The organism is Rickettsia gravesii BWI-1, from assembly GCF_000485845.1.
GTDB classification, from domain to species: domain Bacteria; phylum Pseudomonadota; class Alphaproteobacteria; order Rickettsiales; family Rickettsiaceae; genus Rickettsia; species Rickettsia rickettsii.
In genome coordinates this window covers 1-47,957 of sequence record NZ_AWXL01000026.1, presented here as the reverse complement: position 1 = coordinate 47,957, position 47,957 = coordinate 1, and the positions used below count along the sequence as shown (strand labels likewise).

Here is a 47,957-nt window from a genome sequence, read left to right as displayed (position 1 = left end):
TGAATGTAGGAGCAGGAATAACATTACAAGCTGGAGGAAGCCTAGCTGCGAATAATATAGATTTTGGAGTCGGGAGTACTTTAGAGTTTAACGGACCTCTTGATGGTGGTGGTAACACAATCCCTTATTATTTTAAAGGAGCTATAGCAAACGGCAATAACGCTATATTAAATGTTAATACAAAGTCACTTACTGCATATCATTCAACTATAGGAACAGTTGCAGAAATCAATATTGGAGCCGGTAATCTTTTTGCAATTGATGCAAGTGCTGGTGATGTTACTATATTAAATGCTCAAGATATTAATTTTGGAGCTCTAGATTCTGCTTTAGTACTTTCTAACTTAACCGGAGTCGGAGTAAAAAATATATTATTAGCAGCTGATTTAGTAGCTCCCGGTGCTAATGAAGGTGATGTAGTCTTTGATGGTGGGGTTAATGGCCTGAATATCGGGAGTAATGTAGCAGGTACCGCTAGAAATATCGGTGATGGAGGCGGTAATAAATTTAACACTTTACGTATTTATAATGCCGTTACAATAACCGACGATGTAAATTTAGAAGGTATACAGAACGTGCTTATTAACAATAATGCAGATTTTACTAGTAGTACAGCATTTAATGCTGGTGCTATACAAATAAACGATGCTACTTATACAATTGATGCAAATAATGGTAATTTAAATGTACTGGCAGGAAATATTCAATTTGCACATGCGGATGCTCAATTAATATTACAAAATAGTTCAGGAAACGACCGTACGATCACACTAGGTGCGAATATAGATCCTGATAATGACGATGAGGGTATAGTAACATTAAATTCTGTAACTGCAGGAAAAAAATTAACGATAGCCGGAGGCAAGGCGTTTGGTGGAGCTCATAAGTTACAAACTATAGTTTTCAAAGGAGCGGGAGATTTAGGCGCGGCAGGTACTACTTTTAATACAACAAATATAGTGCTTGATATTACAGGTCAATTAGAACTTGGAGCTACTACGGCAAATGTAGTTTTACTTAATGATGCTGTTCAATTAACTCAAACCGGTAATATTGGCGGTTTCTTAGATTTTAATACAAAAAACGGTACGGTAACATTAAATAATAATGTAAATGTTGTGGGAGCAGTCCAAAATATCGGCGGTATTAATAACGGTACGTTAATAGTTTTAGGTGCAAGTAATCTTAATAGCGTAAATGGGATTGCTATGTTAAAAGTAGGTGCAGGAAATGTAACTATTGCCAAAGGCGGTGACGTTAAAATCGGCGAAATCCAAGGTACAGGCACAAATACTTTAACATTACCTGCAAACTTTAACTTAACAGGCAGCATAAATAAAACCGGTGGTCAGGCTCTGAAGCTAAACTTCGCGAATGGTGGTAGTGTTAGCGGTGTTGTAGGGACTGCGGCTAATTCGGTTGGTGATATCACAACGGCAGGTGCTACAAGTTTTGCAAGCAGTGTTAATGCAAAAGGTACGGCGACACTTGGCGGTACTACAAGTTTTGCCGATACATTCACTAATACAGGTGCGGTTACTTTAGCCAAAGGTTCTATCACTAATTTTGCTAAAAATGTAACGGCTACCAGCTTTGTAGCTAACAATGCTACTATTAATTTCGGCAATAGCCTAGCCTTTAATAGTAATATAACAGGTAGCGGTACTACACTTACTTTAGGTGCAAATCAAGTAACATATACTGGCACTGGTAGCTTTACCGATACGCTAACCTTAAATACTACTTTTGACGGAGCAGCTAAGTCAGGTGGTAATATCTTAATTAAATCAGGTAGTACTCTTGATTTATCATGGGTTTCAACTTTAGCACTTGTTGTTACTGCTACTAATTTCGACATTAATAATATAAGCCCAGATACAAAATATACGGTAATATCTGCAGAAACAGCAGGTGGTTTAAAGCCTACTCCTAAAGAGAATGTTAAAATAACTATTAATAATGACAACCGTTTTGTTGACTTTACTTTTGATGCATTGACTTTAACGTTATTTACAGAGGATATAGCTGCAGATGTTATAGATGAAGATTTTAAACCGGGTGGACCGCTTGCAAATATCCCAAATGCTGCAAATATAAAGAAATCGCTTGAGTTAATGGAGGATGCTCCCAATGGTTCAGATGCACGTCAAGCTTTCAATAACTTTGGTCTAATGACACCGCTACAGGAAGCAGATGCTACAACTCACCTCATGCAAGATGTTGTAAAACCTAGCGATACTATAGCTGCCGTTAATAATCAAGTTGTAGTGAGTAATATATCAAGTAATATAACTGCTCTAAATGCTAGAATGGATAAAGTACAAGTAGCGAATAAAGGTCCTGTTTCTTCCGGTGATGAAGATATGGATGCTAAGTTTGGTGCGTGGGTAAGCCCGTTTGTCGGTAATGCAACGCAGAAGATGTGTAACAATATAAGTGGTTATAAGTCTGATACAACTGGTGGTACTATAGGTTTTGACGACTTCGTTAGCGATGATCTAGCACTCGGACTTGCATATACAAGAGCCGATACTGACATTAAGCTAAAAAATAATAAAACGGGCGATAAGAATAAGGTAGAGAGCAACATATATTCTTTATACGGTTTATATAATGTACCTTATGAAAATCTCTTCGTTGAAGCTATAGCATCTTACTCAGATAATAAGATAAGAAGCAAATCAAGACGTGTTATTGCAACGGCACTAAAGACTGTTGGTTATCAAAATGCAAACGGTAAGTATAAATCCGAAAGCTATACAGGTCAGTTAATGGCTGGTTATACCTATATGATGCCTGAGAACATTAACTTAACACCGCTAGCTGGGCTTAGATATTCGACTATCAAAGATAAGGGCTATAAGGAAACCGGTACTACTTACCAAAATCTTACCGTTAAAGGCAAGAACTATAATACTTTCGACGGTTTACTCGGTGCTAAAGTATCAAGTAATATCAATGTCAATGAAATAGTGCTAATACCTGAGCTTTACGCAATGGTCGATTATGCATTCAAGAATAAAGTTCCGGCTATTGATGCAAGATTACAAGGTATGACTGCTCCTCTCCCAACCAACAGCTTTAAGCAAAGCAAAACAAGTTTTGATGTCGGTGTCGGTGTTACTGCTAAGCATAAAATGATGGAATACGGGATTAACTACGATACCAATATCGGAAGTAAGTATTTCGCTCAGCAAGGTAGTGTAAAAGTTCGTGTTAATTTTTAATTAACCGTTCTATAATCATAAAAAAAGCCTATATAGTTTGACTATATAGGCTTTTTTGCTTTATAATGTAGTCTTGAGAAGCGTCATTGCGAGGAGCGAAGCGACGTGGCAATTTCGTCAAATATCCTGAGATTGCTTCGTCACTTACTTCGTAATTTCCTCGCAATGACGATAAAAACTTAAATAAAAAATTATGTTAGATAATATTAGAAAAACTGCCGATAGTTTTATAATGCGGGTTTTATTTGCAATGATAGCTTTTGCTTTTGTCGGCTTTGGTATTAAAGATGTATTAAACGGAAGAAGAAGCGGCGATATTGTTACTTTTTCTCATGTGAAAAATATCTCCCAGGAAGATTTTTTGAGAGCAAAATCTTTAGAAATTAATGCTATAAGTAAGCAAACTGGAACAAGTTTAACGGATGAAGAAATAGCACAGTTAAGTATTGATAACCGAATCCTAAAAAGGCTTGTTTACGATAATGTCTTAGATTATTTAGTGAGTTATTATGACTTAGATCTAAGTGATGATACAGTTAAAATTTTAGTTAAAGAATCACCAGTTTTTAAAAATGAGCAAGGTATTTTCAATATAAAAATTTTTAAAACTTATTTTAGAAATTCTTATATGGATGAAGAAAAATATTTATTAAACTTCAAAGAAAAAGCTCTAAAAAATATTTTTGTCGGTACTTTTGTAAAAAGTTTCTATGTTCCTAAAGCTATGATTGACAATATAGTAGATTATATGGCTGAAAAAAGAGAAGTAGAATTAATACAAATAGATTTACAAAATAAACCGAAAGATTTACAAATCCCTACTCCTACCGGTCAGCAATTAAAGGATTTTTACCAAGATAATAAAACCGCGTTTGAAGTACCTGAGAAACGCAGCTTTTCTTATATTAAAGCTAATATTAAGGATTTAAAAGTCTCAGTTACTCAAGATGAGTTGTTAGAATTTTATAATGAAAATAAAGATGAATTCGGTGATCAAAGTTTTGAAGCGGTACAAAAACAATTACATGATTTATTAAAGGCTCAAAAAATCGACATACTTAATATGGAGTTTACTAAAAAGCTGGAAGATGAGACGGCAGCCGGTTCTAGCTTAGTTGAAATTGCCGAAAAATATAAGCTACCGATACAAAACGTTAACTATATCAGTTATGCAGAGCTTATTGAAGATAAAATAATTGCTGAAAATGCCGATAGTATTTTTGAGCTTTCGGAAGGTGAATTATCTTATCCTATAGGAACAGAGGATAAAAGCTATCTTATATTGGTAGAATTAAAATCTATTCAGCCGGCAAAAATACCTGAATTTGATACTATTAAAGAGCAGGTAAATAAAGCTTGGATAAAGCGGAATATTGCAGATGTAAACTTAAAAATTATCAAGGATTTAGCAAAGGAATATAATTCAGATCAAGAGAACATAAAAGAGCTTAAAGCTACCGGAATAAAAATAAGCAAAAAAAGCTATATTAGATCCGAAATGGAAAATGATCTAACACTAACTCCTGAAATAGTATTATCAATTTTTAATACTAAAATAGGAAGTAATACGCCTGTATTTCAAGTAGGTGATGAAGTATATTTTGCACATATTAAATCTAGAAGTATCGATGAATTAACAGCTAAAAATATTCATGTCAATTCAGAAAAAAATATAATATATAATATTAAAAATTCTATAATTGACGAGCTAATTAACTACACAATTATTCAGAATGATATGCAGGTAAAAGCTAATTTTAGTAAGTAGCGAAATCCATCAGGTCATACCGTATATTCATTGCGAGGAAATTACGAAGTAATCTCAGGATATTTAATGAGATTGCCACGCAGCCTATGGCTGCTCGCAATGACGATAAAATAAGCCGCACATTATAAACAAAAAAATAAAACTATGAGCTTTAAAGATTTACCGGAGTTTTTAAAATTTTTAGAAAAAAACGGTGAGTTAAAGCGTATTGCTCTTGAGGTTAAAACTGACTTAGAGATTACTGAAATTAGTAGAAGAGTATTAGCACAAGGCGGACCTGCATTACTTTTTGAAAATGTTATAAAAGTCGACGGCATTAAGTCCGACATACCTGTTCTAACTAATCTTTATGCTAGTATAAATCGTATTTGTATGGGGCTTAAACTTAAGTCACCCAGAGAATTAAGAGAACTTGGCGTTTTACTAGCATTCCTTAAACAGCCGCAACCTCCCGTATCTTTTAAAGAAACATTGTCAATGTTACCGCTTGCTAAGCGTATATTTGCTATGTCTCCTAAAACCGTATCAAAAGCAGCTTGTCATGAAATCGTCATTGACAAACCGAATATCAATATATTGCCGATCCAAAGATGTTGGTCTGATGATATTTCGCCTTTAATTACTTGGGGTATAGTAGTTACTAAAGGTCCAACAAAAGATAAAATCGATAATTACAACCTTGGCATATATAGAATGCAGGTTATTTCAGAAAATAAGCTATTGATGCGTTGGTTAAAGTTACGGGGCGGAGCAGAGCATCATAAACGTTGGAAAGAAGCAAAAAAAGAACCTTTTCCTGCTGCTATCGTTATCGGGGCAAACCCAGCGGTAACTTTGGCAGCAGTTACGCCGACACCTGAGAATATCTCGGAGTATAATTTTGCTGGTTTACTCGGTAATGAAAAAGTAGAGTTGGTACAATGCAAAACTATTGACCTCAAAGTACCTACACATAGTGAAATAGTGCTGGAAGGCTATGTAAGTTTAGAGGAGTATTTGCCTGAAGGTCCTTTTGGGGATCACACCGGATATTATAATGATGTTGAAGAATTTCCTGTATTTACGGTTACCGCAATAACGATGAAGAAAAATCCAGTATATTTAAGCACCTATACAGGAAAACCGCCTGATGAGCCATCAATCTTAGGTGAAGCATTAAATGAAATTTTTATTCCTATATTGCAGCAACAATTTCCGGAAATAGTCGATTTTTGGCTTCCACCTGAAGGTTGTTCATATAGAGTTGCGGTAGTATCGATTAAAAAATCCTATCCCGGTCATGCTAAAAGAATAATGCTTGGGATTTGGTCTTACTTACGGCACTTTATGTATAGTAAGTTTATTATAGTTGTAGATGACGATATTGATATTCGTAATTGGCAAGAAGTAATTTGGGCAATAGCAACAAGAAGCGATCCAAGGCGTGATACGAGCTTTATAGATAATTCCCCGATAGATTATTTGGATTTTGCATCTCCTGAGTCAGGCCTTGGTAGTAAAATGGGAATAGATGCAACCGATAAAATATACCCTGAGACAAATAGAAAATGGGGTAAAAAAATAGAAATGAGTCAGGAAGTTATCGACAAGGTTAATAGTATTTGGAATAGTTTAAAGATATAAGGTATACTTGTTTAATTTGAAAAATTGGCGTCGTTGTTTCATATTTTTTGATCCTCACGTACTAGTATGTACGCTGCGGTCCAAAAATATGAAACGCCTTGCTCTTTTCCAAATTAAACTTCGTCTACTGTTTATATTAATTGTTAATTTTTTGAAATATCTTGGAACTAAACATGTATAACATCCCGCACGAGACGATAATTAATAATTTCAAAGAAATTGCCGATAAATGTCAAGAGCTTATTTCGCATTTCATGCAAGGTAGGGGGAGTATGATCCCTAGGAGCCTAATTGATAGTGATAAAAACAGAATTATAGCCTCTTTAATGGTAGAACAATTTTGGGCAAATCCTGAAAAATTTTGTCAGCTTAATATTGAATATATTGATAAGTTAAGAGAGCTTACAGCGAATAGCTTTGCAAAATTTGTCGGTAGTTCGGCAAAAGCTGTATTTTCTCCGGATAATCGAGATAAAAGATTTAAAGATTCTTCATGGGAGGATAATGCTTATTTTGACTTTGTTAAACAATATTATTTACTATCTAGCGAGTGGCTTAAGAAGAATATAGAACAGTATGAGCTATCAAATGATCTCAAGCAACATTTAGAGTTTGCAACTAAACGTTTTATCGATGCGTTTTCACCTTCAAATTTTGCTTTTTGTAATCCAAAAGTTTTGCGTGAGACATTAGAAAGCGGCGGGCAAAATTTAGTACAAGGGCTAGAAAATTTCTTAAGAGATATAAAAAGTTCAGGTGATATATTAAAACTACCGATAAATTTGCTTTTAAACTCGGTAAAAATATTACGGCGACAAAAGGAAAAGTTATATTCCAAAATGATTTAATGCAATTAATATGTTATGAGTCGAAAGAGAAAGTTCATAAGATTCCGATATTTATTATTCCGCCATGTATAAATAAATATTATATACTCGATTTATCTCCGCATAATTCTTTAGTATCTTTCTTAGTAGAAAATAATTTTCAAGTTTTTCTTATTTCATGGGTTAATCCTGATATCTTTCTATCGGAAAAAGGCTTCGAGGATTATTTAAAAGACGGTATTTTAGCACCTTTTGAGTACTTTTGAGTATGTTAGAAATCTTAGTTTTGAGAAAATTGATTTTGTCGGATATTGCATGGGAGGTACATTCCTTGCTATAATTATTGCCTACTTCAAAGCAAAAAAATAAATTCCGTTCATAGTGCTACTTTCTTTACTATTTTGCTTGATTATACTCATCCCGGCGAGCTTGGAATATTTTTTAATGAAGCTACGATTAACTATATTAAGGAAGATATAAAACTAAAAGGCTATTTTGATGGGTAATATTTATCAAATAGCTTTAGTTTACTAAGGGCTAATGATTTAATTTGGACATTTTTTGTCAATAATTACTTACTCGGTAAAAAAACGATGCCTTTTGATTTGCTATATTGGAATGCGGATTCTACTAACTTGCCGGCAAAAATGTATGAGGAATATTTACAAAATACATATTGCAATAACTTGCTAAAAGAGTCTAATCATTTAGAGGTACTCGGAACAAAAATAGATCTTGGAAAAGTTGATTGTAACTCTTTTTTTGTAGCCGCAAAAGAAAAGAAGATCATATAGCTCCATGGCGTTCAATATATGATGGAGTAAAATTATTAAACGGACATAAGATTTTTTGTCTCACGGATTTAGGGCATGTAGGGGCATGTAGCAGGTGTAATTAACCCTCCCGCTAGTGCTAAATATAATTATCGGCTTAATGACGACTTAAGTTTAAGTAGTCATGAGTGGCTTATGAAAGCTACGGAATATAAAGGCTCATGGTGGAATTATTGGCTTATAAAAAATAATGATAATAAGCTAGTAGATTCTTTAGATTATCAGAATCTAGAGGCTATTGAAGAAGCTCCAGGAAGTTACGTAGGAAGTAGGTGTTGTTTGTGGGGATACTAAATCGTCATTGCGAGCAGCCATAGGCTGCGTGGCAATCTCATGAGATTGCTTCGTCAATTACTTTGTAATTTTCTTCGCAATGACGGAAAAGCCGATCTATGCAACGCCTAAAATATAAATAAGTTATGAAGAGAAAAAATAATAAATTTATAGAAATATCTATTGCCTTTATCTTGGGAATTGCTTTAGGTATTTATGGACAGAATCCGGATTATTTTACTAATCTAATAAGTCAAAAATCATTAGTTTTATCTGCTCTGCAAATAAAGCATTACAATATTTCAGAGCTTTCAAGAAGTAAAGTTAGTACATGTTTTACTCCGCCTGCCGGTTGTACTAAGTTTATAGCCAATCAGATAGATAAAGCTGAAGAATCTATTTATATGCAGGCATACGGTATGAGCGATGCGTTAATTACTACTGCACTTATTAATGCACAAGCGCGAGGAGTAAAGGTTAGAATATTGCTTGATCGTAGTAATTTAAAGCAAAAATTTTCTAAATTACATGAATTACAACGAGCAAAAATTGATGTAGGTATAGATAAAGTACCGGGAATCGCTCATAATAAAATTATAATTATTGATAAAAAGAAAGTAATAACCGGTTCGTTTAATTTCACGGCTGCTGCCGATAAACGTAATGCTGAAAATGTAATTATTATAGAAGATCAGGAACTAGCAGAATCTTATTTACAAAATTGGTTAAACAGAAAGGCGAGCAACTGAGAGGAGATTTCCACTATGTCATTCCTGCGAAAGCAGGAATCCAGTAGCTAAAAGATATAAATATATTTAATTTTTTATATTAAAAGCTCAAATAATTTCGCTTTTTTCTGGATTCCCGCTTGCGCGGGAATGACATCAAACGCATTTTTCGTCCATGTAACAACGCCTTCAGTCGCTTAGCTCATGAGGTTGAAAATTAAGCAGATTTCTTGTTGAAGTTTTTTTGTACTTGTTTTGCCATATTTTGCATATTATTAGAAGCATGATGAACATTTTCGGCAATGTGCTTATTTGCAGCTTCTAATATTTTGGTTGAAGACTCATAAGCAATACTTGCTAATTCCTTAGCATTATCCATAGATGTTTCATAAATAGATTTTAAACATTTTTGATGACATTCACTAGCTTGTTTGAAATCTTTAGAAGTTGCTGCTTCTTTAGTAGTATTCAAAATAGTATTAACATTATTTTGTATAATTTCGGAATTTTTCTTAAGCAAAGATTGCATGCTTTCTGTAGCAATTTGGTTAGTTATTAAAAGAATATTCATAGCTCTTTGTATTGTATTTGTGATAGATGCAAGATCTACACTAGGGATATTTTTCATAGAACTCATATAAAATTCTGGATTCATATAGGATTTCATTAGATCTAAAAATTGTGTATTATTTCACATTATTCATTCTCCTAAAATAAATTAAATTTTTTACTTAAAAAATTTTTTGTGTTTTATAGGTTACGTATATGTAAACATAAACCCTCAATTTATGCTAACATTTATAAAATTATGAGTCAATAATTGTTGGTATTAAGAATAATATTAAAAATAGTTAAGTATTAAAAATAGTTAAGTTTTTATAAATGTTAGATACATCAATTCAAGCATTAATAAATAAGTGGCAAAAATACCTCGTTTTGCAAAGAAATTACTCTAATCATACAGTAATTTCTTATAATAATGACCTTAAGCATTTCCTTGAGTTTATGAATTATTATAATTCAGAGCTTGTAACGATAAATCATATTAAAACCGCAGATATAAGATTAATCCGAAGTTGGCTTGCAAAACGTAACTGTGATAATTTTACCACTTCTTCAATTTCACGTGGTTTATCTGCAGTAAAAAATTTTTATAGGTTTTTAGAGAAAACAACACAATTAAATAGTCATATAATTTTTTCTATAAAATCTCCTAAAAAGACTAAATTGTTACCAAAAGCTTTATCGGAAGATGATGTAGTAATATCACTTGAACATATTGAAGAATACGGGAATGTTCAGTGGGTAGAACTTAGAAATAAAGCCCTACTTGTTCTTATATATGCTTCAGGTCTACGTATATCGGAAGCATTATCAATTACGAAACTTCATTTACAAAATCTAGAATTTATAAGAATAATAGGTAAGGGTAGTAAAGAAAGAATAATTCCGTGGTTACCGATTGCTAAAAATTTAATTACCCAATATTTAGAAATATTGCCGTATAAGTTAGGTGATAATGAACCCATATTTAGAGGAAAGCAGGGTAAAAAATTGCAGCCCCCGGTATTTAATCGTGAATTAATTAAATTAAAGCATTTTTATGGTTTACCGCAACATTTAACTGCTCATTCATTTAGACATAGTTTTGCTTCACATTTGCTTGAGCATGGTGCAGATTTACGCTCTATTCAAGAGCTATTAGGTCATAAAAGTCTATCTACTACACAAAACTATACTAAAACAAGTATAAAGCATTTAGAAGCTGTATATACTAACGCATATCCAATTAAAAAATAAAAATTATATTAATATTCATAATCTTCTTGCGTTAATTTTAAGTTATATATTATTTTAAAAACCTTATAGACATAATATATTAAAGCTAATATTGAGATATTAATATGCTAGAAACACCTAAATTACCTATGGGATATAAACCTTCTCAAGATGAAGAATATATGTGCCCTAATCACCTAGAATATTTTAGACAAAAACTTTTAAGATGGAAAGAGGATTTATTAAAGGAATCTCAAGAGACTTTAAATCATTTAAAGGAAGAAAATTTAAAAGAATCCGATCTTAACGATTGTGCTACTCATGAAACAGAAAGAGCTTTTGAGCTTCGTAGTAGAAATAGATATTGTAAATTAATGAGTAAAATAGAAGAAGCATTATCACGTATTAAAAATGGGGAATACGGTTACTGTGAAGAAACAGGTGACCCAATAGGTATAAAAAGATTAGAAGCACGACCTATTGCTGCATTATGTATTGAAGCTCAAGAGCGTCATGAAAATTATGAGAGAAGTCATTTGGATGAGCCTGAGAATTAAGTAGCTAGGTAATTTATGTGCGTGGATCGTAGGAATCCAAAAACATTTAATGCTACCCCGTGGCTTGACCACGGGGTCTAGAAAAACAAATTATTATATTAATAATTTTAGTATTTTTAACTAGATTCCGCGATCAAGTCGCGGAATGACAATAATTCATTTTTGCAGAAATGACACTTGAACATCTAAAACCTAAAGAAGTTAGAGCATTTACTGTTTCAAATAAAGGTAATCCCATAACATTTGAATATGAGCCGGAAATAAATGAGATAAAAGCTTCTGCATAACCGGAAATTTTACATCCGCCGGCTTTATCTATTCCCTCATCCAAAGAACAATAAAAATTAATCTCTTCATCACTTAATTTTTTGAACTTAACAATAGTCTGAACTATTTTTTGTCTAACTGTAAGCTGATCATTCTCTTTTTTGATAATACATAAACCAGTATAGACACGATGACGACGCCCGGATAACATCTTAATACAATTCTTGACTTCTTCATAAGTAGTAGCTTTCGGCAATATTCTTCTACCTACTGCCGCTACGGTATCGGCAGCTATAATTATAGCTGATTCCTCTATTTGAGATGCAATTTTTATAGCTTTTTCGTAAGCAAGTCTTATGGCTAAGGGAGTGGGTAATTCACGCAAATTAGGTGTTTCGTCTATATCTGCCGGAATAATTTGTGAAGGGATAATTTTGATTCTGTTTAGTAACTCAATTCTTGCAGGAGAGCTTGATGCTAATATAATCGGTAGGTTTGTTCTGTTCTGCTTCATACTTATAAAGACTAGTGACGATGAATCACACGTCCCTTAGTTAAATCATAAGGAGTCATTTCTACCATAACTTTATCTCCTAGTAATATTCTGATACGATTTTTACGCATCCTACCGGAAGTATGAGCAATAATTACATGATCATTCTCAAGCTTTACTCTGAAAGTAGCATTAGGTAAAAGTTCAAGTACTGTACCTGTAAACTGAATAAGGTCGTCTTTTGACATTATAATTTATGTTTTTATGGTCGGGGCGGAGAGATTCGAACTCCCGACCCTCTGGTCCCAAACCAGATGCGCTACCAGGCTGCGCTACGCCCCGATAATTAATTATGTCTATACTATATACTCTATTATTCGTAGCAAATCAATTTGTTTATGTAAAAATTTATAGATTTTACCTAGAAAAAGTGGTTTTGTTAGGTTCTAAGCGTCATTGTGTCAGTCCTGCGGCTTTGTTGTATGGCCCTTATGTTCATACCCGCGGAAGCGGGAATCCAGTCTTTTTTGCTGTCATACCGTGACTTGACCCCGATCTTGTATAACAGACTGTGTCCTGAGATCCCGCAATCAAGTTGCGGGATGACATTAAAGATTACTGGATTTCTGCTTCCGCGGGTATGAACATAAGAGGTACAAAAATTAATAAAGTTTTGCGGTTTTCACTAAGAAGCTAAAATAGATAGGCTTTACCCTTGTATTTCTTAAGTTTTATATACGATTTACCGAATTTCTATAAAAAGTACATAAAGTTTAATTTATTTTAAACAAGAAAAAGTAATCATAAGTTACTTTCTCTATATAGAAAATACCCTATTTATAAGTATTTTTTATAGATATTTTAGTATTTAATTAATGTTTTTCAACTAAAGGTAATATGTTATTTATATAACAAAATCATAAGTTAGAAAAATTAAGCCCAAATTTAGGAGATATTATGTCAAGTCAACGATAAAAAATTTAATAAAAAAAGACATGTTTGCATCAACTGCGGCATTGATGCTTGCTAGCACTAGTGCCCTTGGTACTGCTAACCGAATCGTAACAGTAGGGGGTGGCTCAGTAGCGTATAGTAGTGCTTTTGGTGGAGGAGCATATGTACCAGGTTCATTTGTAACCCTTGGCGAAGTAAATAATTTTACTGCAGATGTGCCAGCAATTCCTGCTATATATTTAGATACCTTTAATAATGCAATAATGACTGTGCCAAATAACATAACTCTTGGACCGGTTATACCTGTTGATCTTACTAAAGAAAATGTCGGGCTCGTTGTAGATGTCCCTAACGCTATAAACATCACTTTAACAGGTACGCCAGTTACAAATGCACAAGCACTTGCAGCAGTTCCTCCTTTTGCTCCAAGACCAGGAGAAGCACCAGGGAATACTGACTATTTTAACAGCTTTAATTTTAACGATTTAGCTAGTACTTTGATTTTTCAGGCTGCATCACTTTTTCCTCCTACTGGTGATAATAGAATCGCCTTTATCTCAGGTCTAGGTAGTATAGTAACTTCTGTTCAAGGCCAGGCAGATCTTACATTACAGATTGACACTGACTTTCAATTTAAATATCCAAGTTGGATTAAGGCAAAAACTTTTAATATTGCAAATAATCAGCTACTTAATTTTGCTACTGATACTTCACCAGCCGCAGGTCTTTACATTAATGAAGTTATGGATATACAATCTATAAAAATAGTATCAAGTTCGGCGGCCAAAATGCTACTTATGACGTAAGTAATGAATCGCCAAATGCCGCAGAATTTGTGGCTAGCTTCAACCTAGTTCCAGCAAATGATGTAGATGGTCAATTAAGAGTACACGTGGCTTCCGGTAGCCGAGGAATTGCACTTAATGCGGGTAGCGGTAATGGAACAGGAGGGACAATAAGGCTTAACAAATTTTTTACCGATGGGATAGGAGCTCCTCTAAATCACAATCCAGCTACAATTACAGGAACCATCTTTGTCCAAACTATTCAGATAGGGAACCAGTATCAGCCTATTAATATAGGAGTAGACACGCCGTATGGTGTGGATTGGGTAATGGCAATTGGATACCGGCGCGGGAGGATTAGTACAATTTACGCAGAACTCGTTAGTACGATTTCAGCAAGATGTAATTTCTGATATAGATTTTAACGGTACGGCTGCACAAGTAACAATTGCTGATGGTAAGAATGTTGGTGGGGCTACCGGTGGTAATATAGATAATAAATTAGGAGGAGGTGCGAATATATTAAATTTTGTCGGTAATAGTACGGTTATCGGTAATGTAGGAGCTATAAATCCAGTTAATATATTAAATGTTCAAGACAATAATGCTGGTACAATAAACCTTGCTGCGGGCGGTAATTTAGCGGCAGTAACAAGTAGCGGAGGTGTTAATGGCATTGTTAATGTTTTAGGAGCAGGTATGCTTGGACCTGTAACAGGTATTGCGGCTTTGAATCTTAACGGAGCAGGGAATGTTGTGATAGTCGGAGCATCTAGTGCAACTACTCTTACCATAAATAATGCAGGTGTGGTAGCTACAGCTGCGGGTGGTTTTACCAGTAATGCTGCGGTCAGAGCAGGCCAACTTACAACAAACGGTAACGTGGATTTTACCAATGGCGGTGTTTTAGAGTTTTTGGGAGCAAATCCTGCAGGTTATTTACTTAACAGCCAAATCAAAAACGGGAACACAGAAACATTAAACGTTTATACTACCGGCACTACTTTAACGGCTACTGATTTAAGTATAGGTACGGTAAACACAATTAATATCGAGCAGGGAAATGCAGTCGCAGCATTTACGATAGATGTATCTAACAAGGCTTTAACTCTAGGAAGTGCTATTAATTTGAATAATACTAAATTCGTATTTGGTTTAACTACTAGCAAAAATCAACAAGTTACCTTTATGAATAGTGTCGATGGTTTTGCCGGTGGAGGCGGTAGCGTCAATTTAAGTAGTATTTCTAGTACTATACCTAATAACAATGTGTTAACTTTGCAGGGTAATTTGGGTAATGAAACTCTTGGCACAAAGGCAAATCTTCTTGCTGTTATAAATGTTAGTGGTAATGTCGGCGTTATTGGTACTAATGCTAAGTTAGGTACAAATGGATTTGATGTGAGTAATACTGCAGTGCTTAATATTGTTGCTGGCAGGGTTTTTGCCGATGCATCACTTACCTCGGCTAAGATTGCCAAAATTAATATCGGTGAGGTTAATGCTGGACCAGCCGTTTATGCCCTTGATGCATTAAACAGTGATTTTCCATTAGATGCACCAGGTGTTACATTCGTGAATCCCGCATCTGTTTTAAAGTTAATGACTATCGTAGCTAGTGGTAAGAACAGTACTATAGAGTTAACAGGTAATATAGAGCCAGTTGTTCCAAATACCGGTGTAGTTGAGATAAATGCAAGAAATGCTAATACCAAGTTAACAATAGATGGTACGGCTAATAAGTATGCTATCGGAACAAAAGCAAATCCGGTGAGTAAAGTATAACTTACAGGGTACGGAACACTGGTAATAACTGCTCTTAATACCCCAAATATCGACGTATCCGTTGCAAAAGTTGCTATAGGATCAGCTGGATCAAATGTTTTTTTTTCCACTCCTTCCGGTCCTATTAATAGCGAGCTCGGGGCTGTAAAGATTGACGGTAATATGAATTTCCAAAATAATGCCGGTACCGCAATATTTGCTAGTGATATAGCAAATAATATAACATCAGCTATTACCGATAATATAACAAGTACCGGAGGTACTAACGGTACTGTAGAGTTTATGGATAACGGTACTATAGGTACAGTTGACGGTAACGGAAACTCAACGAATACAATTACGAACCTTGCAATATTGAAAGCGGGTGCTGACAACAGCACCGTTACGATTAACGCCGGCGGTAATATGTCAATTGCTGAAATCCAAGGAACCGACACGGGTAATATAGTGTTTACTCAAGCAACTAATTTAACCGGTGGTATTAACATCACAGTATTAAATTGTACCGGAGTATTAATGCAGGATATGTAATATTAATAAATGGTGGCGACATAAAATTTAAAGGCACAACGAATAGTTTAGATCTTTCTGAAGGATCAAGCTTTTCTCCTTTTGCTTTAGCTATAAATCCTGAGGATAGCGTGGTAATTTTTGATGAATCTTTAAAACCGTTCAGTTCAAGAAGATTTTTACTCGAGTATAACAACCAAGACTAATAATCAAGGTACGGCAATATTTAACGCTAATAATGGTTTTACTGATGATTTAGGCGGTGAGAATTTAAACCTTAAACTAGTTCAGTAGTAATAAAGGCACGGTAAAAGGGGATACCTATGCTAAAGATATTATTATTGATGCCGGTAAATCAGCGGTATTTACCGGTTATAACAGTAGAAGTTTAGGCATTCCGTCAGTCATGGTCGGTGGTGTTAAAGTGCCAAGAGCAACAACAAAATTTCATTACAAAACAAAAATCGTTTCAGAGAACTTCAAAAAGGGAGCAGCAGCAACTCTTCAGCGGAATACACTAATGCTGCACTTGTACAAGCACCGATTAACGGCGGTAGTCATAAATTCGATGATGATGTATGGTTACAAAAAGCGGTATAACAGGTACTAATGCTATTACTTTTGCACCGAAGAAAACCGCTTTTATTGCATCGGATTTAGGAGCAAATACTATAGTTGCCGCTCAAGCAACAATGATGTTTACCTGTGATAATACTAGCGTAAATGTCGGGGCAATATCTCAGGAAGTAATATAACTTTCGCTCTTGGTAATAATAAAGTTACTTATACAGGCTCTGCTACTCCTACCGGTGAGCTTATTATAAATGTCTTCTATGATACTATAAATGCAGGGCAAACAGGCAACGCTAATAGCGGTAATATATTACTAGCAAGCGGTAGTACCTTTGATTTATCAAATGTTTCTTCAATTAAAGTATTTTTAACTGCACAAAATAATCCGTCTGCTATTGGGCAGGGTAGTGCTTATCCTATCATCACCACGGCAGGAGGTAAGATCATAGTCGGTAATGCTGCAAGCTTACCGTTTAATGTAACCGCTAATGAAGGTGGTTTTGTCAGATGGCAAATTATAGGTAATTCCTTTGTACTTTTACCGATAGAACCAACAGGAGATGTAACAATAGATAATATCATCAAAATTTTAATAAATACCCCTGTAGGGCAAAGACGAGAAGTAGTTGAACATCTATTACCTATAATTCAAAGACCTTCAAATGAAATACATAGAATAACTACTCCGCTTATTACCCCAATGGGGTCCTTCCGTCGGTCCGAGTGTTGGAGGTTTTAGCCCTCTACAGCCGCCACCAAATAGCAGTAGTGTAGTTAACAATATATATGTTTCGCCTACCACTCCGGGCGGCTACGACGTAACACCTAGCAATCCGGCAGGATATAATACTCCGACTACTCCGGTTACAGGCACAGGCGGATTTGGTCCTAACGGACCTGGTACAGGAGGTAATATTGGTACAGGCGGCGGTAGCCCATCAGTTGGTACCGGTGGTTTTGGTCCTAACGGTTCTGCTAATGTCGGAGGCAATCCTTACGGTCCGAATGCTTCGGTCGTAACGACTCCAACCTCAAACGTAGGTGCTAACCAGTTATCAACCGCAGGAGGCGGTAGCTTTGGAGGTACTACGGGTTATAACAGTCCGTCAACAGGTGGCTCAAGCTACAATAGTCCAGCTTCTGGTTCGGATGTATACAGTCCATCAACGGCTTCTAGTGGTCAGAGTGGTGCCGGTGGCTCAAGTTATAATAGTCCTGCTGCAACCGGTATTGCTCCTGCTAATAGCGTTAACTCTTCAGCACAAGGGAGCAGTTCTAGTTTGGGAGGTACAACTAAAGGCAGTGTAACCAACAGCGGAAGTAGTCCATACGGTAATCCTAAAGCAACAGGTGTTTCTCCCGCTAATAATAGTAACAGCATGGGAAGTAGTTCCGGTAGCGATATGTCTGCTGTAGGTAGTAGCCGAGATAATTCTGCAGGTACAAGTTAGTGGTGGAAGCTCAGGTAGCGGAATAAGTCGTGCTAAAGCGAACGACTGCTTTAATGTTGTACAAGATAATACTAGTATCGGTAATCAAAAAGTAAGGGAGAGAATTAAGGCTCTTGAAGACGAAAATAACAACGCTACGAATCCTGCAGCAGAAGATGCCACATTACGTAAGAGAGGTGCAGCTGTTCGGAGGCGGTGATTGTGAACTTGATGAAAGTAAAGCTAATAATTCCATTTACGGGGTATGGGCTAGCCTATATTACGGTAAGGCAGTATATAAAAAGCCTTTAACGGACTTAGCGGTTATAAAGCTAAATCTACCGGTAGTTCAGTCGGGGTTGATACCGTTATAAACGATAATATAGTTCTGGGTGCTGCTTATACTAGAGTCGATACGAAGTTACGTTACCAAAATGCTAAAGCCGGCAATACTACTAAGGTCTGAACTAATATGGGCTCTATATACGGTTTATATAACTTTATAAATAACCTATTTATAGAAGGCGTAACCACCTATGCACAAAGTGATATTAAAACTAATGAACTACGTAATATTATAGGCGGTTATGAAACAGCACACCGTAAGTATTATTCAACTTCTTATAGCGGTCAAGTAGTTGGGGGTTATAATTATCTATGGAAAGAAACTTCATTTGCACCGATGGCAGGAATCAGGCTTACTAAGATTAAAGATTCCGGTTATCAGGAATACGGTACTTCTTTCCAAAACCTAACTATTCAGAAACGTCAATATAACAAGGTTGAAGGTATACTCGGCGGTGAAATTAAGACAACCTACTATAAGGATGAATTCATAATTAGACCGCAAATTCATGCCTTTATTAATTACGACTTCAAAGGTAAAACACCGGCAATCGTTGCAGATCTTAACGGTCTTAATGAGCCTCTACCGGTATCGGCACCTAAACCTACTAAAATGCTATATGATTTATGGGTAGGTGCAGTAATTAAGAAGGGTAGAATGGAGTACAGAGTGCATTACAGTCTGAACTTAGCTAAAAAATACCATGCCCAGTCCGGTACGCTAAGACTTAAAGTAAACTTCTAAAAACCCGCATCAATTAAGAATAAGGATTTTAAAATCCTTATTCTTAATTACACACCGAATAGCAGATTACTATATAATCAGCTGTTTGCATAAAATTAAATAATAGGTTGAATTTGTATAAGGATTATTATATTAATATCTGTAATTATTTTTCGGGAACTGAGATAGTTTTTATGGTAATTGCATGTAGTTTTTTATTTAATATTTCAGACAGGGCGTTTTTTACTAATTTATGTTGATTAATTAAAGAAAGTCCATTAAATTGAACGTCTGATATTTCTAAGGCATAATGGTCTTGATCTCCTACTAAATCAGTAATTTTCATTGTACTGTTCGGAAATGATTCTTTAAGTATTTTTTCTAACTCTTCTACAGATATTGCCATTATTTTATCAATATTAATTTAAGTATTAATTACAGTTTTTTTGCTTAAAGTAAAGCTTTATATGAATTTTTATTATAGAATTTTAAACATTCATTGATAAAATCGACTCTTATGCATATTATAATTAATATTATTATATCATTTATTAATTATTATGAAAAAAGAAACTGAAGAATTAAAATTATTTATCTTAGAATGTTTAAGTGAGAAAAAAGCAGAAGATATTGAGGTAATTGATTTAACAGGAAAACATAAATTAGCCGATTATATTATATTTGCTAGCGGTCGTTCGACTAAAAATGTTGGAGCAATTGCTGAATATGTAGCTTTAGAATTAAAAAATAATGCTGGTATAAATAGTAATATTGAGGGGCTTGGTAAATCAGAATGGGTACTAATAGATGCAGGTACTATTTTAATTAATATTTTTTATCCTGAAATACGGGAGCATTTTAAGTTAGAAGAAATTTGGAAAAGATGAACGATCATATTCTTATTAACGTTATAATTTTACTCGGTACTGCGGTTTTTATCGTGGCTATACTTAAGCGTCTTAGATTAAGTCCGGTACTTGGTTACTTAATTGCCGGAGCTGCAATAGGTGATCACGGTTTAAAAATCGTAACATATGACCAAACTAAGTTACTAGGTGAACTTGGTGTAGTATTTCTATTATTTGCGATAGGACTTGAGTTATCCTTCGAGCGATTAAAAGCTATGAGACGATATGTATTTGGTCTCGGTAGTTTGCAAGTTTTAACAACCGCTATAGTAATTGCCGGTGCAATGGTGCTTATAGACGGCAATAGTAGTGCGGCTATTATTACCGGCGGTGGTCTGGCCCTTTCATCTACGGCACTTGTTATGCAGGTTATTGAGGAAAATCGTAGTCAATCAACGCAAATAGGAAGAGTTTCTTTAGCTATTCTGTTACTACAAGATTTGGCCGTAGTGCCATTGCTTGTGATAGTTCCGTTACTTGCCGGTAATAATAAGGCCTCGCTTGCAGTGGCTCTTGGTATTGCACTCTTAAAAGCCGTAACGGCCTTACTTACAATATTTATTGTCGGTCGTGTTTTTCTTCGTCCTGTATTTTCATTCATTTCATCAGAAAGTAATAATGCAAGCGAGTTACCTATTTCGATGACTTTGTTAATAGTACTTTCTGCTGCTTGGGCTACCGAAACATTTGGTTTATCTTTAGCTCTAGGAGCATTTGTTGCCGGAGTATTAGTTGCGGAAACTGAATTTAGATTGCAGGCAGAGGAAAGTATTTATCCTTTCAAAAGTTTATTTTTAGGATTGTTTTTCATGACCGTGGGTATGAATATCGATGCCCTAGAAATGTATGAAAAAATATCTCATATTCTTACTTTATCTATTGCTTTAATAGGTATAAAAACCTTAATCATAACGGCTTTTTGTATTTTATTCGGTTTTAATAAAGGAGTTGCTTTTTATTCAGGCTTATTATTATCGCAAGGCGGAGAGTTTGGTTTTATATTATTCAGTTTAGGTAAAGATAGTGGAGTATTAGAAGAAAGTACTGCCGATATATTATTACTCGTAGTTACTTTTACTATGGCACTTACTCCATTACTCGCAGCTTTAGGGCAAAAGATTGCCGAGAAAGTTGATAAAGGACTTGGTAAAACTCCGACTCAAATGATTGAGCTTGGGGCAAGAGATTTAACAAACCATATTATTATTGCCGGACTCGGTAATACCGGTAAAATGGTAGCAAGAGTTTTGGAAGCGGAAGGTATAAGTTACGTAATACTTGATTTAGATGATGATAGAGTAAAAGAAGAGCTATCAAACGGTTTGCCGGTTTTTAAAGGTGATGTATCGCAAGCCGACACTCTAAAGGCATTAGGTACGGAAAGAGCATTCGCTATAATACTTACTATGAATAATCAAGTAACTATCAAGAAATCGCTTAAAACAATTAGCGGTAATTATCAGGATATACCGGTTGTCGTTAAGTTAAAAAATTTAAAAAATGCTAGAGAGTTTTATGATTTAGGTGCCACAACTATTATTCCGGAAAGTTATGAGATTGGATTACAAATAGGTGGAACAGTCCTAAAAAATATAGGTATTAGCGAGCAGGAAATTAATAGAATAAAAGTACAATTTAGGCTTGGTAATTATATAATAGCAAAAAAAGAGGATGCTTTATCTGAAGCGGAAGATAATGATTAAAATTCTTATTACTTTAATTATTGTAATATTATCAACAACAATTAATGCTGATAATAAAAAATTGCCTATTCCGAGATTTGTTTCAATAAAATCTAATGAAGTAAATGCAAGGAGCGGACCAACTACTAAATCTGCCGTAGAATGGGTTTTTGTTAAAAAAGGCGAACCGGTAGAAATAACTGCAGAGTACAAGCAATGGCGACAAGTACGTGACATTAACGGCGAAGGCGGTTGGATCCATTCAAGCGTTTTATCAGGTAAAAGATCAGTAGTTATTACTTCTGATAAGGAAATAGAACTTACCAAATCCGCAGACCCTAAAAGCCGAGTTATAGCAAAATTAATGCCAAAAGTTCGTTGTAGTTTAAAAAAATGTAAAGAACAATTCTGCCAAATTACATGTAAGGATTACACAGGTTGGATTTCCAAGAAAGTAATTTGGGGAGTATATGATGATAATGATAGGTATTAATAGGCTTCTTGCATAACCTCCTTCTAAAGGTAATTTGTACGTCAATCTGGTACTCGCGCATCCTCACGTACTTTTATGTACGCTGCAGTGTTGTGTTCCGTGTTTCCTTCAAGTTCCTCTTTATAAGATAGGTTATGCAAGAAGCCTAGTACCGATAATAAATTGTAAAAGTAATTTACTGCCTGAAGTTAATTTGCTATGTATAAAAACTTACCAAAGATATAATTATTTATGCAAAGATACGGTACAAATGATGTCGTATTTAAAAAATTATTTAGCGATAAAGTAAAATTAATAAATTTATTGAACTCTCTTCTTAGGTTATCGAAAGGAGATAGAATCATAGATTTAAGCTATATAATTACTGAACAGTTACCTTTATTTCTTGAAGGGCAAAGAAGTGTGTTCGATCTAAAAGTTAAAGATGAAACCGGTAGATGGTATATAATCGAGATGCAGCGTAAAATGGAAAAAGATTATCTTAATAGAACGCAGCTTTACGGTTGTTATACCTACGTTAGTCAAATTAAGAAGGGTATGAAACATAGGGATTTATTGTCGATAGTAATAATTTCTATCATAGAAGCAAAAGCTTTGCCTGATGAATTGCCGTATATTAGTTATCATCATACAAAAGAAAGCAATACCCATAAACAATATTTGTTTTCATTAACTTATGTATTTATTGAACTAGGGAAGTTTAAAAAAAAATGATCTTAAAGATGATACCGATTAATGGTTGCATTTATTAAAATATGCTTCGCAAGAACAAGAACCGCTAAAAGAGATTAAAAATGAAATTGTGTTATCGGCATATGCAAGTTTAGAGCAATATAAATGGACAGAACAGGAGCATGATGATTATTTTAGAGCTGGAATGGCTATACAACAAGAAATAGACAAGTTTGAAGAAAAGTTTAATGCCGGGATGGAGAAGGGCATAGAGAAAGAGAAAATTGAAACTGCAAAAGAAATGCTAATAGAGAACGAACCTATAGAGAAAATAGCACGATATACTAAGCTTACAATAGAAGAAATAAAAAAGCTAAAAGCAGAAAAATATAAAGTATAGATATTTAAATGAAAACCACCTTACCCGAACGTTCTCTTAAAATTAGAGCAAGGCTTAATTTTATAGTGCAGTAGATTTTAGATATTGCACAGGAAAAATCGCTATGATTATCTTGTACGGCTCTTTTGCTAGAAGCGATTGGGTACGTGATCTACCTCACGGCTATCATAGCGATACTGATATTTTGATAATTCTGAAAAAAGGTAAATATAAAGGATACACTGCTTTAAGATTAAAAGATAATATATATATCTAATATTAGAAAAACAGGAATAATAAACCCTAAGCAAATTATTCCGTATGATTCAAGAATATCGATAATTTTAGAGTCAATAGAGGAAATAAATAGGCAGTTAGAAAAAGGACGTTATTTTATACCGATATAAAAAAAGAAGATATTCTTTTATATGATAGCGGTGAATTTATACTTAGTGAGGCTAAAAATTTACCTTGGAGCGAGATGAAAGATATAAAGATTATTATGAATATTGGTTTGGTAGAGGTAAAGGTTTTTTAAAAGGGGCAACTACTTATTTAAACGGTTTGGAGTATGCTTTATCAGTCTTTGCCCTTCATCAAGCTACGGAAAGTCTTTACAGTACTATTTTATTAGTTTTCTCAAACTACAAACCTAAATTACATAATTTACAAGAATTAGGTAGCATGGCAGGAAATTATGACAATGAATTATGGAGTGTATTTCTTCAATTAACCGAAGAACAAAAAAAGTGTTTTGAGTTTCTTGAAAAAGCTTATGTTGATGCAAGATATGATACAAACTATAAAATTACTAAAGAACAGCTGCTTTGTCTTATTGAAAGAATAGAAAAATTAAAAGAAATCACCGCAAGAATCTGCACAGCAAGAATTAATCAGTAAGGATTGAGTGTTATTCCTAACTCAGCGTTACCTGCGTGGATACCGAGTCGTCATTGCGAGCGACTGCAAGGAGCGTAGCAATCTAGCAAAAATAATAAAAATCTAAATATTAGCATTTTTAACTGGATTGCTTCGTCAAAACTTGCAGTTTTTCCTCGCAATGACGGGGGCTTTTAAAGATATCTATAGTTATTGAGCAATGCCCATCAAGGTTTTAGTTTAAAGATTGATATAAATATAGTATAATATAAAACTTTTTATAGTATATTCGATGAACTGCAAAAATTGGCTGAGTCGTTCTACAAGAGCTTCGGTTCTCGCGTATTACGTTATACGCAGCTCATCTTGCCTTGTGAACTCCTCGCTCTTTTTGAAGTTGATCTTCGTATACTAGGCTTTTAGTTTAAAGATATATATAAAAAATTATGAGTAAGAAGCTTTATATTAAGACCTACGGATGTCAGATGAATGTTTATGACTCCATTAAGATGCAGGATTTGCTTTATCCCTTTGGCTATGAACCTACTGAAAATATTGAAGAAGCAGATGTTATTATTCTAAATACTTGTCATATCAGAGAGAAAGCAGCCGAGAAAACTTATTCTGAACTCGGTCGTATTAAGAAACTACAAGATACCAGAACAAAACAAGGTTTAAGTTCTGCAATAATAGTTGTAGCCGGTTGTGTTGCACAGGCGGAAGGGGAGGAGATTTTTACAAGAACTCATTATGTTGATATTGTTGTCGGTCCGCAATCTTATTATAACCTACCGGAATTAATCTCAAAAGTCGTTAGACACGAAAAGCACTTAATCGATCTTGATTTTGTTGAAGAAGCAAAATTTGATCAGCTACCTGAGCAATTATATCCGCAAGGAACAAGTGCCTTCATATCGGTACAGGAAGGGTGCGATAAATTTTGTACTTTCTGCGTAGTACCTTATACTAGAGGTGCTGAATTTTCAAGAAATGTAGAGCAGGTTTACAGAGAAGCACTAAAAGTAGTTAGTAGCGGTGCTAAAGAAATTATGTTACTTGGACAAAATGTTAATGCATATCACGGTAAAGGTCCTGCAGATAAAATATTTAGTCTAGCCGATTTACTCAAACATCTAGCACAAATTCCCAATTTAGAGAGATTACGTTATACCACCTCACACCCGATAGATATGAATGATGATCTAATAAAACTGCACGGCACCGAACTTAAATTAATGCCGTTTCTACATCTGCCGGCGCAGTCAGGTTCAAATAAAATATTAAAAGCCATGAACCGCAAACATGATCGGGAATATTATTTTGATATAATTAATCGCTTAAGAGAAGCAAGGCCCGATATAGTTTTATCCTCTGATTTTATTGTCGGGTTTCCCGGTGAAACAGATGAAGATTTTGAGGATACGTTAGATTTGGTCCGCAGAGTAAAATACGGTCAGTGCTATTCGTTTAAATATAGCCCACGTCCCGGCACACCTGGTGCAACTAGAACCGACCAAATACCTGAACATATAAAATCAGAGAGATTAAATATATTACAACAAGAACTCATGGCTCAGCAACTAGCTTTTAATGCAAGTTGTGTTGGTAGTACTATGAAAGTTCTATTTGATCGTAATGGTAAATTCGACGACCAGATAATAGGTAAAACTCCATACATGCAGTCTGTATATATCCAAAACCCTAATAAATCTTTACTTGGTAAAATCATTGATGTAAAAATTACTAAGGCTTCACTTAATAGTTTAACCGGCGAAATATTATAAGTCATGTATAAATCTCTTCTTTTTTGTTTAAAAATTTTTGCCTTCCTTATTTTAGTAGGTTGCGGGATTACTGCTTATATAATATACCACTATTCACGTGATTTGCCTGATTACTCACAGCTTGCACGTTATTATCCACCGTCGGTAACGCGTATTTATTCCCGTGACGGCAAATTAATGGAGGAGTACGCTTTTGAACGTCGTGTATTTGTACCGATTAATAGCATACCGAGTTCGCTAATAGAAAGTTTTATTGCAGCTGAGGATAAGAATTTCTATAACCATCCCGGCGTTGATTTGCTTGGAATAGTTAGAGCGGCATTTTTAAACATATCTAATTATTTACATCATAGGCGTATGGAAGGAGCGTCTACCATTACTCAGCAAGTGGTTAAAAATTTTCTGCTAACTAACGAAGTTTCTCTTGAACGTAAGATTAAAGAAGCGATTCTTTCTTATATGATTTCAAGAGTATTTACTAAGGATCAAATTTTAGAATTATATCTTAATCAAACATTTTTTGGTCGTGGTGCATACGGTGTTGCAGCAGCTGCACAAAATTATTTTAATAAATCCGTAGAGGAACTTACTATTGCAGAATCAGCTTTTATTGCAGCACTGCCTAAAGCCCCTTCTGAACTTAATCCTGAGAGAAACTATGCTAGAGTAAAAGCTCGTCGTGATTACGTAATAGCACGTATGTTTGAAGATGGTTATATAACAAGAGATGCTGCGAAAGAAGCTATGGATAGCCCGATAGTTTTACGTAAACGAGCTAAAGAAGAAACTGTTACGGCAGATTATTATGCTGCACAGGTCAGGGAAGAAGTAATTAGGATGTTAAATAGTAAGGAAGAATTTTATACTGGAGGTCTTACTATCATTACTTCTTTAGATGCAAAGATGCAGCAATTAGCTGAAAACTCTCTAAGAAAAGGTCTAAGGGAGTTTGATAGAAGGCGTGGTTTTAGAAAGCCTATAGCTAATATTTCTCTTGATAATTGGCAAGGAGAGCTAAAAAAACTACCGACTCCTCCATCGCTTTTAGAGTATAAATTAGCTGTAGTTCTAGATGTAGCCGATAATCATGTAGAGATTGGACTTATAGACGGCAGCAAATCTAAGATGCCTATTGCTAAAATGAAATGGGCAAGAAGTAATATTAAATCAGTTAAGACCTTGCTTAAAAAAGGTGATGTGATAGTGGTTGAGGCTATAAAAGAGGGGTATGCTCTTCGTCAGATTCCTGAAGTAAACGGTGCTATTATGGTTATGAACCCAAATACCGGACAGGTACTTGCAAGCGTCGGCGGTTATGATTTTTCCACAAGTAAATTTGATAGAGTAACTCAAGCACTTCGTCAACCCGGTTCTTTGAGTAAAACCTTTGTTTATTTAGCAGCTCTTGAAAATGGTGTTAAGCCGAATCAGATTTTTAACGATGGACCTATTGAGATTTCACAAGGTCCAGGGATGCCTAGTTGGCGTCCTAAAAATTATGAGGGTAAGTTTTTAGGTAAAATCACTATGCGTACTGGTCTTGAAAAATCTCGTAATCTTATAACCGTAAGAGTTGCAACTGCTGTAGGACTTACAAAAATCGTTGATATAATTAAGCGTTTCGGTATTAATAATGAACCAAAAAAAGTTTACTCTATGGTACTTGGTTCAATTGAAACCACACTTAGCAGAATGACTAATGCTTATGCAATTATTGCTAACGGCGGTAAAAAAGTTGAGCCTCATTTTGTAGAATTAATTAAAGATCGTAACGGTAAAATTATTTATAGGCGAGATGATAGAGAATGTCTTGCTTGTAATGTTTCGGATAGTAATTTAGATACCGCAATATTAGAAATACCGAAAGAATATATCTATAGAGTTACGGATGAAGCTAGTGATTATCAAATTACTTCGTTTTTAACCGGAGCAATAGATAGAGGTACCGGTTATGCTGCGAAGAAGTTAGGGAAAATTATCGGCGGAAAAACCGGTACTAGTAACGATAGTAAAGATACATGGTTTGTAGGTTTTACACCCAAAATAGTAGTTGGCAGTTATGTGGGCTATGATACACCGAAAGAGCTTGGAACAAGAGCAACAGGTTCAAATGTAGTATTACCGATTTTTATTGATTTTATGAGTAATGCTTATAAGGATGAGCCATCGCTGCCTTTCAAAGTTCCAGATTCAATTAAGCTAATCGCCGTAGATAGAGCAACTGGTAAAATTACACCAAGCGGTACTGTTATAGAAGCATTTAAAGTAAATAATGTTCAGATGCTTGAGAATGAAGATATGATTGATAATCAAGATAATAATGATATTTTTGATTATGTGCCGAGTAAGGAAGATCAATCGCAGGAAATTTACTAAACTGTATAATTAGTTTAAGCCGATGTCATTCCCTGTTCTCTATGTCATGCCCGCAAAAGCGGGAATTCAGGAAAAAAGCAGAAATACAGCAAATTTTAAAAATTAAAAGTTCGATTTATCTCACTTTACCCTGGATTCCCGCTTTTGCGGGCATGACATCGGTACCATGCAACAAAACCACCTATTTTTATTTTAACCTATGAAAAAAATTATTTTATATCTCACTGCCCTAATATCACTTACTATACCTTTTATAACTCAAGCGGATTGTTTTTTAGTTAATGAAAATGATAAAATTATAAAACAAGAAGGTAATTGCGAGTCTCGTTATGCTCCATGCTCAACATTTAAAATTGCTATAAGTTTAATGGGTTATGATGATGGGTTTTTAATTGATGAAACTCATCCAAAATTACCTTTTAAAGAAGGATATGCTGACTATCTTGCAGTTTGGAAACAATCCCAAACACCTAAAGATTGGATGAAGAACAGCTGTGTTTGGTATTCTCAGATTATTACTAAAGAATTAGGTATTGAAAAATTTCGTGATTATGTAACAAAATTTGATTATGGTAATCGTGATATTTCAGGAGATAAAGGAAAGAATAACGGTTTAACTAATGCATGGCTTTCTAGTTCTTTAGAAATTTCACCGTAAGAACAATTAGCTTTTCTTCAGAAACTAGCAGAGAATAAATTGCCTGTAAGTGTTAAAGCCCAAGAAATGACTAAAAATATTTTGTTTATTGAAGATTTTGTAGATTGTTGGAAGCGTTACGGTAAAACAGGCAGCGGTAATAAACTTAGCCAAGATAGAACTGTAAAGTTAAAGGATCGTAAAATCGGATGGTTTATAGGTTGGCTACAAAAAAATGACAGAACAGTTTTCTTTGTACATTTCATTGAAGATAATAAAAATTATGATTCTTATGCAGGGCGATGTTCTAAAGAAGTAGCGAAAGAAAAGCTAAAAGAATTGATAAATAAAGAATTGAAATAAATCTCAATTTTGATTTTCGAGGAACAACCAACAGTGAATTTGCTATTGGTTGTTGATTAAAAAGCAATACTCTAGGTTATCTATACTAAAGTATCTTCTTCTTCATAGGAGACTCCGGTCATATCTACCACAGCATGATCATTATCAAGTAGAGTGTTATTTTCAGTAGTAACATCTGCATTAATTTCAGCAGCAAGTTTTTCAGCTTCAATTTCATCAATATATTGTTTTAATTTAGCTTTTGTTGCGTTTTTATTTCTAACATACCCAAGTTACCCCTACACCTATTATAACAGCTATGGAGGCAACTACAGCTGTGCCAATGCTTATATATTGAGCAACCACAAGGAATTATCGTTATTACTCTCATCAAACATATTTTCTTGAGAGTTGTAAGTTGTATTGAAAGCAGTATTAGTAAGGTTTGCTACGGTGTTATTAATTAAATTTATTCCCGTTTCAGTCCAACTTTCAGTGTTATTGGAAAAGATTGATTCAGAAATTTCGGCAGTAGAGCTTGTTATTGTGTTATTAATCGGATTAGTTGCTATTTCAGATAAGTCTTTTGTTATGAGTTCTAATAAGTTTTCTATTGTGCTAGTACCTTGAGTAGTGCTAGATATCGGGTTAGATATTAAATCCTTTATTTCTGAAGAAATTCCATTCAAATTATTTCCTTTAAGTACCTCAAATATTTCGCATCCTTTACTATAACCTATAGTAATAGGGTTATTAGTTGCTGCAGTATTAAGTATATACTCAATAGTAGGGTTTTAAATTTTAGTATAATTTTGTGAATCAGAATAATAATGAAAATTTTCTTGACATATTTTCATCAATGCCATAAAAGTATTATCACCTTGTTTTTTAAATATATAATCTCGTATATCGTCTCCATTATCATTAACTGCAGTAATAATAGCCTCGTCTATAGTTAACGCTTTCTTTATTTTGAAAAACCCTCTAAATATTAGGTTCATGATATCGCTATTTAATAATTCAATTCCTTTGCTACACTCCATCGCTGCCATATTGTTTTTAGGACAATTCGATACAATTAAATTTTTTGTAGTAGGATCTATATAATAATTTTCTCTGTTATATCCTTTGAAGCATATTATATTCTTGATCTCCAATTGTTGCTCTTGCTGTAGTAATTCTTGCCACAGTGGTTAAAAATGAAGTTAATTGATGTATCATTTTGCTATTCCTTTAGATTTTTAAAATTGAAGGGCATAATCGGCAGTACTTATTTGATAGTCAAGAAATTATTAACAAAAATTAATAATTAATATATAATCATTGCAATTAGGTAAAATTATATAAATTTCAATATCGCTTGAAGTATCTAAAGAAATGTTATAAAATCAAAAAGTTCATGGAAATTTAAGGGTATTATGCAAGTAGTAAAAGCTTTAGAACAAATTTTAGCAGATAGCTATGCTTTATATTTTAAAACACAAAATTATCATTGGAATGTAGAAGGAGCAGAGTTTAGAGGTCTACATTTATTATTTGAGGGGCAGTATGAAGATTTAGCTGAAAGCTTAGATGAGCTTGCTGAAAGAATAAGAAGTTTAAATGCTAAAGTTCCCGTATTATCAGATTTAATAAAACTTGCATCTATAGATGAGGCAAATCTAAACGCAACAGCAAGTGAAATGCTTAAAAGTCTAACAAAAGATCAAGATATTATTAGAGATACATTATATAAGGGACTCAAAGTAGCACAAGCAGAGGGCGATGAGGGTACAGCCGATATGATTATTGGACGAATTAAGGTGCATGAAAAGAATAGATGGATGCTGAAGAGTAGTATACTCTAGTGTCATTTCTATTTTCGTCGTTGCAACGACTGAAAGGAGCGTGGCAATCTCAGGAGATAGTGTATGATTCCTGAGGTTGCTGCGTCGATGCTGTGCATCTTCCGCAATGACGTTAATGCTCATAACAAACAAACTAACAAAATAAAAATAAAATGGAACAATATGATGTAGCCGTTATAGGCGGTGGTCCAGGTGGATATGTTGCAGCAATTAGAGCAGCACAATTAAAGAAAAAAGTTGTATTAATAGAAAAAGAGCATTTGGGTGGGGTATGTCTTAATTGGGGGTGTATACCGACTAAATCTCTGCTTAAATCTGCTGAGGTTTTTGAATATATAAAACATGCTAAAGATTATGGAATTGATTCTAAAGGTGCTGAAATCAACATTAAGAAAATAGTCGAACGTTCAAGAGAGATTTCAAATAAGCTTGCAGGCGGTGTTAAGTTACTACTGAAAAAAAACAAAGTGACCGTGATAGACGGAGTAGCAAGTCTTGCAGGAAATAAGGTAATAAATATAAATGATAAACCTACAGTAAAAGCAGGAAATATTATTATAGCTACCGGAGCAAGATCTAGGGTTTTAAAAGGCTTTAAGCCTGACGGCAAACAAATTTGGACTTCTAAAGAAGCTATGATACCGCAGCATGTGCCGAAATCTATGATTATTGTCGGCTCAGGTGCAATCGGTATAGAATTCGCTTCGTTTTATAATAGTATTGGTGTGGATGTTACCGTAATTGAGGCACATAATAGAATATTGCCTGCTGAAGATACGGAAATTACCGGAATCGCTCATAAGAACTTTGAGAAGAAAGGTATAAAAATTATTACAAATGCTAAGTTAATTAAGCAAACAAAATCAAAAGATAAGATAGAAGTTGAGTTAGAGTTAGCAGATAAAACACAAAAATTACAAGCTGAAATTTTACTTATGGCAGTAGGTATTACAGCTAATACGGAAAATTTAGGTCTTGAGAAAACAAAAATTAAAGTAGAAAACGGCTATATAACTACTAACGGGTTAATGCAAACTGCGGCATCAGGAATTTATGCTATAGGCGATGTAGCAGGAGTGCCTTGTTTAGCTCATAAAGCAAGCCATGAAGGTATTATTGCAGCGGAAAGCATAGCGGGCTTAAAACCGCATGCTATTAATAAACATAATATTCCTGGTTGTACTTATTCTTCGCCGCAAATAGCAAGCGTCGGTTTGACTGAAGAAGCAGCAAAAACCTTAGGTTATGAGCTTAAAATAGGCAGATTTCCTTTTATAGCTAACGGTAAGGCTTTAGTAAGCGGTGATAGCGATGGTTTAATTAAAACTATATTTGATGCTAAGACGGGTGAGTTGCTTGGAGCTCATATGATAGGCTCGGAAGTTACGGAATTAATACAAGGATATGTGGTTTCAAAAAATTTAGAAGGAACGGAGTTGGATTTAATTAACACTATCTTCCCGCATCCGACTTTATCGGAAATGATGCATGAATCAGTATTCTCTGCTTATGATAGGGCAATACATATATAATACTCGATGAACTTCAAAAATTGGCTACGTTGTCTTATAAGAGCTGTGGTGCTCACGTATTAAGTATATGCTCCGCTCCTCGCCTTATAGACTCCTTGCTCTTGTTGAAGTTGATCTTCATATATACGTTTCATTTTACTTCGGAGATATAAATTAAGAAAATGAACAAAGGTAATTTAATCGAGAGTTATGCAGTAGCGTTATTTAATAACGCTATGGTTGATAATATACAAGATAAGATCTTTGAAGAAATTATTTCTATAAACCGTATAATTACCGATAATTTTGATATTAGAGAGTTCCTATTTTCTCCTATAGTAAATAAGAACGACAAAATTAACGCAGTCAATTCGTTAGCAAAAAATATCAAAATTAGCACAATAGTACAAAATTTTTTATTGTTATTGGTAAAAAATTCTCGTACTGCTATTTTATCTAATATAGTAGATGCTTATAATACTTTACTATATGAAAGTAAAAATATAAAGATAGTTCAGGTTATTTCTGCAAATAAGTTACAACCTAAAGAGCAGGAGTGGATCAAATCTCGTATAGAAAAAGAATTAAATCAAAAAACAGAAATATTATTTGATATAGATAGTACTATTATTGGCGGTATTGTAATTAAATATGATAGTATGTTGCAAGATTACTCAATAAAAGGTAGTTTAGAGAAAATAACGAAAGCTTTAAAGACAGTTAATATTGCTGCATAGATATTTATATAGTCATTGCGAGGAAATTATGAAGTAATTGACGAAGCAATCTCAGGATATTTTATGAGATTGCCACGAAGTCTATGGCTGCTCGCAATGACGACTCGGTATCCACACGGGCAATGCTCGTTCGCAATGACAAGAAAATTAGGAGACATAAACCACATGAAACTAAAGCCTATTGAAGTAGCTGAAATATTACAAAAGGAAATAGCTAATATTAATTGCTTAAGTGAGCTTGAGGAAGTAGGGCAGGTAATAACCGTCGGTGACGGTATAGCCCAAATTTACGGTCTTGCTAATGTAAAATCCGGTGAAGTAGTAGAATTTAAATCCGGTGTTAAGGGCCTTGTTTTAAACTTGGAAAACGATAGTGTCGGTGCTGTAATTATGGGGGATGATAACCAAGTACAGCAAGGTGATAATGTCAAAAGAACTAAAGAAGTTTTAGAAGTACCGGTAGGAAAGGCTTTGCTTGGTCGTGTTGTTGATGCTCTAGGTAATCCTATTGACGGCAAAGGCGATATTGCAAGTAAAGAGTACAGACATATCGAGATGAAGGCTCCGGGGATAATAGAAAGAACGAGCGTGAGTGAACCCGTACAAACCGGAATAAAGGCTATAGATTCGTTAATCCCAATAGGTAGAGGACAAAGAGAGTTAATAATCGGTGATAGGCAAACCGGAAAAACGGCTATAGCCGTTGATACTATTATTAATCAAAAACAAGCTCATGCACTTACTAATGAAAGTGATAAAATTTATTGTATTTATGTAGCTATTGGGCAGAAAAGATCAAGTGTTGCACAAATAGTAAAAAAACTAGAAGATGCCGGAGCCATGGACTATACACTCATTGTTTCGGCTACTGCTTCGGAAGCTGCAGCTCTTCAATTCATTGCCCCTTATTCTGCCTGTAGTATGGGCGAATATTTTCGTGATAACGGCATGCACGTACTTATTATTTATGATGATTTAAGTAAGCATGCCGTTGCATATAGACAAATCTCATTATTACTTAGAAGACCTCCCGGGCGAGAAGCCTATCCTGGCGACGTGTTCTACCTGCATTCAAGGTTGCTTGAGCGTGCTGCTAAAATGTCAGAGGAAAAAGGCAGCGGTTCACTTACTGCTCTTCCTATAATCGAAACGCAGGCAGGTGACGTATCCGCGTATATCCCAACAAATGTTATTTCGATTACCGACGGTCAAATTTTCTTAGAAAGTGAGCTATTTTATAAAGGCGTAAGACCTGCCGTTAATGTCGGTATTTCGGTAAGTCGTGTTGGTTCTGCAGCACAAATAAAGGCTATGAAGCAGGTAGCAGGTTCGGTAAAGCTAGAGCTTGCTCAATTTAGAGAGCTTGAGTCTTTCTCGCAATTTGGATCAGATTTAGACCCTGCCACTAAAGCACAAATCGATCACGGTAAAAGATTAGTTGAGATATTAAAACAAGCTCAATATCATCCTTTTCCGGTAGAAGAACAAATAGTAAGTATTTATGTCGGAACTGAGAAATATTTAAATGATGTCCCGCTTCAGAAAGTAAAAGAATTTGAAGATAAAATGCTTACGGAGATAAGGTTAAATAAAAAAGATATTTTGGAATCAATAAAAAACGAGCAACGTATAACCGAAGAAACCGAGCAGAAACTAAAAGCATTTTTAGAAAACTTCGTTAAGGAATTTGTTAAATAAGATGATATTGTTTTTGTGTGGATACTAAATCGTCATTGCGAGCGACTGAAAGGAGCGTGGCAATCTCAGGATATTTGACAAGATTGCAACAAAGCTTCGCTCCTCGCAATGACATAAAAATACTAAATAAATATGTCAAATTTAAAGCAGTTAAGAACTAGAATTAAAAGTGTTAAATCTACACAAAAGATTACAAAAGCAATGCAACTAGTATCAGCTTCTAAAATGACAAAAATAAAGAGTCAGATAGCCAATTCAAATTTTTATATTGAGGCTATTAGTAAAATGATGTCTGCTATATTATCAATTGATATGTATGAGTTCTCTATAGAAGAGCAGAAATTTTTTAATACCGTGCCGAATAAAGCAAATTTATTAATAGTTATGACATCACAGCGTGGTTTATGCGGAACGTTTAATTACAGTATAATTAAGCAAGTTAAGAATGATATTAAAGAGTTAGAAAATAAAGGTGAACAAATAAAACTTATCATTATTGGAAAAAAAGGTTACGAAGCACTAAAAAGGCAATATGTAAATTATATTGATAGTTATTTTGAATTACCCAAAATTCATGATGAAAATCTGATGCTACAAGTGAAACAAAAAATTATGTCGGCAGTAGAAAATCTAGAAGTTAGTAATTGTGTTATATATTTTAATAAATTTAAGAACGCAATGACTCAAATTATGACTAGACAACAGATTTTACCGGTAGCAAAATATCAGGATGATTCTATGATAGATAATCCTATAGTTAATTTAGTCGGATTCGGATACAAGGAACGAGGAGCGAAGCCTATAAATAATAGGAGAGCGACGAGTGACATAGTAGGCAAGTCCAAATCAATTGACTATAATTATAAATATGAGGGAGAGAATCTCATTTCTAATCTAATTAATTTATATGTGAATTCCCAAATAAATTATGCTTTACTACAAAGTAGAGCAAGTGAGGAGGGAGCTAGAATGACCGCTATGGAAAATGCAACAAATAATGCTAATGATTTAATAAGCAAGTTAGTTTTAAAGCTAAATAGATCAAGACAGGCTATTATTACTACGGAATTAATAGAGATTATAGCCGGTTCAGAAGCAGTTTAGATATACTCGTTTAATTTGAAAAATTGGCGTCGTTGTTTCATATTTTTTGATCCTCACGTACTAGTATGTACGCTGCGGTCAAAAAATATGAAACGCCTTGCTCTTTTCCATATTAAACTGCGTCTATCTGTTCTTCATTTTATTTGTAGTATATTTTTTAACAAAAGCAAAAATCATGACAAAAAATATTGGAAAAATTACTCAGATTATTTCAGCGGTGGTGGATGTAAAATTTACGAATAACAGTGAGTTACCGGAAATTTTAAATGCTCTAGAGTGCTATAACGATAAACAAAGGATAGTACTGGAAGTAGCACAACATATAGGTGATAACACGGTGCGTTGTATTGCTATGGATTCTACGGAAGGGTTAATGCGGGGCGTAGAAGTAATAGATACAGGCAGTCCTATTCGTATTCCTGTAGGTACTGAGACGCTTGGGCGTATTATGAATGTTGTAGGTGAGCCGATTGACGGTAAAGGAGACATTAAAAGCTCAAATATTTCTTCTATATATAAGCCTGCTCCTGATTTTACCAATCAGTCAACCGAGCGTAATATATTAGTAACCGGTATTAAAGTTATTGATTTACTTGCTCCTTATACTAAAGGCGGTAAAATAGGACTATTCGGTGGTGCAGGAGTCGGTAAAACCGTGCTTATAATGGAGCTTATTAATAACGTAGCTAAAGCACACGGCGGTTATACGGTATTTGCAGGAGTCGGTGAGAGAACTAGAGAAGGTAATGATCTTTACCATGAAATGATTGATTCGGGTGTTGTTAACCTTGCAGAGCCTGAAAAGTCAAAAGTAGCTTTAGTTTATGGACAAATGAACGAGCCGCCGGGAGCAAGGGCAAGAGTTGCGTTAAGCGGTCTGACCATTGCGGAGAGTTTTAGAGATATGAATGAAGGGCAAAATGTTTTGTTTTTTGTAGATAATATTTTCCGTTTTACTCAAGCAGGTTCTGAAGTATCGGCGTTACTCGGTAGGATTCCGTCAGCGGTAGGGTATCAGCCTACTCTTGCAACCGATATGGGCGAACTACAAGAGCGTATCACCTCTACTAAGCACGGCTCAATAACTTCCGTGCAGGCTATATATGTACCGGCGGATGATTTAACTGATCCTGCTCCTGCTACTTCTTTTGCACATTTAGATGCTACAACGGTACTTAGCCGTCAGATAGCCGAGTTTGGGATTTATCCGGCAGTTGACCCGTTAGATAGTAATTCGCAGGTACTTGATCCGATGATTGTCGGTGAAGAACATTATAGTGTAGCAAGACAAGTGCAGCAGGTTTTACAAACTTATAAATCGTTGCAGGATATTATCTCTATTTTAGGTCTGGATGAGCTATCCGAAGAAGATAAACTAACCGTGGCACGTGCTAGAAAAATACAGCGTTTCTTATCGCAGCCTTTCTGTGTCGCTGAAGTATTTACTGGAGTTGAAGGCAAATTTGTTAATCTAGCCGATACTATCGCAGGCTTTAAAGGACTTGTAGAGGGTAAATACGATGATTTACCGGAAGCTGCTTTTTATATGGTCGGAACTATAGACGAGGCTATAGAGAAGGCGCAGACGTTGAAGTGACGTTGATGTCATTCCCGCCTACGCGGGAATGACGTAGTAATTTTACTATATTATTCTATGAACGCAACAATTCTAGTCAAAATAATTATTCCTTTAAGTATTGCATTTGAAAAGCAAGCTAAAATGGTAACAATGCCGGGTGAGGAGGGTATGTTTGGAGTGCTGCCGTGTCACGTTCCGATGATTGTTAGTTTAAAAGCCGGTTTAGTGCAGGTTTATATAGATGATATGCATAAATCCGAAAACACTTATCTTATTTCCGGCGGTGTAACCGAAGTAACGGCAAATTATATTAATATAGCTACGGAAACGGCTATTAACGTTACGAATTTAAGTGAAGCGGAAATAGCAACTAAGCTTCTCGATCTTCAAAAACCTTTATCAGATTAACATTAATTTGTTTGAAAAATCTATGTTTTGGGATAAGGTTATTTTAATGTCATTGCAAGGCTTGTTTCCGTCATTGCGAGGAGCGAGAAACGACGCGGCAATCTTGTCAAACTTCCTGATATTGCCATGCAGTCTACGGCTGCTCGCAATGACGATGTTCATTCCACATAATCAAGTGAGAAACAAATGTCAAAAGTACATAATTCAGAATATATACAAGAGTTATCAGTCGATAATACTTCATACAAAATTTACGATATAAATAAAGCGGCAAGCGATATCGATCTTTCCTTAAAAAAGCTTCCATATAGTTTAAGAGTATTATTTGAGAATGTATTACGTTCTAATGGTTCAAAGCAAAGCTTGCTTGTATTTAAAGAATGGCTGAAAACTAAAAAATCTGATGCGGAAATAGATTTTATGCCGGCAAGAGTTTTGATGCAGGACTTTACCGGTGTGCCTGCTATTGTAGATTTGGCGGCTATGCGTGATGCGATGAAGAAAATAGGAGGCGATCCGTTAAAAATTAACCCACTTATTCCTGTTGATTTGGTAATAGACCATTCCGTAAGCGTTGATTCTTATGCAGCTAAGGATTCATTCGATAAAAATGTTCAAATGGAAATGAAACGTAATATAGAGCGTTATGCATTTCTTAAATGGGGGCAGCAAGCATTTAATAATTTTAAAGTAGTGCCGCCGGGTACGGGTATTTGTCATCAGGTAAATTTAGAATATTTAGCAAAAGTTGTGTGGCATAAAGACGGCACCCTTTATCCTGATAGTTTAGTTGGAACGGATAGCCATACAACTATGGTAAACGGTTTATCGGTGCTTGGTTGGGGAGTCGGCGGAATAGAGGCAGAAGCTGCCATGCTAGGTCAACCTCTTACTATGATCCTGCCGGAGGTAATTGGGGTAAAACTAACAGGAAAATTAACAGGCATAGCTACCGCAACCGATTTAGTTTTAACCGTTACCGAGATGTTGCGGAAAAAGAAAGTAGTAGGTAAATTTGTCGAGTTTTTCGGTGAGGGGCTTAAAAACCTAACGATTGCCGATCGTGCTACTATTTCTAATATGTCGCCTGAATACGGTGCTACTTGCGGCTTTTTCCCGATTGATCAAGAAACTATAAAATATCTAGAGCTAACAGGTAGAGAAAAAACGCAAATCAGATTAGTAGAGAAATATGCAACCGAGCAGAATCTTTGGTATGATTTTGAACATGCGGCAGAATATACCGAGGTTTTAGAGCTAGATTTATCTACGGTACATAGTTCACTTGCTGGTCCAAAACGTCCGCAAGATCGAGTAAACTTAAACGATGTAGCAAGTAATTTTAAATATGAATTACCGAATTTTGCTTTAGAAAATAAAGACATTGATAAAAAATATGCCGTAGCAAATCAGAATTACGAAATCGGTAACGGCGATGTGGTAATTGCAGCAATTACTAGCTGTACTAATACTTCTAATCCTTCGGTTATGATTGGTGCCGCACTTCTTGCTAAAAAAGCACTAGAACACGGGTTAAAGGTAAAACCTTGGGTTAAAACTTCTCTTGCTCCTGGTTCAAAAGTCGTAACGGAATATTTGAAGCTTAGCGGTCTTGATAAATATTTAGATGAATTAGGGTTTAATCTAGTAGGTTACGGCTGCACTACTTGCATTGGTAATTCTGGACCTCTAAATCCGGAAATAGAGGAAACTATTAACAAAAACGGGCTAGTTGTTGCTTCTGTTTTATCCGGTAATAGGAATTTTGAAGGGCGCATTAATCCGCTTACTAAAGCAAGCTATCTCGGTTCGCCTATTTTAGTCGTAGCATATGCACTTAGCGGCACTCTTAATATAGATCTAACAAGTATGCCCATAGGAGAAAATATTTATTTAAAAGATATTTGGCCAAGCAAAGAAGAGATAGATGAAGTTATTGCAAATTCAATTAATTCCTCTATGTTTATAGAAAAATATTCTGATATATTTAGCGGAACGAAAGAGTGGCAAGATTTACAGGTTACTAATAGTTCTACTTATAACTGGAATAAGAATAGTACCTATATTAATAATCCACCTTATTTTGAGGATATAGGCAGCAAGAATAATATACAAGATATAAAATCTGCAAAAATTCTAGCAATTCTCGGTGATTCTATTACTACCGATCATATTTCGCCGGCAGGTAGTATTAGTAAAACCAGCCCTGCTGCTAAATATTTAACAGACCATCATATAGAGCCTCTAGAGTTCAACTCTTACGGATCACGTAGAGGAAATCATGAAGTAATGATGCGTGGCGCATTTGCTAATATTCGTATAAAAAATGAGATGTGTAAAGGTGTAGAAGGCGGTTTTACCATAAACCAGTTAAGCGGCACGCAGCAAACTATCTACGATGCAGCTATGGACTACAAAGCTCATGATGTACCGGTAGTGATTTTTGCAGGTAAAGAATATGGCAGCGGCTCATCTAGAGACTGGGCAGCAAAAGGACCTGGGTTGCTTGGTGTAAAGGCAGTGATTGCCGAGAGCTTTGAGCGAATACATCGCTCAAATTTAGTAGGTATGGGTATTTTGCCGCTAACTTTTACCGGTAATAATACAAGATTAGATTTAAAGTTAGACGGTTCAGAAACTATTGACATTACAGGCTTAAGCGAGAATATAAGCTCTTATAATCCTGTTAAATGCGTGATAAAAAAACAAACCGGTGAGATAATAACAATCGATTTAATATTGCAAATATTTACGGATAATGAGATAAATTATATAAAGCACGGCAGTATTATGTATTTTGTGGTAGAGAGTTTGAAGGGGTAGTTTGCTGGTATCGTCATTGCGAGGAAATTGCGTAGCAATTGTACGTACGCAATCTTGGGAGTTTGTTATTATTTCATGAGATTGCCACGCAGCCTACGGCTGCTCGCAATGACAACTCAGATAGCCATGCAACAACGCCACACGGGAACGACATAAAAAGGTAAAAATATGGACAAACATCTTAAAGAATATACCGAGAGCGGTAAGAAAAATTTAATTGTGGTATATATATTATATTTATGCGGGATCGTAGCTCCGATATTGCCGTTAATCGGGGTATTTTTTGCATATCTTAACAAAGATAAAGGTGATAACTTTGCAATTAGTCATTACGTGTTTTTATTTCGTACTTTTTGCCTTGGGGTTCTTGGGTGGGTTGTATGTTTTATATTTACGTTTATCATGATTGGAGTAGTACTATACTTTATACTCGCTGTTTGGTATATACTTCGTGTTGCCATCGGTTTTAAATATATGATAGAAGACAAAGCATACCCAAACCCTATGACTTATTGGATAAAATAAAAATGATAAAGCTGAACGTAGACGGCTCTGAAATAGAAGTATCAGAAGGTAGCACCGTTTATCAAGCCTGTACACAAGCAGGAAAAGAAATCCCTCATTTTTGTTATCATGAGCGTCTAAAAATCGCTGGTAATTGCCGTATGTGCTTGGTTGAAATGGAAAAATCACCAAAGCCTATAGCTGCTTGTGCTATGCCGGTAAGTAACGGTATGGTTATTCATACCGATACGCCTATGGTAAAAAAAGCACGTGAAGGGGTGATGGAGTTTTTACTGATTAACCATCCTTTAGATTGTCCTATTTGTGATCAGGGCGGAGAGTGTGATTTACAGGATCAGGCTTTCAGATATGGCAAAGGTACTAATAGATTCCACGAAAATAAGAGATCTATTAAAGATAAATATATGGGACCGCTGATTAAAACAGCGATGACTAGATGCATACAATGCACAAGATGTATTAGATTTGCGAGCGATATAGCGGGAATAGAGGAAATGGGAGCTATTCACCGTGGAGAACACATGGAAGTAACTTCATATTTAGAGCAAACTTTAGATTCCGAAATTTCCGGTAATATGATCGATATTTGTCCCGTCGGTGCTTTGAACTCTAAGCCTTATGCTTTTAAAGCTCGTAAATGGGAGCTAAAACATACCGCTAGCATTGGAGTGCATGATGCCGAAGGCTCTAATATTCGTATTGATAGTAGAGACGATGAGGTAATGAGGATATTACCTCGTGTTAATGAAGAAATAAATGAAGAGTGGCTTTCGGATAAGAATCGTTTTAGTTATGACGGTTTAAAATATCAGCGCTTGGATCGTCCTTATATCAGAAAAAACGGTAAGTTAGTAGAAGCTAGCTGGAGTGAAGCTTTAAAGACAGTAGTGGATAAAATAAAATCCGTAAAACCAGAAAAGATTGCTGCTATTGCTGGTTCTCTCTCTTCTGTCGAAGCAATGTTTATGTTAAAAACATTATTGCAAAAGCTTGGCTCTAATAATTACAGCGTTAATCAGTTTGACTATAAACTAGATACCACGCAGCGAGGCAATTATTTATTTAATACTACTATTGCAGAGATAGGAAAGGCTGATTTATGTTTGCTAATCGGAGCAAATCCAAGGCAAATAGCTCCAGTATTAAATAGTAGAATAGGTATGCGAGTACGTGCCGACTCACTAAAAGTAGCAAGAATAGGTGGAGGGCATAACCAAACCTATAAAATTCAGGATTTAGGAAGTGATATTAAGATTATTGAGGAACTAGCCATTGGTACTCATGAGTTTACGAAAGCCTTAGAAGCAGCAAAATATCTGATGATTATAGTAGGTGACGGTGTATATGCAAGAGATGACGGATATGCTATATTGTCGCTTATTCATAAGATAGTGACTGAATATAATATTATGCGTGATGATTGGAAAGGCTTTAATATATTGCATAATCACGCTTCTATAGTTGGCGGTCTTGATATTGGTTTTAATACTCCTATTAAGCTCGAAGAGTTAGAACTCGCTTATTTACTTGGAGTGGACGCCGTCCCATTTGATAAGCTGAAATCGACTTTTATAATATATCAAGGACATCACGGGGACGTAGGTGCTAACAGTGCTGACGTAATTTTACCTGCGGCTGCTTATACCGAGCAGAGTGGAATTTACGTAAATTTAGAAGGTAGACCGCAAATAGCAGAAAAAGCAGTATCGCCTGTAGGGGTAGCTAAAGAAGATATAGAAATTATTAAAGAGCTTGCCGGTTATCTAAAAATAGATATCGGAATGGATAATTTGCAAGAAGTAAGAGTAAGGCTTGCTAAAGAATATAAGGTATTTGCTAGTATTGATAGAATTATAGAAAATAAATTTAGTAAGTTTAGCTCTAAAGATAAGTTATCAAAAGAGCCTATAACTACAGAACCTATTAATTATTATATGACTGACGTGATTAGTAAAAATTCGGTCACTATGGCTAAGTGCGTTGAGGCTAAGGAAGCAAGAGACGAGGAGACGGCATGATGAAAAATATGCTATTCTCACCCCGTATGTCATTCCCGCAAAAGTGGGAATCCAGATCTTTTTTTGTAAATTATTTTCTGGATTCCCACTTTTGCGGGAATGACATAATAAGAGTACAATCATGCTAGAACTCTTTTTTGAATATATTTTTCCGTTAATTATCATCGCTCTAAAGGTAGTTGCAATTACTATCCCTTTAATATTGTGCGTTGCGTATTTAACATATGCAGAGCGTCGTGTTATTGGATTAATGCAGCTTCGACGAGGGCCTAACGTTGTCGGTCCGTTTGGATTACTTCAGCCTATTGCCGATGCGGTTAAGCTCTTATTCAAAGAGCCGATCATTCCAACCAATTCCGATAAAATATTATTTATTTTAGCACCGATGATAACTTTTATATTAAGTTTAATCGGCTGGGCAGTTATACCCTTTGCAAAGGACGTAGTTCTGGCAGATATTAATGTAGGTGTTTTATATATTCTTGCTATTTCCTCTTTAAGTGTTTACGGCATTATTATTGCCGGCTGGGCTAGTAACTCAAAATATGCTTTTTTAGGAGCTATACGTTCCTCTGCCCAAATGATTTCTTATGAAGTGTCGATGGGACTGGTTATTATTACTGTGCTACTTACTACCGGTACTCTCAATTTAAGTGAGATCATTGAAGCACAAAGAACAATGCCGTGGTGGATTGATTTAATGCTACTACCTATGGGTGTCGTGTTTTTTATCTCGGTGCTTGCTGAAACAAATAGATTACCTTTTGATTTACCTGAAGCAGAATCGGAGTTGGTCGCTGGCTATAATGTTGAATATTCCTCCATGGGATTTGCTTTATTTTTTCTAGGTGAATATGCTAATATGATATTAGTTAGTGCAATGACTACGACTTTCTTTTTAGGAGGTTACTTGCCGCCCTTTAATATATCGTGGTTAGATTGTATTCCGGGGTTCTTTTGGTTTGTATTTAAGGTCGGATTCTTATTGTTTTGTTTTTTATGGATTAGAGCGACCTTACCAAGATATCGCTATGATCAATTAATGCGACTTGGCTGGAAAGTATTTTTACCTCTAACTTTATTTTGGGTGGTGTTAGTATCAAGCGTGCTTGTTTATACAGATAATTTACCGAGTATTTAGATGTTATTGTCATTGTTGCTTGATCGGTTTACCCGTCATTGCGAGGAAATTACGAAGTAATTGACGAAGCAATCTCAGGATATTTGACGAGATTGCCACGCAGCCTACGGCTGCTCGCAATGACGATTCAGTATCCATGTGGGCAATGCCCTGCAGAAATACATCGATCTTTAATATAATAATTTTTATGATAAACTATTTAAAATCGTTTTTTCTATATGAGATAGTAAGGGGGATGGCTTTGACTTTAAAGTATTTCTTTAAGCCCAAAGTTACCATAAATTATCCTTATGAAAAAAGCCCTGTTAGTCCAAGATTTAAGGGTGAACATGCCCTGCGTCGCTATGAAAACGGTGAAGAACGCTGCATTGCGTGCAAACTCTGTGAGGCGATTTGTCCGGCACAAGCGATAGTAATTGAAGCGGACGAACGAGAAGACGGCAGCAGGCGTACTACTCGTTATGATATAGATATGACAAAATGCATTTATTGCGGATTATGTCAGGAAGCTTGCCCTGTAGATGCAATAGTTGAAGGTCCTAATTTTGAGTTTGCAAGTCTAACTCATACCGCACTTATTTACGATAAGGAAAGATTACTGCAAAATGGTGATAGATGGGAACAAGCACTCGCTAGTAAACTACACAAAGATTACGAGTATAGGTAATATACTCGTTTAATTACTCTTCATTTATTCGGAATATATACGTGTATTATGCTATTGTGATTCTGTTAATAGGTTCATTTCAAAAAAGTTAAATTAAAAAAATATATCATGAAAATTCGAACCTTGCATTCGAGATTTCATAAACCTTTGTAATTTAATTATTGCTTTTCTTTTTTTTTTGACTTTTATTCTCTTAATTGTAAATAATTATAAAAACTAAAAAATTATGTTTATAAAACAGATTTATAGTATGGTAGTTTGTTTTGTTACTACTATAGTTTTATTTAGAACGCTCTCTATTACATTTAATGCATTCATTACATTATTCCTACCGGAATAAGAGGAGCTCATAAATATAGTACTAATGAGCAATATTTAAAGCTAAAATCATATGATAAGGATTTATATGAACAATTAAAAGGGTTGCCTCCAAAAGAGCTAGAAGACAAGAGAATTAGTTATAAGAATAAATATATAGAAGTTACTAAAACACATGCTGTAAGTACAATAATTAATTGTTCAATTTGGATTATAGTTAGCCTTATATTTTTTATTGTACATTGGGAGATTTATAAAAATACGCAAAACAATAATAATTAATCAAGCTGTAATATCTGTGCAGATTTTATAGAGCTTTCTAGATGAGAGGATAGAAGAACAATACCGCCGCTATTTGCTTTCATGACAACTAGATTATTTAGTAAATCCCTATTTTCTTTGCTTAAGTTAGTTTCAACTTCATCAAGTAGCCATAAGTCAGATTGGCAAGCAATAAGCCTTGCTATGGCTACGATTTTCTGCATTCCGCTAGACAAACTATAGCATTTTGTATCTAATAAGTCGTGTAATTTGAAGTAATGAATAGCAGCATATAGGGTTTCGGCGGAATTATAAATTTCCGACCAAAATTTTAGATTTTCAAACACAGTCATTTCTGATTTTAGACCTAAATTATGACCGATATAAGTGCAGTAAAGTTTAGCGATATTGTTAATATTACAGTTTCTATAGTAGATATTACCGCTACTCGGTTGCATAATTCCTGCTATCATTCGTAGCAACGAGCTTTTCCCACAACCGTTAGCTCCTTTTATATATGTGATAGAAGAAGGAAGAAAAGTATTATTTAGATCAAATAAGTTTTTAAATTGTAATTGATGAAGTGATAGCATGTCCTTGTTATACCGTGGCTTGACCACGGTATCCATAAAAGCAATTCAAAATACTAATAATTTTACTAGATATCGTGGTCAAGCCACGGTATGACATCTGTTGCTTTTTAATAAATTTAATTTTCATGATGTTCTTCTGGTGTGGTCCCAGTTAATTCTGTATTATCTTGTTGATTATTATGACCAATTCCAAGTTTCTCACGAGTATCTCTTAAAGCTTTTTTATGATCTGATGCATCAGGATTTACCACATGACTTATATCTATGCCTGTTACCTTATTAGCTTCTTGACCTAGTTTTTTAGTTGCGTTGTTTAATTCATGGTTTATTTTTTAGCTTCTTTTGCTATTTTTTTTATATAAATCTCACTTTTAAGTTCTATAATTAGAGTAGCATTTATATTTTTTGTAAGCAATTAAAATTTTACCAGCAAATTTTCCACCGATAAGCTAAATACATTTAAAATAGAACTCGGCATTAGACCAAAGTAAATAATTAATAATATTAAAGGAGCTATTGAGATTATTTCGTATTTATATAAATCTCTGAAATGCATAATTTCTTTATTGGTAATTTCACCGAGCATTACTTCTTTGTATAATTTCAGCATGTAAACCACCCCGAAGATTATGCCGAGAGCTGCTATAAAGGTTGCTACTACATTCACCTTATAAATCCCAAGCAGGCTTAAAAATTCTCCAATAAATCCACTAGTTCCGGGTAACCCGACAGAGCCGAGCATTGCAATCATAAAAAATGCGGCAAGCACCGGCATTTTACTTGCTACACCACCATATTTAGCTATTTCTTTTGTATGTAATCTTTCGTACAAAGTACCGACTATTAAGAATAGACATGAAGAAATCACGCCGTGGCTAAGCATCTGAAATATTGCTCCGCTAACCCCGGCTTCAGTAAAGCTAAAAATACCTATCGTAACATATCCCATATGTGCAATAGATGAATATGCTATCATCTTCTTCATATCTTTTTGAGCAAGAGCAACGAGTGATGCATATATTATAGCAATAACGCTAAGGTAAATTATGTAAATTGCAAATTCTTGTGATACACTCGGACATAGAGGTAGTAAT

49 protein-coding genes, 1 tRNA gene and 2 pseudogenes are annotated in these 47,957 nt (G+C 35.0%); 40 read left to right on the top strand and 12 right to left on the bottom strand.

The window, feature by feature from the left end:
* From RGRA_RS0107810 to pld, 8 genes and pseudogenes are all read left to right on the top strand, one after another.
* Positions 1 to 3,227, top strand: a 3,227-nt coding sequence (locus RGRA_RS0107810; protein WP_024547405.1) for an autotransporter outer membrane beta-barrel domain-containing protein, incomplete at its 5' end; no start/stop codon positions are given.
* Positions 3,228 to 3,420: 193 nt separating this feature from the next.
* Entirely contained in the window at positions 3,421 to 4,995 is a 1,575-nt protein-coding gene (locus RGRA_RS0107805; RefSeq protein ID WP_017442709.1) for a peptidylprolyl isomerase, read from the top strand.
* A 144-nt stretch (positions 4,996 to 5,139) separates the two neighbouring features.
* Complete coding sequence (locus RGRA_RS0107800) at positions 5,140 to 6,618, top strand: UbiD family decarboxylase (protein WP_017442708.1); 1,479 nt, start codon at positions 5,140 to 5,142, stop codon at positions 6,616 to 6,618.
* A 173-nt stretch (positions 6,619 to 6,791) separates the two neighbouring features.
* Positions 6,792 to 7,711: pseudogene (locus RGRA_RS13995) on the top strand (poly(3-hydroxyalkanoate) synthetase).
* Between the two features lie 45 nt (positions 7,712 to 7,756).
* The gene (locus tag RGRA_RS13985) at positions 7,757 to 7,951 is read left to right on the top strand and encodes a hypothetical protein (protein ID WP_236609862.1); all 195 of its coding nucleotides are present in this window, start codon (positions 7,757 to 7,759) and stop codon (positions 7,949 to 7,951) included.
* Positions 7,952 to 8,038: 87 nt separating this feature from the next.
* Positions 8,039 to 8,239, top strand: coding sequence for a hypothetical protein (locus tag RGRA_RS13980; protein WP_017442705.1), 201 nt, complete (start codon positions 8,039 to 8,041; stop codon positions 8,237 to 8,239).
* 174 nt (positions 8,240 to 8,413) lie between these two features.
* A complete protein-coding gene (locus RGRA_RS13975) occupies positions 8,414 to 8,572 on the top strand; it encodes a hypothetical protein (RefSeq protein WP_017442704.1) in 159 nt (52 codons plus the stop codon).
* 125 nt (positions 8,573 to 8,697) lie between these two features.
* The gene (gene pld / locus RGRA_RS0107775; RefSeq protein WP_017442703.1) at positions 8,698 to 9,300 is read left to right on the top strand and encodes a phospholipase D; all 603 of its coding nucleotides are present in this window, start codon (positions 8,698 to 8,700) and stop codon (positions 9,298 to 9,300) included.
* 196 nt (positions 9,301 to 9,496) lie between these two features.
* Here the strand turns inward: pld and RGRA_RS09825 are convergent, their stop codons facing one another.
* Complete coding sequence (locus tag RGRA_RS09825) at positions 9,497 to 9,946, bottom strand: phasin family protein (protein WP_236609861.1); 450 nt, start codon at positions 9,944 to 9,946, stop codon at positions 9,497 to 9,499.
* A 215-nt stretch (positions 9,947 to 10,161) separates the two neighbouring features.
* Between RGRA_RS09825 and RGRA_RS0107765 the strand changes: the two genes are divergently transcribed.
* Positions 10,162 to 11,079 (top strand): tyrosine recombinase XerC, encoded by a 918-nt coding sequence (locus RGRA_RS0107765; RefSeq protein WP_017442701.1) that lies wholly within the window; start codon positions 10,162 to 10,164, stop codon positions 11,077 to 11,079.
* A gap of 104 nt (positions 11,080 to 11,183) precedes the next feature.
* Positions 11,184 to 11,615, top strand: coding sequence for an RNA polymerase-binding protein DksA (gene dksA, locus RGRA_RS0107760; RefSeq protein WP_014392838.1), 432 nt, complete (start codon positions 11,184 to 11,186; stop codon positions 11,613 to 11,615).
* Positions 11,616 to 11,748: 133 nt separating this feature from the next.
* On the opposite strand, the gene RGRA_RS0107755 is transcribed toward dksA, so the two are convergent.
* The 3 genes from RGRA_RS0107755 to RGRA_RS0107745 form a co-directional block, all read right to left on the bottom strand.
* Positions 11,749 to 12,396: a Maf family protein gene (locus tag RGRA_RS0107755; RefSeq protein WP_017442700.1), complete on the bottom strand. Its 648-nt coding sequence runs from the start codon at positions 12,394 to 12,396 to the stop codon at positions 11,749 to 11,751.
* A gap of 11 nt (positions 12,397 to 12,407) precedes the next feature.
* Positions 12,408 to 12,623 carry a translation initiation factor IF-1 gene (gene infA / locus RGRA_RS0107750; protein WP_010977828.1) on the bottom strand — a complete coding sequence of 72 codons (216 nt, stop codon included), beginning with the start codon at positions 12,621 to 12,623 and terminating at the stop codon, positions 12,408 to 12,410.
* A 17-nt stretch (positions 12,624 to 12,640) separates the two neighbouring features.
* Positions 12,641 to 12,717, bottom strand: a tRNA-Pro gene (locus RGRA_RS0107745).
* A 653-nt stretch (positions 12,718 to 13,370) separates the two neighbouring features.
* On the opposite strand from RGRA_RS0107745, the gene RGRA_RS13970 reads away from it, so the two are divergent.
* The 5 genes from RGRA_RS13970 (at position 13,371) to RGRA_RS13960 (ending at position 17,164) form a co-directional block, all read left to right on the top strand.
* On the top strand, positions 13,371 to 14,135 hold the full coding sequence (locus tag RGRA_RS13970) for a hypothetical protein (RefSeq protein WP_017442699.1): 765 nt from the start codon (positions 13,371 to 13,373) through the stop codon (positions 14,133 to 14,135).
* Between the two features lie 315 nt (positions 14,136 to 14,450).
* A complete protein-coding gene (locus tag RGRA_RS13965) occupies positions 14,451 to 15,899 on the top strand; it encodes a beta strand repeat-containing protein (protein WP_017442698.1) in 1,449 nt (482 codons plus the stop codon).
* A gap of 162 nt (positions 15,900 to 16,061) precedes the next feature.
* Positions 16,062 to 16,430, top strand: coding sequence for a hypothetical protein (locus tag RGRA_RS0107720; protein ID WP_017442697.1), 369 nt, complete (start codon positions 16,062 to 16,064; stop codon positions 16,428 to 16,430).
* Complete coding sequence (locus RGRA_RS12200) at positions 16,400 to 16,615, top strand: hypothetical protein (protein ID WP_017442696.1); 216 nt, start codon at positions 16,400 to 16,402, stop codon at positions 16,613 to 16,615. The genes RGRA_RS0107720 and RGRA_RS12200 overlap by 31 nt, the downstream gene beginning before the upstream one ends.
* Positions 16,616 to 16,987: 372 nt before the next feature.
* Entirely contained in the window at positions 16,988 to 17,164 is a 177-nt protein-coding gene (locus RGRA_RS13960; protein ID WP_017442695.1) for a hypothetical protein, read from the top strand.
* Positions 17,165 to 17,393: 229 nt separating this feature from the next.
* Here the strand turns inward: RGRA_RS13960 and RGRA_RS13955 are convergent, their stop codons facing one another.
* Together RGRA_RS13955 and RGRA_RS0107700 are read right to left on the bottom strand one after the other, a co-directional pair.
* A complete protein-coding gene (locus RGRA_RS13955; protein ID WP_017442694.1) occupies positions 17,394 to 17,564 on the bottom strand; it encodes a hypothetical protein in 171 nt (56 codons plus the stop codon).
* 229 nt (positions 17,565 to 17,793) lie between these two features.
* Positions 17,794 to 17,973 carry a hypothetical protein gene (locus tag RGRA_RS0107700; RefSeq protein WP_017442693.1) on the bottom strand — a complete coding sequence of 60 codons (180 nt, stop codon included), beginning with the start codon at positions 17,971 to 17,973 and terminating at the stop codon, positions 17,794 to 17,796.
* A gap of 289 nt (positions 17,974 to 18,262) precedes the next feature.
* Between RGRA_RS0107700 and RGRA_RS13950 the strand changes: the two genes are divergently transcribed.
* From RGRA_RS13950 to RGRA_RS0107685, 3 genes are all read left to right on the top strand, one after another.
* Positions 18,263 to 18,433, top strand: a complete 171-nt coding sequence (locus RGRA_RS13950) for a hypothetical protein (RefSeq protein WP_017442691.1) — start codon at positions 18,263 to 18,265, stop codon at positions 18,431 to 18,433.
* A gap of 155 nt (positions 18,434 to 18,588) precedes the next feature.
* The gene (locus RGRA_RS13945; protein WP_017442690.1) at positions 18,589 to 18,786 is read left to right on the top strand and encodes a hypothetical protein; all 198 of its coding nucleotides are present in this window, start codon (positions 18,589 to 18,591) and stop codon (positions 18,784 to 18,786) included.
* Positions 18,787 to 18,884: 98 nt separating this feature from the next.
* The gene (locus RGRA_RS0107685) at positions 18,885 to 19,502 is read left to right on the top strand and encodes an autotransporter outer membrane beta-barrel domain-containing protein (RefSeq protein WP_017442689.1); all 618 of its coding nucleotides are present in this window, start codon (positions 18,885 to 18,887) and stop codon (positions 19,500 to 19,502) included.
* Positions 19,503 to 19,647: 145 nt separating this feature from the next.
* Here RGRA_RS0107685 and RGRA_RS0107680 read toward each other — a convergent pair whose 3' ends face one another.
* Positions 19,648 to 19,887, bottom strand: coding sequence for a BolA/IbaG family iron-sulfur metabolism protein (locus RGRA_RS0107680; RefSeq protein WP_017442688.1), 240 nt, complete (start codon positions 19,885 to 19,887; stop codon positions 19,648 to 19,650).
* A gap of 154 nt (positions 19,888 to 20,041) precedes the next feature.
* On the opposite strand from RGRA_RS0107680, the gene rsfS reads away from it, so the two are divergent.
* The 10 genes and pseudogenes from rsfS (at position 20,042) to blaOXA (ending at position 29,654) form a co-directional block, all read left to right on the top strand.
* Positions 20,042 to 20,368 carry a ribosome silencing factor gene (gene rsfS, locus RGRA_RS0107675; RefSeq protein WP_017442687.1) on the top strand — a complete coding sequence of 109 codons (327 nt, stop codon included), beginning with the start codon at positions 20,042 to 20,044 and terminating at the stop codon, positions 20,366 to 20,368.
* Entirely contained in the window at positions 20,365 to 22,092 is a 1,728-nt protein-coding gene (locus RGRA_RS0107670) for a monovalent cation:proton antiporter-2 (CPA2) family protein (protein WP_017442686.1), read from the top strand. Before rsfS ends, RGRA_RS0107670 begins: the two co-directional genes overlap by 4 nt.
* The gene (locus RGRA_RS0107665) at positions 22,085 to 22,564 is read left to right on the top strand and encodes an SH3 domain-containing protein (RefSeq protein ID WP_017442685.1); all 480 of its coding nucleotides are present in this window, start codon (positions 22,085 to 22,087) and stop codon (positions 22,562 to 22,564) included. The genes RGRA_RS0107670 and RGRA_RS0107665 overlap by 8 nt, the downstream gene beginning before the upstream one ends.
* Before the next feature lie 231 nt (positions 22,565 to 22,795).
* On the top strand, positions 22,796 to 23,278 hold the full coding sequence (locus tag RGRA_RS13935) for an Rpn family recombination-promoting nuclease/putative transposase (RefSeq protein WP_236609860.1): 483 nt from the start codon (positions 22,796 to 22,798) through the stop codon (positions 23,276 to 23,278).
* A gap of 25 nt (positions 23,279 to 23,303) precedes the next feature.
* Entirely contained in the window at positions 23,304 to 23,636 is a 333-nt protein-coding gene (locus RGRA_RS13930; RefSeq protein ID WP_034420863.1) for a hypothetical protein, read from the top strand.
* Positions 23,637 to 23,739: 103 nt separating this feature from the next.
* Positions 23,740 to 23,892 carry a hypothetical protein gene (locus RGRA_RS12425; RefSeq protein ID WP_169720539.1) on the top strand — a complete coding sequence of 51 codons (153 nt, stop codon included), beginning with the start codon at positions 23,740 to 23,742 and terminating at the stop codon, positions 23,890 to 23,892.
* A 194-nt stretch (positions 23,893 to 24,086) separates the two neighbouring features.
* Complete coding sequence (locus tag RGRA_RS11575; RefSeq protein ID WP_095531981.1) at positions 24,087 to 24,515, top strand: HEPN domain-containing protein; 429 nt, start codon at positions 24,087 to 24,089, stop codon at positions 24,513 to 24,515.
* Positions 24,516 to 24,940: 425 nt separating this feature from the next.
* Positions 24,941 to 26,278, top strand: a complete 1,338-nt coding sequence (gene miaB / locus RGRA_RS0107635) for a tRNA (N6-isopentenyl adenosine(37)-C2)-methylthiotransferase MiaB (RefSeq protein ID WP_017442684.1) — start codon at positions 24,941 to 24,943, stop codon at positions 26,276 to 26,278.
* A gap of 3 nt (positions 26,279 to 26,281) precedes the next feature.
* On the top strand, positions 26,282 to 28,654 hold the full coding sequence (locus tag RGRA_RS0107630) for a penicillin-binding protein 1A (RefSeq protein ID WP_017442683.1): 2,373 nt from the start codon (positions 26,282 to 26,284) through the stop codon (positions 28,652 to 28,654).
* A gap of 199 nt (positions 28,655 to 28,853) precedes the next feature.
* A pseudogene (gene blaOXA, locus RGRA_RS11250) lies at positions 28,854 to 29,654 on the top strand (class D beta-lactamase).
* A gap of 326 nt (positions 29,655 to 29,980) precedes the next feature.
* On the opposite strand, the gene RGRA_RS13925 reads toward blaOXA, so the two are convergent.
* Together RGRA_RS13925 and RGRA_RS13920 are read right to left on the bottom strand one after the other, a co-directional pair.
* Positions 29,981 to 30,322, bottom strand: coding sequence for a hypothetical protein (locus tag RGRA_RS13925; RefSeq protein ID WP_236609859.1), 342 nt, complete (start codon positions 30,320 to 30,322; stop codon positions 29,981 to 29,983).
* A gap of 105 nt (positions 30,323 to 30,427) precedes the next feature.
* A complete protein-coding gene (locus RGRA_RS13920; RefSeq protein ID WP_017442680.1) occupies positions 30,428 to 30,790 on the bottom strand; it encodes a hypothetical protein in 363 nt (120 codons plus the stop codon).
* A 261-nt stretch (positions 30,791 to 31,051) separates the two neighbouring features.
* Between RGRA_RS13920 and RGRA_RS0107605 the strand changes: the two genes are divergently transcribed.
* The 12 genes from RGRA_RS0107605 (at position 31,052) to nuoI (ending at position 45,691) form a co-directional block, all read left to right on the top strand.
* A complete protein-coding gene (locus RGRA_RS0107605; protein ID WP_017442679.1) occupies positions 31,052 to 31,480 on the top strand; it encodes a Dps family protein in 429 nt (142 codons plus the stop codon).
* Positions 31,481 to 31,632: 152 nt separating this feature from the next.
* Positions 31,633 to 33,012, top strand: coding sequence for a dihydrolipoyl dehydrogenase (gene lpdA / locus RGRA_RS0107600; protein ID WP_017442678.1), 1,380 nt, complete (start codon positions 31,633 to 31,635; stop codon positions 33,010 to 33,012).
* Positions 33,013 to 33,173: 161 nt separating this feature from the next.
* Complete coding sequence (gene atpH / locus RGRA_RS0107595) at positions 33,174 to 33,728, top strand: ATP synthase F1 subunit delta (RefSeq protein ID WP_017442677.1); 555 nt, start codon at positions 33,174 to 33,176, stop codon at positions 33,726 to 33,728.
* A 165-nt stretch (positions 33,729 to 33,893) separates the two neighbouring features.
* Positions 33,894 to 35,426, top strand: a complete 1,533-nt coding sequence (gene atpA, locus RGRA_RS0107590; protein WP_017442676.1) for a F0F1 ATP synthase subunit alpha — start codon at positions 33,894 to 33,896, stop codon at positions 35,424 to 35,426.
* A 132-nt stretch (positions 35,427 to 35,558) separates the two neighbouring features.
* Positions 35,559 to 36,530: an ATP synthase F1 subunit gamma gene (atpG, locus tag RGRA_RS0107585; protein ID WP_017442675.1), complete on the top strand. Its 972-nt coding sequence runs from the start codon at positions 35,559 to 35,561 to the stop codon at positions 36,528 to 36,530.
* Positions 36,531 to 36,705: 175 nt separating this feature from the next.
* The gene (atpD, locus tag RGRA_RS0107580) at positions 36,706 to 38,127 is read left to right on the top strand and encodes a F0F1 ATP synthase subunit beta (RefSeq protein WP_017442674.1); all 1,422 of its coding nucleotides are present in this window, start codon (positions 36,706 to 36,708) and stop codon (positions 38,125 to 38,127) included.
* A gap of 57 nt (positions 38,128 to 38,184) precedes the next feature.
* Positions 38,185 to 38,517 carry a F0F1 ATP synthase subunit epsilon gene (locus tag RGRA_RS0107575; protein ID WP_017442673.1) on the top strand — a complete coding sequence of 111 codons (333 nt, stop codon included), beginning with the start codon at positions 38,185 to 38,187 and terminating at the stop codon, positions 38,515 to 38,517.
* A gap of 186 nt (positions 38,518 to 38,703) precedes the next feature.
* Entirely contained in the window at positions 38,704 to 41,340 is a 2,637-nt protein-coding gene (gene acnA, locus RGRA_RS0107570) for an aconitate hydratase AcnA (protein WP_017442672.1), read from the top strand.
* A gap of 168 nt (positions 41,341 to 41,508) precedes the next feature.
* Positions 41,509 to 41,865 (top strand): DUF4870 family protein, encoded by a 357-nt coding sequence (locus RGRA_RS0107565; protein WP_017442671.1) that lies wholly within the window; start codon positions 41,509 to 41,511, stop codon positions 41,863 to 41,865.
* 2 nt (positions 41,866 to 41,867) lie between these two features.
* A complete protein-coding gene (gene nuoG / locus RGRA_RS0107560) occupies positions 41,868 to 43,883 on the top strand; it encodes an NADH-quinone oxidoreductase subunit NuoG (protein ID WP_024547401.1) in 2,016 nt (671 codons plus the stop codon).
* Between the two features lie 121 nt (positions 43,884 to 44,004).
* Positions 44,005 to 45,024, top strand: coding sequence for an NADH-quinone oxidoreductase subunit NuoH (gene nuoH / locus RGRA_RS0107555; RefSeq protein ID WP_017442669.1), 1,020 nt, complete (start codon positions 44,005 to 44,007; stop codon positions 45,022 to 45,024).
* Between the two features lie 187 nt (positions 45,025 to 45,211).
* Positions 45,212 to 45,691 (top strand): NADH-quinone oxidoreductase subunit NuoI, encoded by a 480-nt coding sequence (gene nuoI / locus RGRA_RS0107550; RefSeq protein WP_017442668.1) that lies wholly within the window; start codon positions 45,212 to 45,214, stop codon positions 45,689 to 45,691.
* A 596-nt stretch (positions 45,692 to 46,287) separates the two neighbouring features.
* Here the strand turns inward: nuoI and ccmA are convergent.
* From ccmA to RGRA_RS0107525, 3 genes are all read right to left on the bottom strand, one after another.
* On the bottom strand, positions 46,288 to 46,863 hold the full coding sequence (gene ccmA / locus RGRA_RS0107540; protein WP_017442666.1) for a heme ABC exporter ATP-binding protein CcmA: 576 nt from the start codon (positions 46,861 to 46,863) through the stop codon (positions 46,288 to 46,290).
* Positions 46,864 to 46,979: 116 nt separating this feature from the next.
* Positions 46,980 to 47,114, bottom strand: a complete 135-nt coding sequence (locus tag RGRA_RS14190) for a hypothetical protein (protein ID WP_017442665.1) — start codon at positions 47,112 to 47,114, stop codon at positions 46,980 to 46,982.
* 164 nt (positions 47,115 to 47,278) lie between these two features.
* Positions 47,279 to 47,957 (bottom strand): NADH-quinone oxidoreductase subunit M (locus RGRA_RS0107525; RefSeq protein WP_024547400.1); only part of this gene is annotated, 679 nt, incomplete at its 5' end.

Bases quoted from the DNA above. Each gene is read 5' to 3' on its own strand.
- RGRA_RS0107805 (WP_017442709.1), top strand. From the start codon at position 3,421: ATGTTAGATAATATTAGAAAAACTGCCGATAGTTTTATAATGCGGGTT.
- RGRA_RS0107800 (WP_017442708.1), top strand. From the start codon at position 5,140: ATGAGCTTTAAAGATTTACCGGAGTTTTTAAAATTTTTAGAAAAAAAC.
- RGRA_RS13980 (WP_017442705.1), top strand. From the start codon at position 8,039: ATGCCTTTTGATTTGCTATATTGGAATGCGGATTCTACTAACTTGCCG.
- RGRA_RS13975 (WP_017442704.1), top strand. From the start codon at position 8,414: ATGAAAGCTACGGAATATAAAGGCTCATGGTGGAATTATTGGCTTATA.
- pld (WP_017442703.1), top strand. From the start codon at position 8,698: ATGAAGAGAAAAAATAATAAATTTATAGAAATATCTATTGCCTTTATC.
- RGRA_RS09825 (WP_236609861.1), bottom strand. From the start codon at position 9,946: ATGAAATCCTATATGAATCCAGAATTTTATATGAGTTCTATGAAAAAT.
- RGRA_RS0107765 (WP_017442701.1), top strand. From the start codon at position 10,162: ATGTTAGATACATCAATTCAAGCATTAATAAATAAGTGGCAAAAATAC.
- dksA (WP_014392838.1), top strand. From the start codon at position 11,184: ATGCTAGAAACACCTAAATTACCTATGGGATATAAACCTTCTCAAGAT.
- RGRA_RS0107755 (WP_017442700.1), bottom strand. From the start codon at position 12,396: ATGAAGCAGAACAGAACAAACCTACCGATTATATTAGCATCAAGCTCT.
- infA (WP_010977828.1), bottom strand. From the start codon at position 12,623: ATGTCAAAAGACGACCTTATTCAGTTTACAGGTACAGTACTTGAACTT.
- RGRA_RS13970 (WP_017442699.1), top strand. From the start codon at position 13,371: ATGTTTGCATCAACTGCGGCATTGATGCTTGCTAGCACTAGTGCCCTT.
- RGRA_RS0107720 (WP_017442697.1), top strand. From the start codon at position 16,062: ATGAATTTCCAAAATAATGCCGGTACCGCAATATTTGCTAGTGATATA.
- RGRA_RS13960 (WP_017442695.1), top strand. From the start codon at position 16,988: ATGGTTACAAAAAGCGGTATAACAGGTACTAATGCTATTACTTTTGCA.
- RGRA_RS13955 (WP_017442694.1), bottom strand. From the start codon at position 17,564: ATGATATTATCTATTGTTACATCTCCTGTTGGTTCTATCGGTAAAAGT.
- RGRA_RS13945 (WP_017442690.1), top strand. From the start codon at position 18,589: ATGCCACATTACGTAAGAGAGGTGCAGCTGTTCGGAGGCGGTGATTGT.
- RGRA_RS0107685 (WP_017442689.1), top strand. From the start codon at position 18,885: ATGGGCTCTATATACGGTTTATATAACTTTATAAATAACCTATTTATA.
- RGRA_RS0107680 (WP_017442688.1), bottom strand. From the start codon at position 19,887: ATGGCAATATCTGTAGAAGAGTTAGAAAAAATACTTAAAGAATCATTT.
- rsfS (WP_017442687.1), top strand. From the start codon at position 20,042: ATGAAAAAAGAAACTGAAGAATTAAAATTATTTATCTTAGAATGTTTA.
- RGRA_RS0107670 (WP_017442686.1), top strand. From the start codon at position 20,365: ATGAACGATCATATTCTTATTAACGTTATAATTTTACTCGGTACTGCG.
- RGRA_RS0107665 (WP_017442685.1), top strand. From the start codon at position 22,085: ATGATTAAAATTCTTATTACTTTAATTATTGTAATATTATCAACAACA.
- RGRA_RS13935 (WP_236609860.1), top strand. From the start codon at position 22,796: ATGCAAAGATACGGTACAAATGATGTCGTATTTAAAAAATTATTTAGC.
- RGRA_RS12425 (WP_169720539.1), top strand. From the start codon at position 23,740: ATGATTATCTTGTACGGCTCTTTTGCTAGAAGCGATTGGGTACGTGAT.
- miaB (WP_017442684.1), top strand. From the start codon at position 24,941: ATGAGTAAGAAGCTTTATATTAAGACCTACGGATGTCAGATGAATGTT.
- RGRA_RS0107630 (WP_017442683.1), top strand. From the start codon at position 26,282: ATGTATAAATCTCTTCTTTTTTGTTTAAAAATTTTTGCCTTCCTTATT.
- RGRA_RS0107605 (WP_017442679.1), top strand. From the start codon at position 31,052: ATGCAAGTAGTAAAAGCTTTAGAACAAATTTTAGCAGATAGCTATGCT.
- lpdA (WP_017442678.1), top strand. From the start codon at position 31,633: ATGGAACAATATGATGTAGCCGTTATAGGCGGTGGTCCAGGTGGATAT.
- atpH (WP_017442677.1), top strand. From the start codon at position 33,174: ATGAACAAAGGTAATTTAATCGAGAGTTATGCAGTAGCGTTATTTAAT.
- atpA (WP_017442676.1), top strand. From the start codon at position 33,894: ATGAAACTAAAGCCTATTGAAGTAGCTGAAATATTACAAAAGGAAATA.
- atpG (WP_017442675.1), top strand. From the start codon at position 35,559: ATGTCAAATTTAAAGCAGTTAAGAACTAGAATTAAAAGTGTTAAATCT.
- atpD (WP_017442674.1), top strand. From the start codon at position 36,706: ATGACAAAAAATATTGGAAAAATTACTCAGATTATTTCAGCGGTGGTG.
- RGRA_RS0107575 (WP_017442673.1), top strand. From the start codon at position 38,185: ATGAACGCAACAATTCTAGTCAAAATAATTATTCCTTTAAGTATTGCA.
- acnA (WP_017442672.1), top strand. From the start codon at position 38,704: ATGTCAAAAGTACATAATTCAGAATATATACAAGAGTTATCAGTCGAT.
- RGRA_RS0107565 (WP_017442671.1), top strand. From the start codon at position 41,509: ATGGACAAACATCTTAAAGAATATACCGAGAGCGGTAAGAAAAATTTA.
- nuoG (WP_024547401.1), top strand. From the start codon at position 41,868: ATGATAAAGCTGAACGTAGACGGCTCTGAAATAGAAGTATCAGAAGGT.
- nuoH (WP_017442669.1), top strand. From the start codon at position 44,005: ATGCTAGAACTCTTTTTTGAATATATTTTTCCGTTAATTATCATCGCT.
- nuoI (WP_017442668.1), top strand. From the start codon at position 45,212: ATGATAAACTATTTAAAATCGTTTTTTCTATATGAGATAGTAAGGGGG.
- ccmA (WP_017442666.1), bottom strand. From the start codon at position 46,863: ATGCTATCACTTCATCAATTACAATTTAAAAACTTATTTGATCTAAAT.